We start from the raw sequence: 57,671 nt of genomic DNA on the forward strand, positions 1-57,671 counted from the left end.
TGAAAAAGCTCCCCTTACGATAACAGGTTTTATTATTTCACCTGTCTACCGTAAGGGGAGCATATCAGGACTTTATTTTTCTGTCCCATCTGCCGCTGTTTCTATATTCGAGTAAGTTTAATACTTTTTTTCAAAGAACAGCATTGTTAAAATTTGATCCGCTCAGAGATATATGCCTGCAACTCGCTAATGGGAATCCGAACCTGACTCATCGTGTCACGGTCCCTGACCGTCACCGCCTGATCGGTCACTGAATCGAAATCATACGTGATGCAGAATGGGGTGCCGATCTCGTCATGTCTACGATACCGTTTACCAATCGAGCCGGCATCATCGTAATCCATCGTGAATACCACTGAGAGGTCGGCAAATATTCGCTGCGCGCCTTCAGCCAGCTTCTTGGATAGCGGGAATACGGCAGCCTTTACAGGTGCGAGCGCCGGATGCAGCTTTAGGACAACGCGACTGTCGTCGCCTTCGAGTGCTTCTTCCTCATACGAGTCGATAAGGAAGGCGAGCGTAACGCGGTCCGCGCCTAGCGACGGCTCGATGCAGTACGGGACGTACCGTTCGTTCGTCTCCTGATCAAAGTAGTGAAAGTCTTCCCCTGAGTGATCCATATGCTGCTTCAAATCAAAATCGGTGCGGTCCGCTATGCCCCACAGCTCACCCCAGCCAAACGGGAACCGGTACTCAATGTCCGTCGTCGCATTGCTATAGTGGGATAGTTCATCCTCCGCATGGTCGCGGAGCCGGATATGCGATTCCTTCATGCCGAGCGATAGGAGCCAATCCCGGCAGAAGCTGCGCCAGTACTCGAACCATTGCAGGTCCTCGCCGGGCTTGCAGAAGAACTCAAGCTCCATTTGCTCGAATTCACGAGTTCGGAACGTAAAGTTGCCGGGAGTAATTTCGTTTCGGAAGTTTTTGCCGATCTGGCCGATACCGAAAGGCAGCTTCTTGCGCATCGTACGCTGTACGTTCCTGAAGTTAACGAAAATGCCTTGAGCCGTCTCCGGACGAAGATATATCTGGTTCACGGTGGACTCGGTGACGCCTTGGAACGTTTTGAACATTAGGTTGAACTGGCGGATATCGGTGAAATCGGTGCTGCCGCAATCCGGGCAAACAATGTTGTGCTCCACGATCAACGCCTTCATTTGCTCGAATGACATACCGTCAACGATGAGCTCGATCTGCTTCGCATTTAATACTTCTTCAATGAGCTTGTCAGCGCGGTGTCGTGCTTTGCACTGCTTGCAGTCGATCATTGGATCGTTAAAATTACCGACATGACCAGAAGCGATCCAAGCCTGCGGATTCATCAGGATGGCAGCATCCAGACCGACGTTATATGGCGACTGCTGGATGAATTTTCCCCACCATGCCTTCTTGATATTGTTCTTAAACTCGACTCCGAGGGGGCCATAGTCCCATGTATTGGCCAGACCACCGTAAATCTCAGAACCAGGAAAAATAAAACCGCGATGCTTAGCCAGCGCTACAATTTTCTCCATCGTATCGTTGCTGTTCATTCTCATATCGACTCCCTCTATATAGAAATAAAAAAGCTCCCGCCTCCAGGCATCGATTGACTCGATACCTAGGGACGAGAGCGTAAGCACCCGTGGTTCCACCCTAGTTGACGACAGTTACCCGTCGCCCACTTTGCGAATAGGACTGCTCCGGATTGCCGTTTCCCTGACGCTCCTTACCGGGCTCTCACCATCCCCGGTTCGCTTGAAGTGAGTGTGATCAGGTACTATTGATCCATCGTCGCAGCAATATAAACTAATTTTTATAGTAGTGCAAGTCTGATGGAAAGTCAATCCAGTTCATTTAGCTGAATTCAACCGTTTGGATACTATAGTCTGAGGCTAATGCGTATTGAAAGCGGCCTCGTTACGCAACGGGCAGATTGTTTAATTATAAACGTACTTTCCAAAAAAGTGTGTGGTAAACTATTCGAAGCACGACACTTGAAGGGGATGAAAGAAACTATGGTTTACCCGTCGAGATTAAAAACATCCTACTATTTATTGTTCTTTTCTTGGAAAGTTAATTGGGCTACAAATTTAATTAAACAGAGTGTCTGTGCTTGTATTATTAAAAATGCTAAAGAGAATGGTTGGGATTTTACAAAAGAAAGAATATAGTGAAAGCAAGGTGATTTTTTAAGTTTGGAGGCATACAGATACGCTAACGGGTATTTAGTGCTGTTGATGAAACGAGTGGCATCCGTACCAGCCGGCAGCAGATGAAGTAGGAAAACACTGATTCGTTTGGTTATGCCAGGGGATCATCCAAATGGAGGAGAGCTGATGAGAAAGCTGCGTTGGGGTATTATGGGGTGCGCCCAAATTGCCACAAAGGCGTTTATTCCGTCTGTCCGGGCCTCGGACATTCAGAAGATCGCCGCCGTTGCAAGCCGTGATGAAACAAGAGCTCGGGCGTTTGCGGACGCTCACGGCATACCGGACGCCTACGGCAGCTATATGGAGCTGCTTGCCGATCCGAACATCGATGCGGTCTATATACCTCTACCTAATCATATGCACAAGGAATGGACGATCCACGCCGCTCGGGCAGGCAAACACGTGCTGGTCGAGAAGCCGATGTCGGTGTCGGGGCGTGATGCGGTAGAGATGGTCGAGGCTTGCGAGCAGTTCGGCGTTCACTTTCAGGAGAACATTATGTACCGCTGCCATCCGCGCTACGACCGGGTCAAGGAAATTATCTGTTCTGGCGAGATTGGTACGGTTAGGGCCGTTCACGGTGTCTTTACGTCGGACCGTTCCGCCATGGGTCGCGATATCCGATTCCGTCAGGAGATGGGTGGTGGCAGTCTGTACGACATCGGCTGCTACTTGCTCAGCGCCGCCCGCTATGTGCTGGAGACGGAGCCGGTGGCCACAACGGTGCAGGCGTTTTTTTCACCGGAGCATGATAGCGTTGATATGATGGCCGCCGGCCTCGTCGAATTTCCGGCTGGCGTGGCAATGACGTTCCAGTGCGGCTTATGGGCGGACTTCGCCAATACGCTGGAAATCCGGGGCACGCACGGCACGATACGGCTGCCGTCGGCATTCACGCTGCGCGGCGATCTGAGCCCCGACATTCAGGTCACTGTGAGCGGCGAGATGCGGACGGAGCCGTTCGAGCGCGGCAACCAGCAGTTGTTGCTGCTGAACCGATTCGCGCGGGCGGTGCTTCATGGAGAGTCGGAGACGGTCAGCCCTTGGGACGGCGTACGAACTATAAAAGTAATCGAGGCATGCCTTGCATCCGCGCGCGAACAGAGACGGGTGGCAATCGAACCTCTTAAAGGAGGCGCCTGAGCGGCGTCTCCTTTGTATTTTCCTGGCCAAGCTCAGGTGTTCCAAGAGATGCGCGATTGGGAAAAATGGGGAGGGGTATAGCTTGACTCTCAATCAACAAAAGTTACTCGAAACCGGCGTGCGGATGTTCGGACTTGATCCGAACAACTTACTAAGTCATCATGATTCCGAACACAGCATCATTGCTTCGTACAAAACGGGAGATAGTAGCGTATTCCTGCGGATCACGAGAGACACACATAGTTCGATTGACATCATCCGGGGAGAGATCGACTGGATCGAGTTTCTATCAGGCAAAGGCTTGAGCGTATCCCGGCCTGTTCGCTCCGTCGGGGGACAGTTGGTGGAACAAATAACCGCGGATGATGATACATATACAACTGTTTGCTTTGATGGTGCACCTGGTCGGCGCATATCGGAAGCCGATTACAATATTAAGTTGTTTCGCCTGATGGGGGCCTTCATGGGAAAAATCCATAACGTCACGAAATATTATAAACAAACATCCAGCCGCTTTAAAAGAGCGGATTGGTCCGCAGAAGCGAATCTAATCGCGAACATTGAACTACCAGAGTCCGAAAGGTCAATCATAGAGCGTTACGCTGAATTGCGGGGACATATCGCGAGGCTTTCGAAGTCACGAAACAGCTACGGATTAATTCATGCTGATTTCCATCATGGTAACTTTTGCATGGAGGGGGATACGATCCACTTATATGATTTTGATGCCTGCCGGTATTCTTGGTTCGCAGATGATATTGCCATCGCGGTATTTTTCGCAACGGCGCTTGATCATGTGGATGACGCGAGGGAGAAGTTTCTAGGCAGCTTCCTTGAAGGATATAGCTTGGAAAATGATTTAGAAAAGGGCTGGTTAGAGGAAATCCCAAATTTTATAGCGCTCAGAGAGATTGGACGATATATCAAGCTCTATCGTGCTAGCGGTGGAAGGTTCGAACGGCTTCACCAATGGGGAAGATCCTATATGCAAAATCGCAAAGAACGGATATTGAGACTCTAAAAATGCCATTAATACAACACAATAAACTTCACTTCAATGGTGATACAGAAAAAAAGCAATGACTCAACTAACGGACACTATAATTTCGGGAAAGAATTTCGAGAGCGCATCCCCATGTGCTGCATCCGATAAGAATGTTTAAGGTGAAGGACATCGACGGACACATTAGAAATCGGGTAGCGGCGTCTTCTCTAGGAAATTTCGTATCCACCGAACTCCCCCGGCATACCGCAAGACTGCGAGGAACAATCTTGATGTTAACCTTAACGAAAAATGCAAAAGGGATAACGGATGTGTTGAAAATGTCACGTGTGCCAACCCGTATTTTGCAAAATATAGGGAAGAAAAACGTTTATCGGGTTGTGCCGTGTTGATAGAACGGATATCGACAAAAGAGCTGCTAGAGCGGAAGGTCTCCGACAAGGAGATCTTTTTTTGTGTGTGCGGAATGGTAAGTGAAATCGGCTGTTTGGATCACACTGTACATCATTGAGAGGAGCTGTGGCGAGGCCATCTTCTTCGAAAAAATACTGGACTAATTGTTCCGGAAAATATAAACTGTTCATACAGAGAAGGAGGAGGAACAATGGGACGTACAAAAGAGTTTGACAGGGAACACGTACTGCATAAGGCAATGTTAGTTTTTTGGGAAAAAGGTTATGAATCGACAAGCATACCGGATTTGTTAGAATCAATGGAACTAAGCAGATCAAGTTTGTACGAAACGTTTGTGGACAAACAAACGCTATATGTTGAGGCAATAAACCATTACAAAAAAACGACGCAAAAAAAACGAAATCTCTTGATAAATGCACCGTCTGCGAAAGTTGGAATCCGGCAGTATTTTGATCAGCATGTTACGAATGCATTTGCCGCACGTGATGATGGTTTACCAAACGGATGCTTGATTACAAACGCAACCATTGGTTTGGATTCGCCTGATGAACAACTACAAAAATTGATAAGGGCTAGTTTCGAGGAATTGGAACAGTTATTTTATGAACTTTTAAGTAAAGGGCAGCAGACAGGAGAAATTGACCCTAAGAAAGATATCTATACTTTATCGTACCTATTGCTAAACCTTAATCATAGTATAAACGTGATATCCAAGGTAAAACAGGATAAGAAAATTATATATGACATGATGAACACAGTAATTGAGATGCTGTAAACATATTTTTTTAATATTACTGGACCGAATATTCCAGTATCGACGACATTTATAATAAGTGAGGGAGAGCTTACTATGAGTTCAATCGCAAATCAAAAAATAGAGAAACCTATCTCGGCGTGGATTATACTCATTCTAGCCACCGCTTGCGGTATTATTGTTGCTAATCTCTATTATTCGCAGCCTTTAGTGGGACCAATCAGTTCAGCAATCGGATTATCTTCTGGGGCAGCTGGCCTTATCGTGACACTGACTCAAATTGGTTACGGAATCGGATTATTATTTATCGTACCTTTGGGAGACATACTTGAAAATCGAAAGCTGGTGGTTGTGTTATTGCTCCTCACAGCAGTCGTTTTGATGATTGCTGCGGTTGTCAAAGGTGCTGCGTTATTTCTCACAGCTTCACTCTTTATCGGGGTGGGATCAGTCGCGGCTCAGGTACTCGTACCGTATGCGGCTCATCTTTCGCCAGATGCTACACGCGGCCGCAATGTGGGTAATGTCATGAGTGGATTGTTACTTGGTATCATGCTCGCACGCCCAGTTTCAAGTATTGTGGCGGAGTTTATGGGCTGGCGCGCCATATTCGTCTTATCCGGCGCAGCAATCATTGTGCTCGCTCTTGTATTAGCAAAGGTGCTTCCTGTAAGGAAGCCGTTGACAACTACACCATACCCAACACTTCTGGGTTCCATGCTGCATTTACTCGGAACGACGCCAATCCTGCGACGCAGGGCGATCTATCACGCTTGTGTTTTCGGGACATTTAGTTTGTTCTGGACAACTGTTCCTTTGTTATTGACCGGTCCTACTTTTCATTTTTCCCACAGTGAAGTTGCACTGTTCGCATTGGTTGGTGTATCTGGGGCGGTAGCCGCTCCTGTGGCGGGCCGTCTTGCCGATAGGGGGTGGGTTCGTCCGGCTACAGGATTAGCCTTAGCTTTAGTTATCATTTCTATATTTCTGCCCTTAATGTTCCAAACCGGTTCGACAGCCGCATTAGCAGCTCTGGTAGCTGCGGCCATTCTTTTAGACATGGGAGTTTCGGCAAATCTGGTCCTTGGGCAACGTGTTATTTTCTCATTGGGAGAAGAGTTTCGAAGCCGGCTTAATGGATTATACATGTCCATTTTTTTTGCTGGTGGTGCAATAGGCTCAGCGACAGGAGGATGGGCATACGCCATGGGTGGCTGGAAAGCAGCATTGTTGATTGGGATAGCTTTACCGGTCATTGCGATGATTTATTATGCGACAGAGAAAAAGGAAGTATAAATTATTGAATTAATGAAGGAAAAGATAACCCCATATTCAATAGGGATTATTTGTAAAATGTGTGTATTCCATAATTAGCTTCAAATATTACATGCTACTCGCGTATGTGCTTTAATTAATTATTGAAAATGGTAATATCATGTGGGGGACGTAGCCCAAGCGAAGGCGGGGAGCGTTCTTTTTTATTGAACTCCCATGAAAATTAAATTAGCTCAAAACTAGTAAGAGCCGCCTGTCGACGCTAAAGCAGGCAAGGTATTCCACTAAATCAAAGTAACTGAAAAGTAACAGTTGGATAAGAATCTAACTGTTTTATTGAATGTAAAGGCTGCTTGTTTAGTATAACTGTTGCTATAGCAACATAATGGAGGTGACGATTTGATATTTTCCTTAGACCAAAGTATTATCATTGTTATTCATCAAACAGACTTAACCCTTACCAGTTATATTAAAAACCAATTAGCACCATTTAATCTTGCACCTGAACAAACATTAATTATGATGGTTCTTTGGGAAAAAGATGGCTTTACTCAGATCGAAATTGCAGAAAAACTACTTAAGGATAAAACGAATATTGCGCGTATGGCTCTAAATCTTGAACAAAAAGGTTTCATCCGAAGAATTTCTCCTGAAAACGATCGTCGTTCGTTACTGGTTTATCTAACAGAGGAAGGAAAGCAGCTCCGTCATGAAATCATTTCAATGGCTGAGAAAATTAATGATTTAATCATTAAAGGCATTTCAGATGATGAACTGAATGAAATGAAAAGAATCCTTTCAAAGATATGCAGCAACAGTAAGTAGTTGACATTTTTTCAATATTATTTGTTATAACTTATTATAATGATTTGTGAAGGAAACCTGCTTTTATTCGACGAGCAACCGCCGGATATTGAAAACACCTGTAAGCACGCAGAGTTTAGTTTTTAAAGATTGCTAATATTATTTGACAGCTTAATCATATTAACATACAATGTCGCTATGTATAATTGTTGCTATAGCAACATACTGGAGGCGACGACTTATATTTTCCTTAGACCATTATATTAGTCTTGTTATTCATCAGACAGACTTAACCCTTACCAGTTATATTAAAAACCAATTAGCCCCATTTAATCTTGCACCTGAACAGACTTTAATTATGATGGTTCTCTGGGAAAAAGATGGCCTTACTCAGATCGAAATTGCAGAAAAACTATTTAAGGATAAAACGAACATTGCGCGTATGGCTCTAAATCTTGAACAAAAAGGTTTCATCCGAAGAATTTCTCCTGAAAACGATCGTCGTTCGTTACTGGTTTATCTAACAAAAGAAGGACAGCAGCTCCGCAGCGAAATCATTCCAATGGCTGAGAAAATTAATGATTTATTCATTCAAGGTATCTCAGATGATGAACTGAATGAAATGAAAAGAATCCTTTCAAAGATATGCAGTAACCTTACGGAATCCTTTCGAAGATAAGGAGTAACGGTAAGTAGTTGACGTTTTTTCAATAATATTTATTATAACTTTTTGTAATGATATTTTGTGAAGGAAACTTGTTGTCAAATTGTTGCTATAGCAACATATTGCAAGTACGAGGGACTTCTTTTCCCAAGGATCGTTATACAGAATCAATGAGTGGCTCCAGCTATACGTAAACCGACAAAGAAGCAGTAACCACAAATAGGATAAATAGAAAGGTTGATAAAAATGGAAAAATACCGTATCGATCAAAGTAAGGGATTGGAATTTGGTATTTACACACTAGGTGACCACCTTCCCAATCCACACACTGGACAGCGTATATCTGCTGAGCAACGCATTCATGAAATCATTGAATTAGCTAAATTAGCCGAGCAAGCAGGTATAGATTTTTTTAGCGTAGGCGAAAGCCATCAAGAGTATTTTACAACTCAGGCGCATTCTGTTGTTTTATCTGCCATTGCCCAGGCAACAAACAAAATTAAAATAGGAAGCTCCTCGACCATTATCAGCACGTCAGACCCGGTTCGCGTGTATGAGGATTTCGCGACCATCGATCTGATTTCCAAAGGACGCGCAGAAATTATTGCCGGTCGTGCATCCCGAGTAGGTCTCTTTGATTTATTAGGCTATAATGTTCGTGATTATGAAGAGCTGTTCGAAGAAAAATTTGAACTGTTAGTTAAGCTAAATGAAGAAGAGGTTATCACATGGAAGGGACAGTTTCGTGAGCCCTTAAAAAATGCCAAAGTATATCCTCGCCCCAAAAACGGTTCGATGCCGATCTGGCGCGCGGTAGGCGGACATACCGCAAGCGCCATTAAGGCCGGCCATGCAGGCGTTCCCATGATGCTCGCAACCTTAGGAGGACCAGCTTCCACCTTTAAGTCATCGATCGATGCCTATCGGGAGGCTGCCAAGAGAAGCGGATTCGATCCCGCCGAACTTCCGGTTACTACCGCGGGATGGTTCTATGCCGCCGAATCAACGCAACAGGCGCTTAGCGAGTACTATCCACATATTAACATTGCAAGTGAACTGATTAATGGAAGCAGCTATCCAAAACGGTATTTTGCCCAAGGCGCCGATACGCGAGACGTCATGTTGATTGGAAGTCCAGAGCTAATCATTGAAAAAATGCTCTATCAACATGAGTTGTTTGGTCATCAGCGTTATATCGCACAACTGGATGTTGGCGGTGTTCCATTTGAGAATTTAGCAAAAAATATTGAGCTGATTGGAACGAAAATTTTACCGGAAATACGAAAGCATACAGCAAAATAAGGGAGGCAATTAACCATGAAAATCGTTGGGTTATCGGGTTCAAAAGTGGGGTCAAAAACGCGCACGGCAATGGACTATACAATAAAATCATTTGTTGAAAAATATCCGGAGGCTGAAATAACACTTATAGACTTGGCTGAATATGACGTGCAATTTAGCGATGGGCGCAGTTACTTGGAGTATGAGGGTGATACTTTATTCGTTACAAAAGAAATCATGGAAGCAGATGCCCTAATTATTGGGACGCCTATATTTCAAGCGTCTATTCCAGCGACATTAAAGAACATATTTGACTTGCTGCCGGTCAGCGCTTTTCGCGATAAAATCGTGAGCATGCTTGTAACAGCTGGTACACCAAAGCATTACCTCATGGTTGAACAACAGTTAAAACCGATATTAGCCTATATGAAAGCACAGATTGTTCAAACCTACGTATTTATCGAGGAAAAGGATTTCCATCGCAAAGAAATCGTAAACGATGACGTGCTCTTCCGTATTGAACGTCTAGTTGAGGATACCTATGTGTTAACCGAAACGTATACAAAAATACGAGAAGAAAAAGAAGCTAAATATGATTTTTAAAGCTTGATCGCTCGACTATCAATTTGAGAACTGGGGAGCTGCTACAGAATATTTCACCGCATTTTCACAAAAGTAAGTGCAGGTCAGTATAATAATGACATAAGGTAAGTTACTATAGAAAGATAATAATGGAGAATAGAGAAATGGAGGAAGTACCAATGATTAATCTTGGTTTACTTATGATTCGTTTGGTAATTGGGGTTAGCTTTATGGGGCATGGCTTACAGAAACTCTTCGGTTGGTTTAAGGGATATGGTCCAAAGGAAACCGGAGCAAGGATGGAGTCGTTTGGCTTTAAGCCCGGTGTCATGATAGCGGTCCTTGTAGGATTGGCAGAATTTATTGGCGGGTTATTATTTGCAACCGGATATTTAACCAAGATTGCTACAGCTCTTATAGTAATAACCATGCTTGGGGCGATTAAAGTGCATATGCCAAATGGTTATTGGATTGATAAAGGTGGATTTGAATATCCCTTTGTGCTGGCGGTTGTCACTCTGGCCATTGCTTTTATCGGTCCCGGCGCTTTTTCCATCGGCTAATATGATTGACACCTTAATCATATTAAAATATAAAGTCTCCATGAATAACTGTTGCTATAGCAACAGTTATTCATGGAGGTGACGATTGATTTTCAACTTTATTAGGCGTACCGTTATCTCGTATTAAAATATCTTAAATTTAATATATTTATAATCATATAAAGGAGTGGGTCATTATGATAACCATTTTAAATAAAATTAATGAGCTTTCAAGAAAAGAAAAAGAAATTGGATTAACTGACATTGAAAAAACAGAGCAAGCAAATTTGCGTAAGGAATATCTTCAAATTTTCCGTGGTTCAATAGATAGTTTGCTCCTGAATTCTACAATTATTGATCCGAACGGAGTTGATGTTACTCCTGAAAAATTAAAAAAAGAACAGGCTAAAATAGCTGCAAAATAAATGTGCTGTGAAAACTCCCTTCAGGCATGATTGTAGCAATACAACATCGAAAGCTGCCTTTTATCAGATTTAGAGTTCCAGTTCGATATTGAGTTCAAAAACCGTCAAGCGGCGCAGTAGCGCGGCTTGACGGTTTTTTGTCATTTTCGGTTGGAAGAAAAAGGATTGGGGGAGCAGGCACAGATCGTTGTTTTAGATAAAAAATCGATTTTGTGATCAAAGACTTCAAATCGGAAAAGCATTAGATTAATCATGTAAGCGACAACAAAGGAGTGGACCCGATTGAAAAACCGCAAGATTATATTCGTCAGCCCGCAAAACGTTGAAACCGTAGAAGAAGATTTCAGTCCAGCAGCCCTGCGGCGTCGTCGCGCAAGAAGTGTTGGGCCCGTCTACTTCCGCAAGCATGGAAGAGCTGTTGGCGAGATCCAAGTCGGGATTCGATAAGGCATTCGCAAATTTATAACCTTCGGAGGGGTTCATATGTTTAGTAGAATTAGAAAAATGCAGAAGCTTCTGATCGTTTTGCTTATCGTTTCTATCGGGTTAATCGGATGCGGCAAAAATTCTTCTACCGGCAATGGGGACGGCGAAACTTCCGCGGATAAAATCACGCTGACGATCGGACATTTCGACGTTGACGAGAACGGCGCTATATTCCGGGATGCCTTGGAGGAGTTCCGAAAGGCGCACCCCGAGGTCAATCTCGTCGAAGAAGCGATTCCGCACGATCCTTACCGGGTGAAAATGACGACGTTAGGCGCCTCAGGAGATCTGCCTGACTTGTTCGTGGCGAACGGCTCCATGCTGATCGACTACATTCCGAAGGGATACGTCGGAACGTTCAACGAAGCGTTGGATCAGGACCCGGAATGGAAAAACGGCTTTCTGCCGAACAGCTTCGACGAGTTTACGACCGACGGCAAAATCTTACCGACGGCGATGTTCTCTGTTCATGTCATTTACTATAACAAGGAACTGTTCGACAAAGCGGGCATCGCTTCGTTCCCGCAATCGTGGGAGGAATTTACCGCCGCGATCCACAAACTCAAGGACAGCGGGTTAACCCCGATTGCGATGGGCAACAAGTCGAACGTGCCGGTCGGTTCCGTCTTGTTCGGCACGTTGGCCGACCGCTACACCGGTACGGATTGGTTCAAGGCGATGAAGGAAGGGAAAGCGAAATTTACGGACCCTGAATTCGTAAATGCTTTGAAAGCGCTTCAGGATTTGGCGAAAATGGGCGCGTTCAACCCGGACATTAACAGCATCGACGGCGTTCAGGCGAGCACCTTGTATTATAACAAGCAAGCGGCCATGATTGTGGACGGCGCTTGGGCGGTCAGCAGTATTACCCGCGATGCTCCCGAGGATGTTCAGAAGGCGACTGGACTTGCGATTCTTCCATCCGTTCCGGGAGGAAAGGGCGACCCTCTGTCCGTTGCGGGCGGTTCCGGGTGGTCGTTGGCCTACAATTCGAAGCTGACCGGAGCGAAGAAAGACGCGGCGATCGCGCTGATCAAAAGTGTGTCCGGCCAGGAGTACGGCAGGAAGAAAATCGAAAATAACGGGCAGCCTCCCGTCAAGGTGACGGATTATGACCAATCGAAGCTTTCTCCGATGGCGGTCGATTATTTCAAACTGATGAGCGACAAGAAGTTCTCGCCGATCTACGATATCCAACTTAGTCCGGCTTTGGTCGAAGTGATCTACAAGGGACTTCAGGATCTGCTGATCGGAGGCATTACCCCCGAGGAGCTGTCCAAGAAAATCCAGACCGTAAGGGATACGCAGAAGTAACAACGGCTGCCGGGAGACTAATCGCAATAGAGGCCAGGGGAGCGCCGCTCCCCAAAGCCTCGCTTATCTTTCAGGAAAAGAGTGGATTGTATGAGCAGTAGCCGAATTTTCAAGCTGCAAGCCGGGCCGGCGTTTCGTTATTTGGTTCCTATTTTTTGCGTTTACGCGTTCACCGTTTTGCTGCCGTTGTTGATCTCGATTTATTACAGCGTACACAATGAAGGGGGCACCGAATTCGTCGGGCTGCAAAATTATGTCGCGCTCGCGAAGGACAACGACTTCTGGTTCTCACTTAAAAACAACGTCATCATCACTTTCTTCTGTGTTGTAGGACAGGTCGGGATTGCTTTTCTGATCGCCTCCTTTTTTATGACTAAGCTTCTGAAGCTGGAGGGCCTTCATCGGATCGCGATTTTTTTGCCAGTCGTTCTGGCTCCTATCGTAACCGGCTATTTGTGGTCGCTAATGTACAACTATCGCTTGGGAATGCTCAACTGGCTGCTGGATCTCGTTAACATTCAGCCCGTGTTATGGCTTGACAATCCCAAATATGTGCTGTATTCGGTATCGGTTCCGCTTATCTGGCAATATATCGGTTTGTATTTCATTATTTTTCTGGCGGGGATGCAGAATATATCGAAGGAAGTGCTGGAAGCGAGCGAAATCGACGGAGCCACGTGGTTCAAGAAGACGGCATACGTCATCTTACCTTTGTTGAAAAACGTAATGAGCGTTGCCCTTATCCTCTGTATCACCGGAACGTTGAAAGTGTTCGATCACATTTACGTCATGACGGGCGGAGGACCCGGCCGCAGCTCGATGGTGCTGGCCCAATACGCATACAATAACGCCTTCACGATGAGCCGATTGAGCTATGGAAGCACGATTTCCATCGGCATGCTTATCTTGTGCGCCATTATCGTTCTCGTGATGTCCAGATGGACTGGCGGTGGGGGAGAACGATGAGAAAAAACGCGTCTTTTGCGGTAAAACTGGGTTATGCGGGAACAAACCTGATTGTTTTGCTCTTTTCCTTGTCGGCGCTGTTTCCAATTGTCTGGATGCTGTATACGTCTTTGAAAACGAATAAGGAATTTAGCTTAAGCACGATGTCGCTTCCTTCAAGCCCTACGCTGGTAAATTATACGAACGCATTCAATATCGGAAATATCGGTTCCGCGATTTTCAGCAGCTTGTTCAACACGGTCATTGCGGTGCCGTTGATCATTATTTGCTCATTTATCATCGGCTATTTTTTTTCCAGAATCGAATTCAAAGGCAAAAAGGTCATGATGCTGCTGTTCCTGTCTGGCATGATGATTCCAATTCACGCGCTTCTTGTGCCGCTGTTTGTGCAGTTCAAGTGGATGGGGATGCTGGATAATCGCTTCACGTTGATTCTACCGTACATCGCGTTTCATTTGCCTGTGGCGATTTTCCTGTTTGACAGCTTTATTAAAGGTATATCCAAGGAAATCGAAGAGGCGGCGTATATGGACGGAAGTTCGTTCGATTACACGATGTTCAGAGTCATTTTTCCGGTCTGCCTGCCGATCATGTCGACGGTTGCGATTCTAAGCATTCTCGGCACGTGGAACGAATTTTCGTTCGCTCTTGTGCTGAATAAATCGTCCGAGCTGTTCACCCTTCCGATTTGGCTGACCTTCTTCAGCGGCCAATATACGACGGATTATACCGGCAAAATCGCCGGTCTCGTCATGACCTCTCTGCCGATTATCGTCATGTATTTATTTTTCAGCAACAAGATTATGACCGGCATGACCGCCGGTGCGGTAAAAGGCTGACAAGGATCGTTATTTTGGACAAAAAACAAGTGTTGGCGATAAAGACCAGCCGATGCAGCTGATTTTATACTGAGTTAGGAAAACGAACTTTAATATGCTTAGCGGAGGCTTAATCATGTCCAATTTCAAAGGAAGCATTGCGGTACATGCGATTACGTGGGGAGAAGATCATTTCAAGGCGCTGGAGGAGGCTTCGATGCTCGGCTACCGGGCGATTGAGCCGTGGGCGTCCTTCGTTCTATCCTACGAGGATCGAATGGAGGAATTCAAGGAGATTTTGGCGCGGCACGGTCTTGCGATGACGGCCCTTTACGGCGGAGCTTCCGGAGGGATGAATCGGAGATTCGCGAATCCTGAGGCTCGTCAAGAAATCGTCGATTACAATGTTCGTCTGGCGCGTGTCATCTCCAAGTGCGGAGCCGAGCATTTGGTGTTTGGTCCCGGCGGCCCCCGTCAGAAGCCGACGAGTCTGGAGGAGCTGAAGCAAGCCGCGGTAACGATAAATGAGGCAGCTAAAAGAACGTACGAGCTTGGAGTTAAAGCTTGCCTGCATCCGCATCTGTGGACAGAAGTGCAGGACGAGAACGAACTCGACGAGCTTATGAGCCTATGCGACCCGGAAGTGGTGTTTTTCGCGCCGGATTCGGCTCACTTGACCGGTGCGGGCATGGACCCAGCGGCGATCATTCGGAAATACCGCAATCGGGTCGCCTACGTGCATTTGAAGGATTTGACGTCCAAAGAGGCGACGAAAGAGGATTTCCCGATGCTGCTGGGCAATGAGGCGCTCCCCGTATTTTGCGAGCTTGGACTGGGTTCTATCGATTTCCCGCCGATTATAGAAGCTTTGAACGAAATCGACTATAAGGGCTGGATGACAGTCGAAATCGATCAGTCGACGAGTACCCCGATGCAGAGCTTGCAAACCTGCCGCGATTTTGTCGAGCAGCAGCTGAACATTCCGGTCAAAGGAGCGTGACTCCGTCATGACGGCTAAAAAAAAGGTACGCATCGGCATGGTCGGCTATAAGTTCATGGGTAAAGCGCATAGCCATGCTTATAGGGATTTGCCCTTTTTCTTCGATACGGACGTGGAGCCCGTGCTGCAAACGCTAGTCGGACGGGATCAGAACGCCGTTCGGCTCGCTGCGGAGAAGCTAGGATGGCTGTCCTACGAGACGGATTGGCGCCGCTTGATGGAGAGGGACGATATCGACGTCATCGACATCGGCACCCCGAACGTCTCGCATGCGGAGATCGGCATTGCGGCGGCGAAAGCAGGCAAGCACGTTCTCTGCGAGAAACCGCTCGCGATGAATGCCCTGCAAGCCAAGGAAATGTGGAAAGCGGCGGAGCAAGCGGGCGTCATCCATATGATCTGCCACAATTATCGATTCGTGCCGGCCGTGCAATGGGCGAAGAAGCTCATTCAGGAGGGCGTATTGGGGGATATTTATCATTTTCGCGCCCAATACTTGCAGGATTGGATTATGAATCCCGAGTTCCCGCTCGTGTGGCGCATGAGGAAGGAAGTGACCGGATCGGGGACGTTGGGCGATCTGATGGCACATTCCATCGATCTGGCCAGGTTTTTGGTCGGGGAAATCCGCGAAGTGTCAGGCCTGCTGGAAACATTCATTAAGACGAGGCCCGTCGGCGAAATGTCGGGAGGATTGGAGGCAGCGGCCATCGGCGGCAGCGCAGCCGAGGTGGATGTGGACGATGCGGCTGCCGCGCTGGCAAGATTCGAGAACGGAGCAGTGGGCGTTTTCGAAGCTACTCGCTTCGCAAAAGGGAATCGTAACGGAAACTGCATCGAAATCAACGGCTCGAAGGGCTCGATCCGTTGGGCGATGGGTCAGATGAACACACTTGAACTATACTTGGAGAATGATCCTCTTGGTATTCAGGGCTTTAGATCGATTACCTGTACAGAGGGCGTACACCCATATGCGGGAGCTTATTGGCCGGCGGGGCATCCGATCGGATACGAGCATACGTTTATTAATTTGATGCACGAGTTTATGCGGGGGATTTCCGGAAACGGCGGCAATCCTTCCCCCAGCTTCGAGGACGGGTATCGGAACCAGGTCGTTTTGGAAGCGATCGAGCAATCGGCGACTGCCGGGGCAAAGGTTGCCATTACATATTAGGAAATCTTCGATTGACACGAAGTCAGTCAGGAGGTCAATGCGATGGATGAGTCGTGGATGAACAGCATATCCCCTTTCGTCAGGGCCGTGAGAATTATGAAGTCCAGCTCGTTATCCGGGGAATGGATGGATCACGATCACGTCTTTACGTATATCGAGCAAGGGGAAGCGGTATTTTTCCTGAGCGGCGTAAAGTATGAGGCTCGGGAGGGCGATATTTTGCTTATGCACCCCTTTATGTCCCATATCATCAAATCGACCTCGACCGTCCCATTGATTCAATATATTTTTCACTTTGATCTTTATTACGACGAAGAGCGGAGCTTGCTGAAGCATACGAGCGCGACGGAGCGGATGAGGGAAAAGGTCGTCGATAGGGAAATGAAACTGGCTTCGATCGTCCCTATCTCCCATTTGCAGTTGGCGGACCGGATTGATTTGAAGAAGCGGTTTTTGCTGATGCACAAGGAGTTTTTGGATAAACGGCCCGGAAGCTCTCTGATTATGAAATCGATTTGCCTGGAATTGCTGAACATCTTCTTGAAAAACCAAGCGGATCGCAAGGAAGACGAAGACAAAATGACAAAAGGGTGGGCATTTATCGAAAGAGCGATTAACTATATTCACGAATGCTTTTCCGACCCTCAACTTAACAACGTGTCGATCAGCGAGCATGTCGGGGTGTCCACAAACCATTTGTCTCATTTGTTCAAGAAGCAGCTCGGCATATCGATTCATAAGTACGTGACGCATATTCGGATTGAGCAAGCGAAAAAAAGAATCGTCGACGGCAAGCATACCTTGACCGAAATTGCGGATGAGGTCGGATTTTCCAGCATCCATTTGTTCAGCCGGTTATTCAAATCGGCGGTCGGGATTATGCCCAGCAAGTTCGCTGCGATGCAATCAGCATTAATAAACGAAAATCGATAACGGAGGCAGATAAAGATGGCGAATTTCAAATTTTCGGTCGGCCCATGGAACGTGCATGAAGGAGCGGACGCATTCGGTCCAGAAGTAAGAACTTCAATTTCTTTCGAGCAGAAGCTGGCTAAATTCAAGGAAATCGGGTTTACGGGCATTCAGTTTCACGATGACGACGCGGTGCCGGATATGAACGATTTGTCGGAAAGCCAAATCAAGTCGCGGGCGAGGGAACTGAAGCAGCTCTTAGACTCGCAAGGCTTGGAAGCTGAATTTGTCGCTCCGCGCTTGTGGATGGACGAGAGAACGATCGATGGCGGCTACACTTCCAATTCGGCGGAGGACAGAGAGTTTGCGTTATGGAGGTCGTTGCGGTCCATCGATATCGCAAGAGAGCTCGGTTCCGATCGTCTGGTGCTGTGGCTGGCGAGAGAAGGGACATTGTGCGCGGAGAGCAAGGACCCGGTCGTCAGCCTGCAGCGCTTGCGCGAAGCGGTAAATGCGATGCTGGCCCACGATCCCGGCATTCGCATTCTGATCGAGCCGAAGTCGAACGAACCGATCGACCGCAGCTTCGTTCCGACGGTCGGACACGTACTCGGATTTGCGGCTGGAACCGACGATCCGAGCCGCGTCGGTGCTTTGCTGGAATCCGCGCATGCTGTGCTGGCTGGTCTTGACCCCGCTTTGGAAATGGCTTTCTGCCTGGCACACCGCAAATTATGGGGTGTCCATCTGAACGATCAAAACGGCCTTCGCTACGATCAGGATAAATCGTTCGGCGTCGAAAATTTGCGTTCCGCTTTTAACCAGATCAAAGTGCTTATGGACAGCGGATACGGCAGCAACGGCGAATATATCGGTCTTGACGTGAAGGCGATGAGAACGCAATCCGGTGAACTGTCGTATGCTCATTTGGAAAACAGCTTGAAAATGGTCAAATTGCTAGAGTCCAAGGTTCGACGTTTGGACAAGGGGCTAGTGTCTAGCTATCAGGATTCCCGAAACTATGAAGCACTTGAGATGTATGTCATGGAACTTTTATTGGGCGAAAAGCATGCCTGAGTTTCCAACGGAAGCGGGCAAAGCGTATCGGATCGAATTCCTACGTTTTGATAGCGTGGGAGGACAATTATAATAATTAAATGTAAGTGTTTTCATTTTTGGTTAGACAGCGTGTAGGAGGGGTCTTGTGGAAGCATTTTTGGGGCAAGGCAAGCTCGCGGATGCTCAATTGATTCGCAAAAAAAAAGGCACTGCGGCATGGAATAAGATGAAGCAACAGAAATGGTTGTACCTGATGATCCTTCCGGGTTTTCTCTGTACGTTGGTGCTTTCCTACGGCCCTATGTTCGGACTGTATATGGCCTTCATCAACTATTCGCCGGGTGGGGGACCTTTTTTCCAGCAGTTTTTTAATAGCCCTTTTATCGGGCTGAGATGGTTTGATTATTTTTTTAACAGCGGGGATTTTTATCCCATACTCCGGAACACGCTGGCCCAAAGTACGCTCTCTTTGTTGATCGGTTTTCCGGCCCCGATTATTCTGGCGCTTGCGATCAACGAAGTCAGGCAAGGCTTATTCAAGAAAATGGTTCAAACCGTATCGTATTTGCCCCACTTTATTTCATGGGTCATCGCTGCGAACATCATCGTTACCATGCTTTCCTCTCAGGGGCCACTTAATCAGCTTCTGATGGCACTTCATTTAATAGATAAACCGATTCTCTTTTTAATGAATGGTCATATGTTTTGGTGGATTATTGCCTTCTCCAACACGTGGAAGGACATGGGTTTTAACGCCATCATTTATTTGGCCGCTATTACAAGCATTAACTCGGATCTGTATGAAGCGGCTAGAGTTGATGGCGCCAATCGGTGGAAGCAGATGTTGAATGTAACGCTGCCTGCACTCGTTCCGACCATCACGATTCTATTGATCCTGTCTCTTGGAAACGTAATAAATGCTGGATTCGATCAACAATATCTCCTTCAAAATACAACGGTTCTTGAATATTCCGACGTCATCGATACTTACACCTATCGTTACGGCTTGCAAAACGGCATGTTCTCATATGGGGCAGCCGTGGGGTTGTTTAAGTCAGTTGTAGCCTTTGTGTTGGTCGTATCCGTAAATACGTGGTCCAAAAAGGTAAATCAGCAATCCTTATATTAGTCTAAATCGATTTGTAGGAGGCAACAAATTTGTTGAAAATCAGCGGTACAGGTGAGCGAATCTATACGGCCGGTATTTACCTGATTTTGGTGTTTGTGTTTATCATCACTTTCTATCCGTTCTGGAACATTTTTGTATTATCCCTGAATTCCGCAAGCGATACCATACGCGGGGGGATTGCGTTTTGGCCGCGAGTTTTTAGTTTGGAAAGTTATGTGCAAATCTTGAGTGAAGAGGAAATCATTAATGGACTCAAAGTGACCGTCCTTCGGACGATCGTCGGAGCGCCGCTTACGGTGCTTGTGGTCAGTCTTCTCGCTTATGCGCTAAGCAAGAGGGATTTGGTAGGACGCCGTCCGCTCAGTTTGTTCTTTATTTTTACAATGTATTTCGGAGGCGGACTGATTCCGTATTACATGATTCTGAAAAGCGTCCATCTGATTGATACCTTCAGCGTCTACATTATCCCGAATCTGATGAATGTTTTTTTCGTTATTATCGTTCGGACATTCATGCAGGAACTGCCGGGGGAAGTGGAAGAATCGGCCAGGATGGATGGAGCGAACGATCTGCAAATTTATTGGAGAATCATCATGCCGATCTGTTTGCCCGTACTCGTGACCATCGGTTTGTTTTCTGCGATTAATCAGTGGAATTCATGGTTCGATTCTCACGTATTCACTTATAAACCGGAGTTAAAGACGCTGCAAGCGGTGTTGGTCAAAATATTGAATCAATACCAGACACAAGACTTTACCAGCAGCAGAGATCAAATGGCCGATTCCGTCAAGAGAATGGCCGTATCTCCCGACTCCATACGTATGGCGGCAACAATGGTAGCCACTCTTCCGATCATTTTGATCTATCCGTTTCTTCAGCGGTATTTCGTGAAAGGTTTGACATTGGGCGCTGTCAAAAGTTGAGATTTCATGATTTGCCGGGAGGTGATGTCCATCGGAATGAAAAGGCTTCGGGCACATCGATTTATGGTAAAAATTATGCTAAGGGGGAAATTGTCCAATGTTTTCAATGAAAAAACTGGGATTGGTTATCGCATGTACGATGTTAAGCACTTCGCTGCTTGCAGCATGCAGCGGCGGCAATAAAGAAAAATCAGCGGCAAATACCACGCAAGCTTCTGGCAGCCCGTCAGCCGAAACCGCCGACACCAAAGCCGAGCCGCTGACGATCACGTTCTTCGACAAGAATAAAGGCGATAAATTCGATGATGCGATCGCCAAGGAAATTACAAAGCGGACCGGTGTGAATGTCGAAATTCAACAGCCGACGGGCGATTCGACCGAGAAGCTGAATTTGATGTTGGCTGCTGAAGAATTTCCAGACATCATTATGTTCGATCGAAGCAGCGATATTCTCAATAAGTACATCGCGTCAGGGGCGCTTATTCCTTTGGATGATTTGATAAATCAATACGGACCGGATGTCAAACAAATGTACGGAGACATCCTCAACAAGACGCGGTATACGGACGGCAAAAACTATTTTCTGTCCAACTGGTACGGATTCGCCGAGAATGAGCCGGTATTAGGGTTCAATATGAAGATGGATCTGCTCAAAGAATTGGCTCCCGATAAGGCAGAAGGAGGTGTGCCGTTTACTGCGGATGAATTCGAGCAGCTTCTTAAAGACTTCAAAGCCAAACATCCCGACGTGAATGGGAAGCCGTCAATTGGGTTGACGGCCCAAGGCATCGACGGAATGACGGCAACTTTTAAAGGGATGTATGGCATAAAGACGTATTATGAAGTCGACGGGAAACTTCAGTATGTCGCGCAAGATCCCAAGTACCGTGAAATGTTGCTTTATATCAACAGTCTGTACCGCCAAGGATTGCTCGATCCCGAGTGGGCGCTTGACAAGAGGGAATTGTGGCTGCAAAAAGTGACCAACGGTAACGTTTTTGCTACTACCGGCGCGTACTGGGATCTCGGAGACCCCAACATTGCTTTGAAGAAGGGTGGCGGCGAGGACAAGGAATATTATGCGTATAAGGTCCTGGCTCCCGGCGTGAATGCCGACCAAACCACATACGGCCCCACGAGCTCGTTAGGATGGGATGCCATCGGCATTTCGAAGGCGAACAAACATCCGGAAGAAACGATGAAATTTATTAACTATCTTGCCAGCGATGAAGGCCAAACCCTGTTGATGTGGGGACTTGAAGGCGTACAGTGGGATATGAAAGACGGTAAAAAAGTGCCTAAACCGGAAGTGCTTGCAGCATTCAAAGCGGATTATCCAAACACGGTCAAGGAGACTGGCGTTCGCAAATGGACCTGGTTTATCAAAGGAGGCGTGGCGGATAACGGAGATACTCGTGACATGGTAGCTCGTTATGATCGCAGCGAAGTGGACAAAATGGCGGTTAAAAATTTGGGAGACTCCGGATGGAACACGGACGTCTACGATAATCTTGGTCCTCTGGGAGGCTCGCCTGAAATCCTGATTGACCAGAAAATTAAGGATATTATGAAACAGTTGCAGACGAAGGTGATCAACGCCAAAACGGAAGCAGAAGCAGTGAAGACTTACGATAAGATGCTGGCTGATATGAAGGCGGCAGGAAGCGAAAAAGTCGAAAAAATCATTAACGATAACTATCAAGCAAGGCTGGCTCTTTGGAAATAAGAAATCAGCGCAGGGAACAGCTTGGCAAGCTGTTCCCCGCGTTTGCCGAAACCGGAAGTACGCCAGCCTGCCGACCGTCATCGTATGATTCATTTGATCACAAAGGGATGTTGGACATGAACGAATTGAAACTTTGGTACGCCCAAGCAGCGAAAAATTGGTCCGAAGGGCTTCCGATTGGGAACGGAAGACTGGCCGCCATGGTCTATGGTGGAGCCGAGAAAGAGATTTGGAATATCACGGAGTTGACGTATTGGTCGGGCAAGCGGGAACCCGTCGAAAGCCGGTCCTCTGGAAAAGGGGATATCGTCAAACTTCGTCAGCATTTTTTCGACGGGGATTATGAAGCCGGGGAACGGATGGCGCGTGAGATTCTGCAGCCGGTCAAAGGGAACTTCGGCACGAACTTGCCCATGTGCGATGTCCAACTACACTTCGGGCATGAAGGTAAGGATGTCGTTCGGGAATTAAACATCGACAATGCCATCATAACGACTTCCTATAATGTCAATGGAGCCAAGCTGTATCGGGAAATGTTCGCCTCTCATGAAGACGGACTCATCGCCTGCCGAATTTGGAGCACACTGCCGGACGGCGTATCGTTCTCCCTCCATCTGACTGGCAGAACGGACCGGTTCGAGAGCTGGAACGAATCGTTTGACGTTTGGGCTTTCCAAGGACAGGCCTTGGAAAACGTCCATAGCGACGGCGAATGCGGCGTACAGTGCCGGGGCCAAGTCAGAGTGCGGACCCAGGGCGGGCAAGTATCGGGTGAAACCGGCCGCCTTGTCGTCACCGGAGCCAGAGAGGCCGTCATCTATTTCGCGGTCCAAACGGATTACGGGGTAGTGGGAGACAGTTGGCTTAAAGAAAGCATGAGGCGACTAGATGAAGCGGAAGCCAAAGGATATATGCGGCTCAAAGCGAATCACAATTCCGATTATCGAAGGCTGTACGACCGTGTGAACGTGGATTTCGGCTATACCGGCCCTGTCGCGCTGCCAACGGACGAACGAATCAAGCGGCTGGCGGAAGGAAACGACGACGATCCGCAGCTGTATGCACTATTTTTTCAGTACGGTCGCTATTTAACGCTCTGCGGCGCAAGAGAGGATTCTCCTCTGCCCCTGAATTTGCAGGGGATTTGGAACGACGATATCGCTTGCCGGATGGGCTGGACATGCGACTATCACCTGGATATCAATACGGAAATGAACTACTACCCAATCGAAATCGGCAATATGCCGGAGTGCCACCTGCCATTGATGCGTTACATCGAGCGGTTGGCGCATGGGGGGAGATCGACGGCAAAAGACTTTTACGGCTGCGAAGGCTGGGTGGCGCACACCGTCTCCAACGCGTGGGAGTTCTCGGCGCCGGCGTGGCAGACATCCTGGGGCCTTAACGTAACCGGAGGACTGTGGATTGCCGGACAGCTTAGAGAACATTACGAGTTTACGCTGGATGACACGTTTCTGAAGGAGACGGCTTATCCGGTATTAAAGGAAGCGGCCCTCTTCTTCCTGGATTACATGGCGATCCATCCGAAATATGGCTGGCTTGTCACCGGTCCGTCGATCTCTCCCGAAAACAGCTTTTACGCGAACGACGGGACGAAGCAACCCCGCAGCTTGTCCTTGGGAACGACTTTGGATCAGGTGCTTGTAAGTGATTTGTTCGAATTCTGCCTGGAGGCGGCACAGAAGCTCCAAACGGACGAGGAGCTGCAAATCAGGCTCAAACAAGCCATAGAGCTGTTGCCGCCGCTTCAGATCGGCAGCAGGGGAGAACTGCAGGAATGGCTGGAGAATTATGAAGAAGCACAGCCGGAACACCGTCACTTGTCCCATTTGCACAGCCTGTATCCGGCTTATCGGATTACGCCCCAATATACGCCAGCCTTAAGCGATGCCGCAAAGAAAACGCTGGAAATGCGCAAGTCCAGCGACTATCACGAGGATATCGAATTCACGGTAGCCGCATTCGCGGGATGCTACGCCAGGCTGCACGATGGCGAGCGTTCTTATGAGCAAATCTCGCACTTGATCGGCGAGCTTTGCTTTGCGAATCTTCTCACCTATTCGAAGCCCGGAATCGCCGGGGCCGAACAGCCAATCTATGTCGCGGACGGCAATTTTGGAGGAACCGCAGCCATTGCGGACATGCTGCTGCAAAGCCATGCGGGAGATCTTCATCTGCTGCCTGCACTTCCAGTCAAGTGGGCTACCGGCAAGTATGCGGGTTTAAGAGCGAGAGGCGCACTGGAGGTCGACGTCGTTTGGTCGGAAGGCCGCATGGTCGAGGCGACCGTTCAGGCATTCGCATCCGGACGGAAGCTTTTGCGGTACCGCGATCGCACGATGCCTTTCGAATATGAAGCGGGCCGCGTTTACAGAATCGATGGCGAGCTTCGGATCCGGGAAGGGACGAACCAATGAAAATCGTTCATGTAGAATCGTTTCTCTATCGTGTGCCGCCAAGCATGACATGGATCGACTCGACGCATGTCGTGTCGGGCATCGAGTTCATCGAGCTCAGAATCCGGACGGACACCGGACTGGAAGGCGTCGGGATCAGTTATACGGTTGGCGTCGGCGGTACCGCGGTCAAAGCACTAATCGACGATTACGTCATCGGTTCTCTGATCGGAAAGGATCCGATCCGGTACGAGGAAATCTGGCGGGATCTGAGCGGCCAGCTGCATCGATGCGGCGACGGCATCCCCTCGTTGGCTCTCGCGGCAGTGGACGTCGGGATATGGGATCTCATCGGGAAATATTACCGGCAGCCACTCTATAAGTTGTTGGGAGGAGCTCGCGAACAGATCGTCGCGTATGCGAGCGGGATCGATTTCGAGATGGATCTACCAACATTGCTGGCGTTTATGCTGGAACACAAAGCACAGGGTTATTCCTTCGTGAAGATGAAAATCGGTAAGGACGACGTCGCGGAGGACATCGAACGGATTTCAAAAGTTAAAGAAGTCCTCGGACCTGGTATTACGGTGTTCGCCGACGCGAACCAGAAATGGTCCGCTCATCAGGCCATCTCGCGTATGGCACAATTGGACCGGCTTGGCCTCGGATGGATCGAAGAGCCCATCGACAACTCCGATATCGAAGGACATGCGAGGCTGAAGGCCGGCATGAAAACGCCGATCGCCGTTGGCGAAAGCTTGTATTCCAAATATCAATTTCTGGCGTACCTGAAGCAAGGGGCGGCGGATTTCGTACAAGCCGACGTGGCCCGGGTTGGCGGCATCACGGAATGGTTGAAGATCGCGCATTTGGCGGACGCATGGCAGAAGCCGGTGGCCCCCCACTTTCTGATGGAATTGTCCGTTCATTTACTTTGCGGCGTTCCTAACGGATACATTTTGGAAAATGTGAAAGGCGGTTCTTTAACCGAGTTAGGATTGCTCGAAGTTCCAGTACAGGTGAAGGATGGCTATTGCCGTCCGAGTGAAGAGCCCGGGCACGGTATTCGGCTGAATCGCGCGGAAATCGGCAAATACCTGGTGACGCCGGAAGCGATTCGGCAGATGGACGTAAGGAGCATGAAATAAGAGATACAATTCGCTTCGTTCATGGAGGGATTAGATGATCATCGACGCGCATCAACATTTCTGGGTCGCCTCGCGGGGAGATTATCCTTGGCTGACGCCGGATTTGAAAATTCTCTATCGGGATTATTTGCCCGTAGATTTGGCACCGATCCTGGCTGAGCAACGCATCGCGAAAACCATTCTCGTCCAGGCGGCACCGACAGTGGAAGAAACCGAATTTCTGCTGCGGCTGGCCGAGGCAACCGATTACGTGGCAGGCGTCGTCGGATGGCTGGACATGGCGGCTGACGACTTTCCGGAACAGCTCCGCCGCTTGCGTGCTCATCGTAAACTCGTCGGTATTCGCCCTATGCTCCAGGATATGGACGACGATGCGTGGATTTTGCGGCCCGAGGTGCTTCGCAACGTCGAATGCTTGCAGGAGTTCGACTTCCCACTCGATCTGCTGGTGCATCCGCGCCATCTCCCCCATATAGCAGACCTTCTGGAACGATATCCTGCTTTGCGGGCCGTGATCGACCATGCGGCGAAGCCGCCGATCAAGGAGCGGATTTTGCAGCCATGGCAGGACTGGATGGAGCAGATTTCGAGCTACGACAACGTCATGTGCAAGCTCTCTTCCTTGATCACTCAAGCGGATTTGGAGCACTGGACCTCTGAGGACATCGCGCCCTATGTCCGGCATGCGGTGTACGTGTTCGGAACCAATGCCGTCATGTTCGGCAGCGATTGGCCTTACTGCCTGCTGGGGAGCGGCTACAAAGACGTGTTGGCAGCGCTGCGTGCCGCGCTGCCGGCGGATCTGACCAACGGAGAGCTGTCCGCCATTTTCGGCGGCAATGCGGAGAAATTTTACAAACTTAATCGATAGTACGAACAGAGGAGGGAGGCGGGCTATGCAGTTCAAGGGAGAGGTCGTCGTGATCACGGGAGCCGGCAGCGGAATCGGGGAAACGAGCGCCAAGCGATTCGCCACGGAAGGCGCCCATGTCGTCATTGCCGATATCCATGAGGAAGCAGCGGCAAGGGTGGCATGCCAAATTCGCCAAGCCGGAGGCGAAGCCTGCGAGCTCCGAACAGACGTCTCCAATGTGGCGGATATCCGGAAGCTGATCGCGTTTGCTGTCGACACGTACGGGAAAATCGACGTTCTATTCAACAACGCCGCCATCCTGATGCCGAAAAGCCTGGAAGAAGGAACGGAGGAAGAATGGGATCGGTTGTGCGGCGTCAACTTGAAGGGGACAATCTTTTGCACGAAATACGCAATGCCTGAGCTAAGGAAAACGAAAGGCAGAATTGTTAACATGGCTTCTTTATCGGCTGAAATCGGTCAGAAAAACAATCCGTTCTATCCGGCTACGAAAGGAGGCGTTATCGCGTTCACCAGATCGCTAGCGATCGATTGCGCGATGGAAGGAATTCGGATTAACGCGATTTGTCCTGCCGGCGTCTCTACCCCGCTCTTGGAAGAGTGGTTCAATCAACATCAGAACCCCGACGAGCTCAGACGATCGATGGATTTGGTTCATATGCTCGGCAGGACGGCAACGGCGGACGAAATCGCGAATGTTGTCTTGTTCTTGGCTAGCACAGCCTCGTCGTTCATTACGGGGCAGGTTATCGATGTGGATGGGGGGGCTTCTTTGGGGTATGGCTTCGGTCCGAAACCGGAATGGCAGCAGAGCCGTCCATGAACCTTACGACAGTATTGTAAGTGCAATTATTCCATGTGTGAAGGAGAATCGTTATGTATTCAAGAACCGGAACCGTAATAAAACGCTATTTGAACATTTGCCTGGCTCTCCTGCTGTTAGCTGCTACAATCGCGACATTCGGATTCCAGCCGTCAACGGCAAATGCCGCCGATAATGGCCTGGGTGCTAAACCTTACATGGGTTGGAGCAGCTATAGCCAGCAAGTGATTCATTCGCCGAACCCTTGGTTAACCGCAGAGAACATCAAGGCGCAATCTGATGCAATGCATGAGAAGCTACAAGCCCACGGTTATGAATACATTAACGTAGATGCTGGCTGGAACGGCGGGATGGACAGTTATGGCCGGCCGATTCCCAGCACTACCGTATTTCCCGACGGGATCGAGGATGTAATCAACCATGTGCACGATAACGGGCAAAAGTTCGGCCTGTATGTCATCCCGGGCTTGGGACAGGAAGCTTATGACCAGGATTTGCCGATCTACGGAACGGAGTGCACGATGCGGGATATCACAGCACAACCGTTGCAGCGGGCCAACTACTGGGGCTTCGGATATAAGATCGACTTTTCCAATCCGTGCGCCCAAAAATACATTGATACCGTGGCCGACCAATTCGCGGAATGGGGCGTCGACTTCTTAAAGCTTGACAGCGTGACACCCGGATCTGGGATCTACGACTTGTCTCTGGATACCAGGGATAACGTCAAGGCGTGGTCCCAGGCGCTTGCTTCCCACGGAATCTGGCTCGAGCTTTCCTGGGCGCTGGACATCAAGTATGCCGACACCTGGAAAGAGTATGCGAACGGATGGCGAGTGCACTGGGATATCGAATGTTACTGCCAGACGTTGACGAAATGGGATAATATCTCCCGCCTGTTTCCCACGGCAGCGCAGTGGTGGCGGCATGCCGGCCCTGGAGGCTGGAACGATTTCGATTCCCTAAATATCGGCAATGGAGCCGTGGACGGTCTGACGCCAGTCGAGCGTCAAACGACTATGTCGTTTTTCGCCATGTCCGCGGTGCCCCTCTATTCCGGGAACGATTTGACGGACCTGGACGACTATGGCCTTCAATTGCTAACGAACGACGAGGTAATCGCCGTCGATCAGGCAGGACGCCCTGCCCGCCCCGTGTCCACCGACACGGATCAGCAGGTATGGTATGCCAATAATGGCGATGGAACTTACTCAGTCGGATTGTTCAATTTAGGCAATACCGAAGCGGACGTGAACGTCGATTGGCGCGATATCGGTATCACAGGTGCGGCGTCCGTGAGGGATTTGTGGAGCCATGCCGAGCTAGGCTCTTTCGAAAACGGGTATCACGCTACCCGGGTGCCTTCTCACGGCTCACGGCTGCTCAAGGTCACCGTTCAACACGGCACCTCGTTTGCCAATGACGACGACATCGGCATTCGGTATGCGGGATCGTGGGTGCGCAATGAGGGCCGGGAATGGACGGGATCGTCGCAATCTCTCCTTGTTAATGTGATCGATTCAAAAATGAAAAACAGTTCATTAAGCCCGATTTCGGCTGCATTCGACAAAAATATCTCCCTCCAATCCGGCGTAACTACCACGACGCCGCTGAATAGTTCAATTGTTCCGACTGTATTGAGCTTTGACAAAACGGCGGCCGCGTCATCCGACGTCACGACGACGATGACGCTGAACAACAACGAATTAGTCGGCATCACGAACGGTGTAACACCGCTCGTTTCCGGTGATGATTACACGGTTTCAGGCGACGTGGTTGCGTTCAGCAAGGAATATTTGGGCACCTTGTCTCCGGGTACGGTCAACTTGTCGCTCCAATTCAGCGCTGGGGCGGCCCAGACGTTGACCGTTGTCGTAAGCGAATCGTTAAGAGGCCGATACGTTAACGTCAACGATGATGATGCATCCATTGTTTATAAGGGAGCTTGGAATCCGAATACGAACAGGGGTCTCGGCGATTACAAGGACGATATCCATTGGTCGGAGACGAACGAAAATTCCTTCGAATATACATTCAAAGGAACGGGCATCGAACTGATTACGGAGCTCGATTCCTCGCAAGGTAAAATGGATATCTATATCGACGGCGAGTTTAAACAAACGGTCGACACCTATAATGCAAGCCGAGTCACCCGCCGGGCTGTGTATAACGTCGCTGGACTGCCCGACAGCGAGCATACGATCAAAGCGGTGAAGAAATCCGGTCAGTTCATGCTGCTAGATCAGTTGAGGATTCGAATTGCGGACATAATTGGACCGGATACGGCCACCTTCGACAAGTCGGGAAAAGGTCAGAACGGCATTACGACCGAGCTCCGATTCGATAGAAGAAATCTGATCGGCATCCGGAACGGCGAAGTCGCGCTCCAACAGGGGAAGGACTACACCGTATCGGGAAATTCCGTTACGGTCAAGAAGAAGTACCTGGAAGAACAGCCGGCGGGTACCGTATTCCTGACATTCGACCGTCGCGGGGACTATCAGGATGACGTTCATTCTACAGCAGATAACGGTGACTATTTCGAATATTCTTTCAAGGGGACGGGCGTTGAAATCATCGCTCCGACCGATCCTTCCCAAGGGGAGATAGACGTCTACGTAGACAATACATTCAAAGGAACGGTCAGCTTACAGAGCGACAGCCGGTTGTCCCGTCAGACGGTGTTCAGCATCTCCGATTTGACGAGCGGCACTCATACCATCAAAGGCGTGAAAAAAACAGGTGCTGCTTTCATACTGGATGGGTTGAGATTCCGCGTTCCACAGTAGTCACGATATAGGAATATCGAACACATTATTCAGTTTGTTTGGCGGAAAGGGTGCCGAATTCATATTCGGCATCCATCCCAAATGTTATTGGAGATATGGAATCATACCGTATTAAAAAGGGGGTGATCAGGTTTGAAGACAGATCCTAGAATGTATTTGGCTGTAGATAATTGCTTTGCATCCAAGAGATGGACGAAACCGGCGGAATGGATGAATTTGCTGAAGTCCATGGGCGTTAACTACGTCGAAGCAAGCGCGGACAATGAATGCGATCCTTTGTACATGAGCAGAGAATATTTGGAGCGTTGGGTCGGGGAGGTAAAATCGGAAAGCGAAAAAACGGGCGTGAAGGTTGCGAATCTTTATTCCGGGCACGGAACCTATACTACTTTAGGGCTGACCCACCATGACAAGTCAGTCCGTGATCGGATACAACGGGAATGGATAGAGCCGATGGCCGAGATTGCCGCGAGTATAGGGGCAGGAATCGGATTTTATTGCCATGCCTTTTCTGATTCCACATTGCAGAATCCCACAGTTTACAGGGAGATGGAAGCGGAGCTGTTCGCTCGTCTCGCCAAAATTGCCCTTCATTGCCGCGACTTGGGGATTCTGGCTCCCGGTGTTGAACAAATGTATACGCCGCATCAAATTCCGTGGACGATAGAAGGATCGAAACGACTGCTCAAGGAGGTATATAGCCTTTTCGCCAGTCCATTTTATTTGACGCTTGATACGGGGCATCAGAGCGGCCAACGCAAATTCCGGAAACCTGATGCACTTGCGATCGATGAAATGGCGGAGAACTGCCTCAGAGGCGAGCCGGATTCTTGCTGGCTGGGTTCTCAATCCGCTTATGATCTTTTCGTCGAGATGATCCGCACGACAGACGAGAAGCGGGCGGGCATCCGAGAAAGAATTCTGGAAGAGATGAAGCGGTATCCATATTTGTTTGCGGACAACACCGACAGCGATACGTACCGTTGGCTGGAAGAACTAGGCTGTTATTCTCCGATTATTCACTTGCAGCAAACGACGGGGGAGTCATCGTCGCATCAGCCCTTCACCGAGGAATACAATCGCAAGGGGACGATTTTCGGAGAACCTGTTCTAAGGGCGCTTGAGAAAGCCTATCGTGCTCCTGGCAGCAGCGAAGAGGGGATGCCGCCTAAATGCGGGGAGATCTATTTGACGCTAGAAATATTCTCGGGCACGAGCGAGATGAACACTGCCATTTTGAGGAAGATTCAGGAATCGGTTCAGTACTGGCGGAAATTCATTCCCGAAGACGGGATGAAGTTAAGCCAAGTGCTGAAAAATCTGGAAAAATGACTTTATAATCTATAGTAATGCTGCGAAAGAAAGAGGAGTGGGGAATGAAACTATCGACCGTGCTTGCTTTCGATTTGGGCGCGAGCAGCGGTCGCGCCCTAATCGGTGAAATGATTGCCGTAGAAGGTGAAGGATTAAAGCTAGAGGTAAAGGAAATTCACCGTTTCCCAAATCAAGCCATACACGTTGGAAACCATATTCATTGGGATATTTTACGATTGTTTCAAGAAGTGAAAACTGGAATTCTTAAAACGTACCAAGAGGGTTATCGAGCCAACACGCTTGGGATCGATTCATGGGGAGTCGATTTCGGATTACTTGACGAGAGCGGGGAATTATTGGGAAATCCCTATCACTACAGAGATCAGCAAACGAACGGGTTGGTTGAAGAGTTGGCGGAATTCATAGGCGTTGAAGAGCTGTATCTACAATCCGGATTGCAGAACATGCCCTTTAATACTATCTATCAGTTATTCGCGATGGTGAAAACCGGTTCCCCGAAGTTGGATGCCGGTCGGGATCTGCTTATGATCCCCGATCTGATAGCTTATATGTTGACTGGCAGGAAAACATGCGAGTACACGACGGCTACTACGACCCAACTGTTTCATCCCGTTCTAAAAACCTGGAACAAGTCTCTAATGGAAACGGTAGGCATTCCTTCCCGAATATTTATCGAACCATTCATGCCCGGAGATCGAATCGGTCCTCTCGCTCCGGAAGTTTGCGAGGAATTGAGTGTAGATCCAATCAACGTGATCGCTGTTGCAACACACGATACGGCTTCGGCCATCGCTGCAGTCCCAGCGGGAGAGGATCCTTTCGCTTATTTGGTTTGCGGAACGTGGTCATTGTTGGGAACGGAGCTGTCCGAACCGCTCCTATCCCCGCAGACGATTAAATGGGCGTATTCCAATGAAGGCGGAGCCGGAAACACTTTCCAATTGTTAAAAAACATCATGGGATTATGGATCGTCCAGGAATGCAAACGTGAATGGGAGGAGAGGGGGGGAACGAGTGATTATCCCGGCCTGATGCGGCAAGCTCGTGCTGCACCGGCTTTTCAAGCCCTGATCGATCCTGATGACTCGCAGTTTTATACCCCTCATGGCATGGTAGATAAAATTCGATCCTACTGCAGGAAGACGTGGCAAAAAGAGCCGGTTACTGAAGGAGAGATTATACGATGTGTCCTGGAAAGCTTGTCGCTTCGCTATCGCCATACATTGGAACAACTGGAGAAATTGACTGGCCGCAGCTTCAGCGGACTTCATCTGGTTGGCGGTGGCGTTCAAAATGGGCTGCTCTGCCAACTAACTGCCAATGCCATTGGGCGACAGGTATGGGCTGGTCCGGTGGAAGCAAGCGCAATCGGAAATATGTTGGTACAGCTTATTGCCTCTGGTCTATGCAGAGATCTTAACGAGGCGCGCTTCTTAGTTAAGAACTCGTTTCCGTTGATGGTCTATGAGGCGCAGGGCGACTTGCTTCAAGAGGAAGCTTACGAAAGGTTCAAGAAATTGATCCAGAAAATCGATTGATGTATAACCAAAAACGGCCCGTGTTCGATCGAATGCGACAGGGCCGTTTTTCTGTTTTCGTGGAATTGCTTCGATTTTCGCCCTGATCCGAGTTCTGGAGGGGCCGGACTATTGCACAAAATAAGAGGTTATATGATGTCCTGATGGACGTTGAGCTAACTGGGCAGGTAAACGCAACAATATAAGTGCCAATTCCGTCCGTTATATAAACAAAGCAGATTTTTGAAGTGATTAATGAACGGGGGTTAAAAATGAGAACGATGATGACGCTCTTAGCATTAGATGCGTACATGCCAATTGATGAAGGTCTAAATGGCGATATGAAATATATTGCAATAGACATGAGTAACTTTAAAGGCCTTGATGATACAGATAAGGAACAAATTCTAAAGCATTTCGATAAATACAATGTTAAAGTAATGGAAGCTACGTATGAGCTACTAAAAGCCGAAGGGTTATATGACCACCAGAAGGCTCCAAGTATAGAGCGGGTGACGGAGCAATTGGAACAAAAGTCATTGTTGAATACAAAAACGATAAATGGCAAGTAACAAAAGCAGACGGTACTTGGGGTAGTTAATTATTCGACTAAACGGAACACGATAGCTGAACAGGGAAGAATTAGGGCAATTAATACTACATACACTTATGGTGAGAGATTATTAATGATATTCAGACAAGCCACGATAAAGGAATGTTTATCTTTATGGAAAGGTCCAGAGTTTGCGGGAAAACAATTTCTTTCCTATATAGAAAATGATATTGAATAGCTCATTTAGGTGGTGTTAATTTGCTCATAGTCAGGCACTTAATTCTTTGGATTTTTTTTATCATTTTATTCAGAGTTGGAGCATTGTGTTTGGAACTAACTGAAGGATACAAAGTCACCACAACCGAATATTATGGTCTGCGCAATATAGGCTTTATTTTTATCGCAATGATGTTCCTTATAGCGTCTGTTCTTTATCCTATTATTCTGTTGCCACTATTAATAGTTTGTTGCAGAATTGTGACTGCTTCATTGGGTAGGGTGCTGCTGTATTTCGTCCTGGGTGGAACAGGGGGGATACTGATATTCCATAAGTTTTACAATGACCGTTTTATTCAGGAATACAATCTGAACATTAGTAGCTCTATTCTAATCTTTGGAGCTGTTGGTTTCATCTATGCTCTGATGGATAATTACCTCCAACGTCGTCTATATTGTGCTAACGGAGCATGATAGCTGAGGAGCTTGCTACGAGGCAGCTTCTTTTTCGTTTGTTAAGCTAACGAAGCCACCCGGCGCATGACGAGGAGATAACATCAATGAAACCAATAATACAACTACTGCATTTTGGCTATCATCAGGCGATGAGCTGCATATTTCCTGTTGCGATCTTTGGGACTTTAGCTCTTTCTAACGTAATAGAGGTACCCTTCATTTACCGTTATGATGCTATTCTTCTTATACTGCTTGTAGTGCAGTACCTTATGTACCGCAGTGGATTAGAGACACGCGATGAAATTAAAGTTATCTGTATCTTTCATTTTATTGGTTTGTTGCTGGAAATATATAAGGTAAGGATGGGATCATGGTCATACCCTGAGCCTGGGTTTACGAAGTTGCTCGGTGTACCGCTCTATAGTGGATTTATGTATGCAAGTGTAGCAAGCTTTATGTGTCAGGTATGGCGTAGACTGAAGATGGACATGACCGGCTGGCCGGGGCTTACTTCTGCGGGATTACTAGGAGGAGCCATCTATCTGAACTTTTTCACACATCATTTTGTTCCTGATTTTCGTTGGTGGCTGACGGCGCTTGTGCTTATTGTCTTTTGGAGAACATGGATCATATATCGGGTTCAGACCATTACTTATCGAATGCCCTTGACACTTGCCTTTTTCTTTGTAGGTTTTTTTATCTGGTTAGCCGAAAATATATCTACATTTTTTAATGCTTGGAAATATCCTGACCAGCACCAAGCCTGGCGGCTGGTTAGCTTCAGTAAGATCAGTTCGTGGTTCCTTCTGGTAATCATTAGCGTCATTATTGTTGCACAGCTTAAACATGTTAAAGCTGGCCGGAAAACGAAAGATCCACGGTCCAGCTAAGATTAAGCTAAAGGAGAACGATAGCAATAAACTACATCACGAGGCTGCCGCGGGATCGATCGGCAGCCTCGTCACGAACGGGCAGATTACGATAGCTCAATCACAACAGCCTGCCGGTACTATCCGGCAGGCTGTTGTGTTAACGGGCAGTTGTGCAACCTCCTTAAGCAATAACAGAAAATCATAAAATGGAGAAGCTCTGGAATATCGCTGCCCAGCAAAAGTAAGACCCGAATCATTTTCGCATGATAGGGTCTTTCAACTAATCTGTAATATTCCGGGTGATTAGCGTAGCGACTTGAATCCCGCGCGGAGTTCTGCAGCGAAAAGCTCTGGCTGTTCCCAGGCCGCAAAGTGTCCACCCTTGTCGAGCTTGTTATAGTAGATAAGATTGGGGTAGGCCTGCTCAGCCCAACTCTTCGGGGCTTGATAGAGCTCGTAAGGAAATACGCTCACGGCAACCGGGATGGAGACGCCCTTGACGGCGAAGAAGGAGAGCTTGTTTTCCCAATAGAGACGAGCCGAAGAAATCGCCGTTTTTGTCAACCAGTAGAGCGTGATGTTGTCGAGGACATCGTCTCGCGTAAGACCTCCGTGGTGTCCGGCAAAGGCCTGTGAGATCAGCTCCAGACTACACGCGTCATGGTCAAGCATAAAAGCTGCCATACCGACGGGCGAATCTACCAGTCCGGTCAGCGTCTGCGGGCGCGTCCCCATCATTTGGGCGTAGGCACTGTGTTGACTGTAAAAGAAGTACAGCTGCTTGCACGCGCGCCATTCGTCGTCTGAGAGACCAGAGGGCAGCGGGTTGCCGGACTGGAGCGCCTTATCAATGTAGGGTGGAACCACGCCAGGCATGTTGGAGTGAATGCCGACCAGTCCCGAAGGCGCCTGTACAGCCATCAAATCCGTGACAACCGCACCCCAGTCGCCGCCCTGCGCCACATACTTCGTGTATCCAAGGCGCTTCATCAGCTCTACCCAGGCACGTGCGATGCGGACGGGGCCCCATCCTGTCGCGGTCGGCTTGCCTGAAAAACCGTAGCCGGGCAGCGACGGAATCACCAGATGGAAAGCGTCCGATGCCTTCGCGCCATGTGCCGTGGGATTGGTAAGTGGTTCGACAATCTTCATCAGCTCGATGATCGAGCCGGGCCATCCGTGCGTGATGATGAGCGGCAAAGCATCTTCATGCTTCGAACGAATGTGCATGAAGTGAATGTCCAGACCAACGATCTCGGTCATGAACTGCGGCAGGGCGTTCAGCTTAGCCTCGCACTTGCGCCAATCGTAATCTGTCGCCCAGTAGCGCGCGAGTTTCTGAATCGTTGCAAGCTGCACGCCTTGCGATGCATCCGCGACCGTTTCCTTCTCAGGCCATCTTGTCGCGTTTATTCGACTTAGCAATTTGGAAAGTTCCGCTTCCGGAACATTCACATGAAACGGACCCCGAATGGTGTTCTTATCTGTAGGTTGCTCATTACTTGGTTGTTTGGTACTTCCTTGTGCCATTTTTTATCTCCTTTTGATTAGTTTTGCTCACGGCAACCGGAATGGAGTTGAATGGACAGCTATGGTCACAAGCTGTTAAAGAAAGAATATCTTGAACAGCCTATTGAGTTTGAGTTGTTTATCCCAACAATAATTAATGAGGATGGGTACCGAGTTTTTGACTGCTTCTTTTTCTGGGAAGATTAAGAACTTTATGGAAGTAGTTCAGGATGTCGAGAACAGTGTATAACACCATATTCACGCTTTGGGCCATTCGTACCTCGGCAGAGTGATTACGATGTTAATCAGACCAAGGGTATGTGCAGCTATAATTAAAGAAAACCGAGTTTTAATGGTGTTACAAGAAAATGAGAATCGGAGTTTTTGGACACTTCCAGGAGGTGGCGTTGAAGAGGGGGAGACTCTTGAAGCAGCGGTACTACGCGAAGTAAAAGAGGAAGTGAATGTGGACGGCAAGGTTGAGCGGCTATTGTTTGAAGATACATATACATATGGACCCGATTATTGCTTTTTAGTTACCGTAGATCATGATCAAAAAGCTGAACTGGGTTATGATCCTGAGTTACCGCTAAACGACCAAGTCTTAAAGGGGATATCCTGGTTTGCACTTACTGACAAGAAGGATGATATACAAGTAAAACTTCTAATTGAAAGCTTATTAGTTGATTAAGCTAAAGGGCCACGACACTTTAATAAGAGAGAACCAGTCAAACACTGTATTTTCGTTTTTGACTGGTTCTTTTTTGGGACCCACCGCAGCCATTTTTTAAGCTTTGATTTTGGATTTCGGTGCAGTCTGTGACTACATCTTAATCGAGCCGCTGGCGATTCCTTCCACGAAATTGCGCATCAACAGCGAGAACAAGATCAGGAGCGGCAGGGAAGCGAGAATATAAGCCGCCATCATTCCGCCGTAGTCGCTGAGACCGTGATTGCCGGCGGAAGCCTCGAAGGAGACGAGCGCCACTGTTAGCGTCTGGTGGATACGGTCGAGCAGCAGGGATGGCAACAAATAATCGTTCCATAGGCTGTTGATGTTGATAATGCCGACCGTCGTGCAAATCGGAATCGACAGAGGAATCACGATGGAGGCGAAGATGACGCGGCTTCCCGCGCCGTCGATGCGGGCCGCTTCGAACAATTCATTGGACAATTGCTCGAAAAACGTTTTCAGCACGAAGATGGTGAAGGCTTGGCCGCCGGCGATATAAGGCAGGACCAACGCCCAGTAGCTGTCGGACAGCCCCAGTTTCTTGATCTGCAAATAAAGCGGAATCAACGTTAGAAAGCCCGGGATCAGCAGCAAACAGAAGACGAGCAGAAACAGCGCATTCTTGAACGGGAACTTGAGCTTGGCGAAGGCAAAGGCGCTCATCGCCGAAAAAAGAAGAATAAACAGGACGCTGATGACGACAATGACCACGGTATTCAGGATCGGCGTATCGATTTTGTCCCAGGCCGTCCAATAATTGCTCCATGCGAACTTCAGCGGAATATCGATGGTGCTGGCGGCAAAGTCGATCGGCGTCTTGACTGAGTTTTCAAGAATAAAGTAAATCGGCAGCATGGTGAAAACAATCAGTAAAATAAGAATCAATTGTCCCAGGGACGGCATGCGAATGTGTTTCAAAATGGTGCCCTCCTTTGGTTAGGAATCGGATTTAACCAGCCGCATGTTGAGAATCGTAAACACCAGAATAACAAGGAACATAATCAGCGCGATGGACATGCCGTACCCGAACTCGCCGTTCACGGTCGAGACGTTGTACATATGCAGAATCGGGACGTAGGTGGAATAGCCCGGACCGCCGTTGGTCATGACGAGCGGCGGAATAATATTTTGCAGGCTTCCGATCAGGGTCAGAATGATGATCAGCCTGAACTGAGGCGTGGATAGCGGAATATCCAGCCGGGTTACCCGTTTCCATCCGGTGGCGCCGTCCAGTTTCGCCGCTTCGATTACTTCCTTGGATATCCCCTGCAGTCCCGAATAGAAAATCAGCATATTAAAGGCGCTGATCCACGGGAAGCCCATGAGGATAATGGAATACAGGGCAATGTGGGGGTTGCCCAGCCACAGCTGCTGCCAAGAGTCGAGCCCGACCATACCGAGCAGCTGATTGATGGCTCCGTCGCCTTGATACAGGAAACGCCAGAGCAGAATCGTGACAATCCCGGGAATGACGATGGGGATGACGAATAACGTCCGGTATACGTACTGCATGCGGGCTTTTTTGATATGGAAGATCAGCTCGGCCACGATGAAAGGGGGGATAACCGCCAATACGATGGAAAACGCTACCCAGATGAGCGCATTAATCGTGGACTGGCCAAGCACTTCGTCAGTCATCATCCGTCTGAAATTGTCCAGTCCGATAAATTGCGGGGGATTGAACCCGTCCCAGTTGGTGAACGCTCCGCTTAGCGCTTGGTACACCGGATAATACGTAAACCAGATCAGGAAAATGAAGGTGGGGAGAATAAAGCCATATCCCGTTAAGGTCATTTTGGTTTTATCTTTTAATTTCATCCAAGCCAGCCGTCCTTCCTCGTACGAATAGGAAAGAGGGAGCGGCTTGCCGCAAGCTCCCTCTTCCATGGTTAAGCTTAATACTGACTGAAATCCGTGTTGTTTTTCGTTTTGTATTCCTTAAGTGCGGCATCGAGCGCTTTTTGCACGCTTGTCGTCGCTTTGTTCAGATCGATGTTGCCGCTCAGGTAGAGTCCAAAAGTACGCTGGAGATCTTTGCCCAGATTCGGCGAGGAATTACCGACCGAGATCGCTTTCAGCTCCTTGGAAGCTTGGCTGGCAAGCTCTTTCATGCTCTCGTTTGGTTTGGTGCCGGGCCAGGTTGGAACGAAGGTGCCGTTCTCGTTGACGATTTGCTCCACGTGTTCAGGCGTGCCGATGAATTGCAGCCAATCGATAACCGCTTCCTTCTTGCCTTTTTCCTTCATGCTTTTGTCGGCTTCTGGGGTTGCCACGGCGAACTGGAAGGCGGCATTCGGTCCGCCGACGGCGCCCGAAGCGTCTTCTCCCGTCGTCAGCGGCGTATCGGCAGCCGATAACACCGGGAAGTTGAAGGAGCCCAGGTTGAACTTGATTTTGGCGTCCATCGCATTATTCGGCAGCCAGCTTCCGTCATAGAAGATCGCCGTCTTGCCGGCCAGAAAGTCGTTTCTGGCATTGGTGCCCACTACGGCGGGGTCGGCAGTCAGATAGTCTTTTTTCCACGTATCGGTCAATTGTTTGAATATCGGCCACCAGCCCATGAAGCGCGGATCTTTCGTATTCAGCAAACCTTTGGAAATCGCGACCGCTTCATCCAAGCTGGAGACGCCGGGTGCTTTGTCGAAGCCGGCAACCTTGTCGAAATCCTTGGCGTAGAAATCCGTCAGGAAATGCCGTTGGAACCAGCTGTAATCCGGCGCTTGGGACATGGCCACGATGTCTGCAGCCTGCAGCTTCTTGTTGTCATCGATCAGTTCGGCCCAAGTTTTGGGCGCTTCCTTAATGCCGACCTGCTGGAACAAGTCTTTGTTGTAGAAGAAAGCGGTCGCTACATAGTCGCCGTTGATGTTGTAGTGTTTACCGTCCGGAGAGGCCGTTTCATTCATGACGGTGTTATTCATGGCTTCCTGCCAAGTGGCTTTGTCCGGGATATAAGGGTTGGGCTTGTTGAAATACTCGGTCAGATCCTCGGCTATCCCTTTGGGCAGGGTACCGTTCAAATCGGCCCATTGCGCCCAGTATACATCGAACAGCTCACCTGCAGCGGCTTTAACGCGCACCGTTTGGGTGTAATCTTTGAATTCTTCGTCCACGAAGCTGATCTTGATGCCGGGGTGGGCTTTCTCATACTCATCCGCCAGAGCGCGCAGCTTATGCTGATCGGCTTTCAAGCCTGTGATATTTTTGGCATCCGGCGTGTAGGACTGGGCAAACATGTTGATGGTGCCTTTCCAGGCGGAGCCACTGCCGTTCACAGTTGTTTCGTTGGTTCCCGATGAATTCCCGTTCGAGGCGGAAGTCTCGTTATTGGAGGCGTTGCTGCCGCAACCAGTTGCAACAAGCACAAGCGCGGCCAACAGAATGGGTAGTGATTTCGACGCAAACCGATGTTTCATTCGAATAATCCTCCTATTTGTAGTATAGAAAGCGCATTCATCTTCCTGAACCTAATCTTAGATGACTCGGGGGCGATGTTATAGAGGTGTAAATTTTACATCAGGTTAGGTTTTTTTTACCTGCGCATTCTATCGTCCTACATAAAATGCTTCTTGTACTCGGACGGCGTGTAACCGGTAAGCTCCTTGAATACGCGGTAGAAATGCTTGACGTCAGCATACCCGATCCGCGTGCTGATTTCCTGAAGGCCGTACGCTCCCTGCTTGAGCAGCTCCTTGGCCTTCTCGATCCGGCATTCCTTGAGAAAATCAACGAAATTCCGGTTGGTCGAGTATTTGAACCAGCGACTGAAATAACTGGCGTTCATCCCCATATGATCGGCAACTGTCTGCAGACTGACGCCATCGGACAAATAATCCCGCACATACTGCTTGGCTTTTCCCACCGTCCGCAGATCCAGCATACTGCGCTCTTGAAGGATGGATTGGCACAGTTCATGAATCATGATCCTGATTTTGCTAATCAAGGAAGCGTGGGTGGCCGTGCCCTCCAGCTCGGATAACCACATTTGTAGTGATTTGCCGCTCGTTTCGTTGATGTCCAGATCCATCTGTTTCATCTGCACCGCCAACCGGAGCATATAGTGCACGATGATTCGCTTCAACTGGGCGGGGCCAATATGCCCCGAGGACGTGACCTGGTCAAGGGCGTCGTAAGCGGCCTCTTCGCTGCCATGCATCAGAAACGCCAGCGAGACCTCCATTTGCTCCAGCAGCCGGACAGGCAGATGCTGCTCGACCTGAAGCTTGGCGGGCGACAGAACCTGATCGCCGCCACGCACGAAACGGTAAGTAACGGAAAGCGAAGCCTCCTGATAAGCCTTGGGCGTATCCGCAAAAGGATAGATCCGGCTCATGCCTACGGTGACCGTCCGTTTAAAACAGGCGACAATGTCCGCCCTCAGTTTGTCTGCCTGCTCGGCTGTCTGCTCGGTAGCGCCTTCGGAACGGTCGGCGGGATAGCTGAGAATCACGATAATTTGCCCGGCATGATCCTGAAGGATGAAGCACTGAGGCTGATCGGCGTACCATTCCTGAACGAATTTGGTCAGCGCATACATGAACAGCTCAATGTCGAAGGCGGTAAAGGAATCCCTCTCGATCCAATCCGGACTTACGGCCAGCACGACGACCTGATCGCTGTCCGGATCGATAGGCAGGCGGTAGCCGGTATCGACAATGAATTGTTCCAGGTCGTTCATATCGTGACCGAATAAACAATGTTGATAATATAATTGCTGCGCCAAAGGAGCGGCTTGGCGGATGGTTTGCCGAAGTGAACTCAGCTGGGCCAGCTCTTCGCGTTCGCGGTCCACAAGCGCTGCGGCTTTGCCCAGCGTATCCAGCAATTCCCCGCGATCCAGGGGCTTGTTGAGGAATCCCAGAACCCCGTGCTGAATCGCCTGCTTCGCAAGCTGGAAATCCTGATAGGCGGTCAGGATGAGGCGATGGATGCGAGGTGATTGGGCCGCGATCCTCTCGCAGCATTCCAGTCCGTTTAGGCTCGGCATCCGAAAGTCAAGGATGACCAGATCCGGTTGCAGCCGGAATATTTGCTGCAGACCGGAGACGCCGTCCTCCGCTTCGCCGACAACCTCCCAAGCGGGAGCGAAGCGTTGAATAATTTTTTTGATCCCCTGCCGGATAACGGCTTCATCATCCACGATTATGACGCGATACATAGACGTTAACCTCACTTTCGCTGCGGATAATGGGAAGCACGAGCCGGATTTCCGTTCCCGCGCCGGGCTCGCTATTAATTGTCATCGTATAGCTGCCGCCGAAGTACAACTGAATGCGGGCATAGACGTTGGCAAGGCCAATACTGCTTGATCTCGCCACGCCGGACATGCTGCTCCTAAACTGCTGATTCAGCTGCATCAAGCGTTCCTGGGTAATGCCAAGGCCATCATCGCTCACCTGTACGATCACGGTGTCGTGCTCGCTTCGAATGGTTACGGCCAGTTTCCCTTTTCCCTGCTTCAATTCCAGCCCGTGATAGAACGCATTCTCGATGAGCGGCTGAATCAAGAGTTTGGGCAAATAGAAATCCAGAAGTTCCTCTTCCACGTCGACGGCCATGTCGAAGCGGGTCGCGTAACGATTCTCCTGAATATGGAAGTAGCTTTTCAGGTAATCTTGTTCTTCGCGAAAGGTTATAAAATCGTTGCCGCGGGAAATCGACGACTTCACCAGCTTGCCAAGCGACGTGATCATCTCGACGGTGGAATCGGCCTCGTCGATTTCGGCATTCATCTTGATGGTCTCCAGCGTGTTGAAGAGAAAATGCGGATTGATTTGCGATTTGAGGGCTTGAAGCTCGCTTTCTTTTCTGAAGATTTCCGCCTGGTACAGATTACGAACCGTCTCGTCGAGCCTGCGGCTCATACGGATAATGCTTCGGATCAAATGGCCGATCTCATTGCGCGGCGGATTGGCGTATTCGATCTGAAAATCTTCCATCTCCACGCGCTTGATCAGCGCGATCAGCCGGTAGATCGGCTTCGTGATCTGAATCGAGCTCAAAGTGGAAAGCAGGATGGCGATGCTGATGCAAACCAGACCCAGAATAATCATGGAATTGCGCACGCCGCTGTTGCCCGATACGATCTGCACCACAGGTACGTCGCCAACAACGGTCCACCCGTAATTCCCGACCTTGCTGTACACCACGATGTTCTTCCGATTGCCGATGGTAAGGCGCTGCATGCCTTGCTTGTCCTTCGACAGCGTGGGCAGATTGGCCAGCAGCTGGTCATCGATGGCATCGTTGGCATAGACAATCTGGTGGTTGCCATCCATGATGAAGAAAGAACCGTTCTTCCCGAGATTCACCGAATCCATTATTTTTTTGATGTCGTCTAGCTTGAAATCCACCTCGAAATAACCGGCATATTCCATCAGAGTCGTGGACTTGTAAATTTTGCGCACCAATGAAAATACGGGCTGCACGACATTGCTATCGTTCAGATAGGCGGAGAGCGGCTTATGCAGGCTGAGAAAGTTCACATTTTCGTCGGAAGCGCTGAAATCCTTATACCAGGGCATCATCTCCACGGTTAAGCTGGGGGGCAGGTAACCCTGATTATAAATTTGCGGATGCGCCGTACCCGGCAAATCAAAATAATAAATGCCCTGCACGCTGTCGCGCTGGGACTGCCAAAAGCTGAAATTTTTCTCGATGGTTTCTTTCTTCTCCAGCTCGGAGGAGGGGTTCGAGGGCTGCTCGAGCGTCAGCAAATCCTGCAGGCCGCGGTTGTAATAAGGCTGCAGGGTGAACTTCTCCAGCTCTTGGATATAGCTTTCAATATTGGAAGAGGTACTGACCGCAACCTGTTCGGCGAAATCGCTCAGCTTGTTCTCCATCGCCTGGCTGTACAGATAATAAGCGCCGAAGCCTAGAACGGATAAGGGAAGCACGATAAAGACGACATACGTAATAATCAGTTTTTGTTTGAAGCTAATGAATGTTTTCAAAGTCCTCACCTGCCTATCAGATATCTAATCTAATGCAAGTATCTTACCATAACGTCACGTTCATATTATGACTGGACGCGGTTTCCAGCAAAGCAATGCCGTGTCATTGGCAGTCTTTTCTGAACTAACGGGCGGTTAGATGCTTATTGTCCCATCTGATTCGATATGTGAGAAGATAATTAATCAAGTAACTAAGGAAAGAGTAGATTCAATTATGAATTTTTATGATAATCAATCGGTATATTCAACAAAAATGCAGACAATAGAAGGGGTCAAAAAAATGCCGAAGGAACCTTCTTAGCATGGGAGGCACCAATAAAGAATCATCCCGCTTCTGAATATATGGAGAGTGCTTTTTTGGTCTATAATTCACAGTTCTCTGAGAAAGGGAAACTGGGACATTGCCGAGAGCTTTTGGTTCAAATGAGAGCGGAATGTTCCCAATCGGCTATGATGGCTGGAGATCGGGGTATCCCAAGAAGGGTCATCCTGATGAAAACAGAAATTTAAGGCTGCTGACTACATGGCAGCTTTATTGCGCTAACGGGCTGGGTAGCGCGAAATTTGATCTTCAATATTGAATATTATCGGTATTTGATCTAATGTATAATTTAGGGAGGGGTTAAAATGATACCGTCTGAGGTCAAAGTAATTTCCACAGCAATTACTATTTTTATTGTGCTTTGGACTGCTTTGTTCGCTACTATAAAACCAAAAACTTTTTGGAGGATAACCCAAGGTTATGCTTATGAAAACAAATAACCATCGCCAAACTCAAGATTGGCGATGGTTATTTGTTTGGAGTTGTGTCTTCATTGAAAAAATTGAGATAGACCAAAAAATCAAAAGTAATTGCGTCTAGCAAAAGTTTGTTGAGCCTCTTACCTTTGAAGGAGACTAGAGATGTAGTCAAAAAGACATCCCATCTAACAACGGAACGTCTTCTTTTTATTTGCAAAGAAAATCTCTGATTATGTAATAAAATTCGCACTTCTTTGATAAGATCCATACTGGACAAGGCAGGAATCCTGTTATAATATTTGATTATTTTCACACACCAATATAGATTTTTCTTCTTGGGATAAATGAGGAAGAAGGGTATACCATGTGGAGCCAGATAAAGCCGAAGAAGATGTATTTAAGCATATTTTTGTATTCCTGCATTGCTGTGAGCTTGCTCACCCTAGTGTTCACCATGTTCCTGAGTCAGCAGTTCTCTCGAAGCGCAATGGATGAAATGGACAAGTCTAATCGAGACAAAATGAAACAAGTCGTTCAATCTTCGGAATTTACCTTGCAGAAATTACGTCAGTTTGCGCTGAGAGTCTATTCGGATGAAAGTATTGCACTTTGGATGAATATGGATATTAACGATTATTCCCCATTGGCATTGAATAAAGCCGCGACAAGTGTAAGGGAATTTATGAGCAGCGAACCTTTCATTCACGGCATTTATTTAATCAACTTCAATATTGACCAAATCTACACCTCAGAATCAAGCCTTTACACGACGAAGGATTTTTATGACCCAATCATGTTGAACTACATTAAGAGTCAAAAAACGCCGTATCTGCAGTATGTTAACCATGAGGTGGAAGGTGAATCGTTTCTGACACTTGTCGTACCGGCAGCCGGTCCTAATCAGAACTATCAGGGATTTGTAGCGATTCTGTTCAGCAAACCTTTGTTGAATGTGAACATGCTGCAGATTTCGGAGGAAGATCAGAACAAAATTTATATTGAAGGCAAGAATAAGGAGTTTATTCTGGGGAATACGGATCCTGCGTTAACGAAAGAACTAATGGAAATGGATAAACCGACAGCGGAACAGAACTGGAGATGGAATTCTGGCAATGAGACATGGTCCATTCAGAGAGAACGGTTGCCTATAGAAGGATGGAATGTTTATCACTTATCGCCGATCTCACTATGGCAAGCAAAGGTAACCAAGATCCGGATCGAAATTATCGGTTCATCGATCTTTTTGCTGTTAACTCTACTGTTATACTTGTTTTGGCAATCATACCACAGCTTGAAGCCTATTAGCGACTTGGCCTATCAAATACAAAGCAAGCTGGGCAAGAAGCACCCTATCGTACAGACAGCGAATGCCAATAATGAGATGGCGTGGATTCATTCTAGTTTCCACTCACTTGTTGAGAAGATCGAACAATTGGACTTATCGATCAAGAGCAGCAAAGCTTTGGTGAAAGATGATTTCTTACGCCAATGGATTCTAAATTCGAAGTCTTCCAGACCGATTGAAGAGTTTATTAGAAACCAAACGCAAATTCTCATAACGGGATGGTTCCGCATGGCGGTCATACGTCTAGAATCGTATGGACGCTTCGAAGAGCAATTCGACTTTGCTTCTCGAAAATCATTGCGCTTTGCATTAGGAAACATTATGACCGAAGTCCTTGCGAATCACGGGTATACTGCAGAAACAGTCGATTTCGGCTCTGATCACATCGTGGCGTTCATTTCATCGTCTGCTTCAGAGGAAGATGTGGCACAAGCTATCGGAGCGATGGAGGACGTAAAGATTCAGATCAGTCGATGGCTTAAGCTGGAGGTGCATGCAGCTGTAAGTTCTGTGCTTGATGTTGAGGAGAATTTGCAGATTATTTATACCCAACTATACGAACTGACGTTGATGGGATTCATTAATCATGAGGATAGGGTGTTTACCTTCGAAGATCTGGAGCGATATGAACGAGGCAAAGACAATGATCTAGATGAAGCATTGCTGAAGCAGGTTATACACTCTGTTCAGCTCAAGAACGATAAGGCTCTTGAAGGTTATTTGGATCAGCTCACATTGCATATGCAGGAGCTAAGCTATGAGGAATGCAAACTGCAGCTAACTCACATCATTTATTCGATCATTAAAAGCTTCAAGAACTATAAAACGTTTCAAGGGATGAAGAGTATCCATACCTTCCTGAAGCAATTTGCAACCTTAGGGGAAGTGAAATCATGGCTATACCAGGAGATGCTGCAGATCATAGACCAGCACCGCAACAAGAATGCCTCCAACCGAAAGGATGAGGTCGCCGCCGAGATGATCGAATATGTACGCAATCATCTTCACAATCCAATGCTTTCCGTGGACGATATTGCGGCTCATATATCCATGTCCGTGAACTATGCCAGACAAATATTCAAGGACCATTTCCATTGCTCATTATCTGATTATATTACAAACCAAAGGATCGAGTATGCTATCAAGCTGCTTGCAACGACTGATTGGACCATAGCGGATATAACGGAACAGTCCGGATTTCAAACCAAAAGCACCTTCTTTTCAGTGTTCAAACGAGCAACTGGGATGACACCGAACCAATACCGTTTGGAAAAAAGCATAAGCTAGAGCGTAGAAAATCGTACTTTTGTTTGTTAGAAAATAAGTACTCACCCATTTGTAACATTTCGTACCGATTGATAGATACTGGACTGTACGGAAGCTGAGCAATCCGATTATGATCAAACACGAACCGGGCAAGCGGGATGCACGAGCCAAAACGCAAATAATCGGTATGTCGCTGTTCGGTTGATCATAAAACTGGAGGGGTTAAAACAATGAATTTAAGAATGAAAGGTATCTTGTTAATGGTGGCATCGCTATTACTGGCAGGAACATTGGCAGGCTGCGGTTCCAATGAGGCGCCACCTTCCGAAACCGGCAAACCGGCAGCTTCCACGGACGCCAAATTAGATCCGGTTACACTGAAAATCATGTTCCCGGGAGATCCGCCGGCCAATTGGAGTGAAGTGAAGGGAGAGATGGAGAACCGTCTTGCCGGTTCGCTCAATGTGAAGCTGAACATCGTGTTTATTCCATGGGCGGATGTTCTTCAGAAGCGTCAAGTCGCATTATCATCCGCGGAAGACTACGATCTGATCTGGGATAATAATCCGGTACAAAATATTGCCGCCGGTCTCTACGAACCGTTGGATGAACTCATCGAGAAGTATGGGCCTGAAATTCAGAGCAACCGCTCTCCGCAGCTGCTGGAAGCCAACAAAGTGAACGGCAAATTGTATGCGGTTCCACTTGAAGTGAATTTCATACGTCCATGGACGTTTGTTATACGCAAGGACATTCGAGAGAAGCTGGGTATTGCGCCTATCAAGAGCTATGACGATCTGATCAAATTTATGTACACCGTGAAAGAGAAGGTACCGGAGGTTACCCCGTTCATCCCTAACGGTACTGAACATGTTGGTGTGAGGTTGGCAAGTATGCTTGATCCGAAAGCCAACCTTGCCCCTGTATTAAATTATCCCGGACTGTACACCAAAGGCAATGATGGCAAGGTCTATAATATATTTGATGACATGGACCCTATGCTTATGGAAAATTTCGAACAAAATCACAAGTTCTATAAGGATGGGATTCTTGCCAAAGATGCCCTTTTGCTTAAAAATGGGGAATTCACCAAAGGAAAAGCAGCTGTTTCAACCTTTTTTGATTTCGGTGTAAATCTTGGTACCCGTACAGGATTAGAAAAGTCGGTTCCGGGAGCCACAGCGGAAGCTTTCAGCCTGTATGACCCCGGCATGAAGCTTAGCTCGACGTACAAAGCAGGCAACTATATTGCCGTTCCTGTTGTCAGTAAAAACAAAGAACGCGCCATTCAATTCGTCAATTGGCTAAACCAGAAGGAGAATTACGACTTGCTCGCGTACGGAATAAAGGGCAAAAACTGGGAAGAAGCGGGAGAAGACCTTTATAATCCCATCCAAGAAAACCCTTATGCCGGTATTCCCTTCGCTTGGGGCTGGAACCCCAAGCTGGATCGCATCGATGCCAGCTTACCTGAAGATGTCATCAAGCTGAATAAGTGGCAGCGGGATCCTAGTCATTTCACAACAGATATTCTCTCAGGATTCACCTTCGATCCAAGCCTGGTATCCAATGAGGTTGCACAATTGAGCAACGCTGGTAAAGAGTTCTATGATCCGATTGTATTGGGTCTGGTAGAACCGAAAGAGGGTTTGGCCAAGCTTAAGGAGATTACTTATGAGAATGTAAAGAAAATCCAAACCGAGTATCAAAAGCAGCTGGACGCATTTCTGGCAAGCAAGAAGTAATTGACCCTATAAGCCGGCGACCTTGAATCTAGGTCTGCCGGCTTTTATATTGGTAAACTCCGTACTTCCGTGAGTGATAGAATTCAAACCTCATAGGGTGTTACAGTTCAAACTCATTAATAAAAGCAAGACTATGCACGCAGCTTCACGAATGCGTAGTATTCAAGTATATACGAAAGGAAAGGTGAGCAAGAACATGAGTATGATACTGGAACTCAGGAAAAACAAATGGCTGTATACTATGGCGCTTCCCGTGATTGTTTACGTATTTATTTTTTCTTATTTACCAATGTCCGCACATATATTGGCCTTCAAGCAGTTTATACCTGCCAAGGGGCTCTGGGGGAGCCAATGGGTGGGACTCGATAATCTTACGTTTTTTTTCACAGGTCCGGATTGGCTGGGGGTTACGTTAAATACGGTATTCTTGAACCTTCTGTTCATTACGGCAGGCACCGTTAGTTCATTATTAATTGCCCTTCTTCTGAATGAAATCAGACAAGTATTTTTCAAGAAAGTGACTCAATCTCTCGTGATTTTGCCGCATTTTATTTCCATTATCGTCGTTAACCTAATGGTCATGAATTTTTTTAACGGACAGGACGGTATGATTAATCGAGTGTTGAAGGATTTCGGTTATCAAACGGTCGATTGGTTTCAAACACCTTCAGTCTGGCCAATGCTGTTGACTTTCATATTCGTATGGAAGGGAGCCGGGTGGGGTTCAATTATTTATCTTGCAACAATAACCGGATTCTCAGAAGAATATTATGAAAGCGCAAGAATCGATGGTGCCAAGCGATGGCAACAGATCTGGTATATTACCCTGCCGCTGCTCCGGCCGACCATTATCGTACTGACACTGTTAGCGCTAGGACGAATCTTCTACGGTGATTTTGGTTTGATTTATGGAATCATAGGAGACAATTCTCTGCTCTTCAAGGCTACGGATGTTATCGATACTTACACGTACCGATCCTTGAGGGATGTCGGAAACATGAACAGCTACAGCAATGCGGCGGCAGTAGCATTATTCCAGTCGACAATGGGTTTTATCACCATTCTTTTCTTCAATTGGGTTGTCCGGCGGGTTGACAATGACTCGAAGTTATTCTAGAGAGGAGCTTTAGTATGAAAGTGAAACAACAAGAAGCATCTCAATGGGCCGTATCCGTCGTGGCATATGTATTCATCGGTTTTTTTGCCCTGCTGTGCTTTATTCCCTTCTGGCTTGTGTATATTGGATCGTTTACAGCGGAGCATCAGGTTGTCAAAGGCTTTCAAATGCTGCCTACGGAATTTTCGCTTGATTCCTATCGCTTCTTATTTGACGGCAGCCAGGTGTACCGAAGCGGCTTTGTTTCCATTTTTATTACAGTGGTCGGTACCGCCGGAGCCGTACTCATGACTTCCATGTTCTCCTATGTTGCAGCTCATCTGAAGGTGAAATACCGGAATTTCCTTTCTTTTTACATTTATTTCACTCTGCTGTTTGCACCTGGTCTGGTAGGCTATTATTTGCTCATCTCCAATTGGCTGAGCTTGCGTGACTCATTATTAGCGTTAATCTTGCCGCAAATGTTCTCCGCATTCAACGCATTCTTGATGACATCTTATTTTCGTACGCTTCCTTTTGAATTAAATGAGGCAGCGACCGTGGATGGAGCGCATGAGCTGTATATCTTCTTCCGGATCATCTGGCCGATCTCTATGCCTGTGATCGCAACAATCACGCTGTTCTATGCACTTTCCTATTGGAATGACTGGTTTAATGCGCTGATGTTTATTGATGATCCGCAGAATCATCCGCTGCAGATGATGTTAAGAAGAATCGTGTCCAATGCGAATCTAGATTATTTAAATACGAATGTAAACATTCCTGTTTCAGCATCAGGCGTTCAGCTTTCGACCGTATGTATCACGATTGGGCCGATCATTTTCTTGTACCCATACCTGCAGCGCTATTTCATTAAGGGTATGACGATTGGCGCGGTCAAGGGGTAGTTATTAGCGTTCACTTCCTATATTGCGGAGGAACTTCGATTAATCGCCGATTAATATTATGTAAGCGCTTATTTATTTAAGAGCAAATATTGTAAATATGAAAGGAGGTGGTCTATGCAGCACTAAAATCAAACCTTTCAATACTTGTAGAAAACTTATGCTTTTGAAGTAAGTTTTCTCGCCTGCTAACGCGGCCATCAAAAACTTTTTTTGGAGGAAAGAGGAGGTTAAATGATGGGAAAATGGTGTAAATGGTATCCAACTCGTGTTTTGACCCTATTTCTGGCATTGATAATGGTAGTAACGTTTATCCCTGCCGGAGGTGTTTTCGGGGCAGGCACGCTGCTTAAAACCGGAAATTATTACTATAGCCTTGCCCCGAATGGAGGTAGTCTTCCTGACAAAGGAATGACCGGGCTCGTATCCTCAACCAATGGTGTGCTGCTTGACGGATTAACCACAACATATGCCGGATGGACGGGGAGCGCGACATCCCCCGGGACTGTACAGGTGGTATTTGACCTGCTGAAGGACTACCCGCTGGAAAGTATTAATGTCGTATTGAATTCACCCAATAGTTTTTGGGGGTTTAAAGAGTTTACGGTAAAATACCGCCCTGAGGCTGTAACGGATTATTACTATATTGCTGCCAAACACATCAGAACACCTGGAATAACCTCAACGAGCCCAAGCTCAACCTGGAACTATTCGGTCAATATACCGATGTCGAACAAGACGGCCAGATTTATTGTAATCGATATTAAGCGTCCTCATGCCTTTCAGCATATCCCCCTCACCGAAGTTCAAATTTATAAAGGGACCGGACAGGAAGGCGTGAATCCCGGACCTGCGCTTACTGCGGAGCAAATGGCTCTCGAACTGAAAAAAGACGGCTTAATGGCAGACAAGTATGGGCAGTGGGTTTATGAAACCTGGCCTGGAAAGGTAACATCCGACGAGCAGCTGCAGCAGGAATATATGAATGAGGCGGATGCACTTTCAAATGTTTCACTGGATCTTACAAAATACGATCCGTACGGCGGGATTAAAAACGGCGGACAATACGCAAACACCGGTTATTTCAGACTTCAACAAATCGATAATAAATGGTGGTTTATTACCCCGGATGGGTATAAATTTATTCTAAAGGGCGTGGATGCCACAAGTATTTGGGAGTGGGGATACGGGACGCCGCTTAACAAAGCTGACGGCATCACCCCGAGACAGGTGTTTGAGGAACTTCCTGATCCGGTCGCATATGCTCCTGCCTATGTAAATGATGCCAATGGTGAAAGAGTAAGCTTCGTCGTCGCCAATGTTATGAAAAAGTACGGCAGCAACTATGAGTCGAAATGGGAGGATATAACCAAGAAGCGTTTGATAGATTGGGGCTTCAACGCCTTTAGCAAGTGGACCAGGCCCCAAAATGTAACATTTCCATACATTCAGGTCTTGCAAGACCCAAGTAGTTTAAGAAGGATTCAGTGGACATACGATGTTTTTGACCCGCAGAGTGAATCCATCATAGAAAACGCATTGATCAACCAGCTCCAAAATGCGAAGAATGATCCGTGGCTAATCGGTTATACATACGATAATGAGGCTGGGTGGACAACCGATATCGTAAAAGAGGTACTGACATATACTTCGACATCTCCGGCTAAAAGTGCATTTGTGGATTTTCTTGCACCAAGGTACAACAATGACATTGCTGCCGTCAACCAGCTTTTAGGAACGAGCTCTGTATCGTTTGCCGAGTTAAAGAATACTTCGATCAATATTTCCAAGGTTCCTTCTGTTGACGTGTCGGATTATATCAAGCTGGCATCCAGAACCTATTTCTCAACAATCAAAAATATAATCAAAAGAAATGATACAAATCATCTGTTCCTGGGTTCGTCTGTAGTTCCCACCTGGCGGACCAGTTTAGATTGGGATTCGGCGGCAATGGAGTTTGTAGATGCTTTTTCAGTAGATAATTATACGAATAATGCAGATTGGATAAACAGATATGAAGCTTTCGGAAAACCCCTATTGAATTTGGAATATACCTTTAGTACGACCGAGCGCGGTTTGTCACCCGTAAATGCGGCTACAAGTGTAGCAAGTATAGCGGATAGAGGTTTGGCCTTCAAATCTTTTGTGGAAAGTCAGACATCACATCCGTTATTTATTGGCTCAGGTTATTTTTCGTACTATGATCAAGCGGTAACATGGCGTAAAGACGGAGAGAATTTCAATATAGGTTTACTAAACCAACAGGATCAGCCTTATACAGATATGGTCAATATCATGAAGACCGTCAATGCAGGTTTGGAAAATGTACATTCTAATGAGATTAACCTCGAGCTCGATCCTTCTGCGCCGAACGGCCTGAACGGATGGTACACGGTGCCTGTAACCGTAACGTTGTCGGCCGCCTACGGGAACGTGCAGTACAGTCTGGACGGCGGAAGCAGCTGGAGCGCCTACGACGCGCCTGTTACCCTGGGACGGGAAGGTTCGAACCAAATGCTGTATCGACCGGTAACCGTAACCGGTTCGGTTTATCCAAAATCGGTAGAGGCGAAGATCGATCTGACTGCGCCGCTAGTTCATATCATCGGAGAACCGTCCTATACCATTGATCAGACGGTTAACATCATCTGTAATGCGGTTGACACCGTATCCAGCGTCACTTACTCTTCGTGCGGCGCTCCGCTCACGGATGTCAAGGCGTATACGCTTGAGCCGGGTGTTCACAGCGTAACAGCGGAAGCGGAAGATGCCGCCGGACACCGTGGATCGGCCGAACATTCGTACAGTGTCTATGCGACATTTGACAGCCTGTCTGCGCTAACCGGTACATTCGCGGCCGAAACCGGCGCTGCGGGCGCGGTGAAAATTGCAGCATCGCTTCAGCAGCAGCTGGAAACGGCCGAAGCGAGAGCCGCCGAAAGGAAAGGAGCGGAAGCCCGTAAACTGCTGCAAGCGTACATCAATGATGTGAACAAGCAAAGCGGCAAAGTGTTCACGGCCGAACAGGCGGCGGTGCTGGTCCGCTGGGCGCATTGGCTGCACGATGTGACGCCGCTTGCGGGAGGAGCTCCGGGAAAACCGTTGCTGTCCGATAACAACGGGTATGACACGGGATTGAAAGACGGCAGCTATACCATAACCAAGAACCTGTGGTGGGGGAACAACGGTACAGAGTTCAAGCTGTACGAGAATGGCGTGCTGATAAACACGCAGACATTAACGGACAACTCGCCGCAGGCGCAAATCGTGAAGACCGATATCGCGGGCAAAGTGAACGGAACGTACACGTATTCCTGCGAACTGACGAACACCTTCGGCTCGACGGCATGCGACCCGCTTGTCGTGACTGTAACCGACGCAGCGCCGGGCAAGCCGGTGCTGTCCCATAACAACTGGGACGGCAGCGGGAATTATTACGTATCGATGAACATGTGGTGGGGAACGAACGGTTCTGAATTCCGCCTGTACGAGAACGGTAAATTGATCGACACCAAGCCGCTGAGTGAAGGGACACCGAACGCCCAGAAGACGGTCACGAATATTTCCGGCAAGGCGCCGGGCGTATACGAGTACCGCGGCGTATTGGTCAATGCCGCGGGTGAGACATCCAGTGAAACGATCACTGTTACCGTCAAGCTGGAAGATTGACCGGCAGTTGATAAAGGTGCGCCCAACTTGGGATCTGGTCAAGCCCAAATTTGTAGACTGCCCGGTGTCTTGGTGACAAGAACATTGTCCTATTAAAAGTCGCATAAATAGCGGCTTTTTTTATTTTTGTGGGATCAAAGTTCTAATTCGCCATTGTGCGACAGAGATGGTTTTTTTGTTATAAAAACACACATTTTTAAATATAAAAAATATTTATGATATAAAGTTAGAAAATATGTCGATTTAAAAATAAAAAATATTTATATATCATAGATGGAAAGCTTTGTAAATCAAAGAGTGGGGGATGATTCAACCTTATTTTGGAGGAATAGGGAGTCTCCGCCCGTTGAGGTGCTCTCTGCAAACGAGAGCCATAAATAAGATGAATTATCAGACAATTCAGGAAATGACCTCCCGGAATAAAGGTGGTAGCCTTATACAAGTGTTCTAAATAAATGACGAAAGGATGGGGGAACTTTTGAAGAAGAGAGGAAAGGCATTCGTCTTGCTTTTACTGCCGATTCTATTGCTTGCGGGATGTGGACAAAAGGTAGATGAACAGGCCGCGGCAAACGGCAATGCAGGCGTATCTGGCGATGAAGCCGCTCAAGGTACATTAGCTGAAGCCAAGAAGCAGGGATTTATTACAGTAGGGTTTGCAAACGAGAATCCATACGCCTACAAAGATGGCAGCGGAAACTTGACAGGGGAGGCGGTCGAGATCGCCCGTGTGATATTGAAAAGGCTCGGGATCAACGAAATGAGAGGCGAGTTAACAGAGTTTACATCACTGATCGCCGGGCTGCAGGCCAAACGGTTCGACCTTATTACAGCGGGGATGTTTATTAATCCGGATCGCTGTCAGGCTGTGCTGTTCGCCAATCCTGAGTACAGTATCGGGGAAGGGATTGCTGTCACGAAAGGAAATCCGCTTAAACTTAATAGCTATAAGACGATCGCGGTTCACGATAAAGCGAAGGTTGCCGTTATGGCTGGAGCAGTTGAAATCGGCTATTTGAAAGCATCGGGCGTTCCGGAAGACCGCATGGTCGTCGTTCCGGATCAGGACGCGGCGATAAGCGCGCTGCAATCGGGCCGTGCAGATGCCATGACGATGACAGGACCCGCCTTGCAATCCCGGCTCGATACCGCTAAAGACAGCAATCTGGAACGTGTGATGGAATTTGAGCAGCCGGTGGTGGACGGCAAGGATGTGCGCGGTTTCGGCGCTACCGCTTTCCGGCCGGAAGATACAGCTTTCCAGGAAGCCTTTAACGCAGAGCTGCAGAAGATGAAGGACTCAGGCGAGCTGCTGACGATATTAAAAAAGTTCGGTTTCACAGAGCAGGAACTGCCCGGAGACACAACGGCCGAGCAGCTCTGCAAAGGGTAACATGAAGTCGGTCTGGTCGGATATGTTCCCTTTGCTGCTCGAGGGCGCGAAGATTACGATTCAAGTTACGGCATTATCCGCTATCGTCGCCCTGCTGCTGGCAGCGTCTTCCGGGCTGTGCCGGATGTCGCGCTTTGCGGTTGCCCGAGGCATCGCCCGCGTATATGTCGACTTGTTCCGGGCGTCTTCACTTCTTGTTCTTATGTTCTGGATATACTTTGCTCTCCCGTTTGTCGGTATCGAGCTGAATAAGCTGACGGCTGCGGTTCTTGCGATTGGATTGAACTATGGGGCGTACGGTTCGGAAATCGTGCGAAGCGCTATCTTGGCAGTGCCGACAGGTCAGCAAGAAGCTGCCGTGGCGCTTAACTTAACCCCGGCGCAGCGGATGTGGCGCGTTATGATTCCGCAAGCGATTGTTCGGATGCTGCCGCCATTCGGTAACTTGCTTATAGAACTGCTCAAATCGACCTCACTTGTTTATTTCATTACGCTGACCGATCTCTGTTATCAAGCGATGATTCTTCGCAATAATTATTATCCTTGGACACCGCAAATTTTCGGTCTCTTACTCATTATCTATTTTATTTTGTCCGCATGCATTACGGTAACGATCCGGCTGCTGGAACGCAAATACGCGGCTTGGAGGTGAACGGAACATGTGGAAATGGGACTATGTATTTTCTCTATTACCCGATTTGCTCCAAGCTTTCCGGGTAACATTAAC

The 57,671-nt window shown here is 48.0% G+C and carries 46 protein-coding genes (1 of these 46 running past the window's edge); 39 read left to right on the plus strand and 7 right to left on the minus strand.

Annotated elements, in window-relative coordinates; genetic code table 11:
* Positions 1 to 146 precede the first annotated feature (146 nt).
* The gene (locus ACFPYJ_RS18360; RefSeq protein ID WP_379189629.1) at positions 147 to 1,535 is read right to left on the minus strand and encodes a glycine--tRNA ligase; all 1,389 of its coding nucleotides are present in this window, start codon (positions 1,533 to 1,535) and stop codon (positions 147 to 149) included.
* 786 nt (positions 1,536 to 2,321) lie between these two features.
* Here ACFPYJ_RS18360 and ACFPYJ_RS18365 point away from each other — a divergent pair.
* The 30 genes from ACFPYJ_RS18365 (at position 2,322) to ACFPYJ_RS18510 (ending at position 35,607) form a co-directional block, all read left to right on the plus strand.
* Entirely contained in the window at positions 2,322 to 3,338 is a 1,017-nt protein-coding gene (locus ACFPYJ_RS18365) for a Gfo/Idh/MocA family protein (protein WP_379189630.1), read from the plus strand.
* Positions 3,339 to 3,420: 82 nt separating this feature from the next.
* A complete protein-coding gene (locus ACFPYJ_RS18370; protein ID WP_379189631.1) occupies positions 3,421 to 4,359 on the plus strand; it encodes a phosphotransferase enzyme family protein in 939 nt (312 codons plus the stop codon).
* Between the two features lie 586 nt (positions 4,360 to 4,945).
* Positions 4,946 to 5,530, plus strand: coding sequence for a TetR/AcrR family transcriptional regulator (locus ACFPYJ_RS18375; protein WP_379189632.1), 585 nt, complete (start codon positions 4,946 to 4,948; stop codon positions 5,528 to 5,530).
* 75 nt (positions 5,531 to 5,605) lie between these two features.
* Entirely contained in the window at positions 5,606 to 6,805 is a 1,200-nt protein-coding gene (locus tag ACFPYJ_RS18380; protein WP_379189633.1) for an MFS transporter, read from the plus strand.
* A 378-nt stretch (positions 6,806 to 7,183) separates the two neighbouring features.
* Positions 7,184 to 7,609 carry a MarR family winged helix-turn-helix transcriptional regulator gene (locus ACFPYJ_RS18385; RefSeq protein ID WP_379189634.1) on the plus strand — a complete coding sequence of 142 codons (426 nt, stop codon included), beginning with the start codon at positions 7,184 to 7,186 and terminating at the stop codon, positions 7,607 to 7,609.
* Between the two features lie 337 nt (positions 7,610 to 7,946).
* Positions 7,947 to 8,267, plus strand: coding sequence for a MarR family winged helix-turn-helix transcriptional regulator (locus ACFPYJ_RS18390; protein ID WP_379189635.1), 321 nt, complete (start codon positions 7,947 to 7,949; stop codon positions 8,265 to 8,267).
* A gap of 231 nt (positions 8,268 to 8,498) precedes the next feature.
* Complete coding sequence (locus tag ACFPYJ_RS18395; RefSeq protein ID WP_379189636.1) at positions 8,499 to 9,554, plus strand: LLM class flavin-dependent oxidoreductase; 1,056 nt, start codon at positions 8,499 to 8,501, stop codon at positions 9,552 to 9,554.
* 15 nt (positions 9,555 to 9,569) lie between these two features.
* Positions 9,570 to 10,136 carry an NADPH-dependent FMN reductase gene (locus tag ACFPYJ_RS18400; protein ID WP_379189637.1) on the plus strand — a complete coding sequence of 189 codons (567 nt, stop codon included), beginning with the start codon at positions 9,570 to 9,572 and terminating at the stop codon, positions 10,134 to 10,136.
* A 158-nt stretch (positions 10,137 to 10,294) separates the two neighbouring features.
* A complete protein-coding gene (locus ACFPYJ_RS18405) occupies positions 10,295 to 10,678 on the plus strand; it encodes a DoxX family protein (protein ID WP_379189788.1) in 384 nt (127 codons plus the stop codon).
* Between the two features lie 176 nt (positions 10,679 to 10,854).
* Positions 10,855 to 11,082 carry a DUF896 domain-containing protein gene (locus tag ACFPYJ_RS18410; protein ID WP_379189638.1) on the plus strand — a complete coding sequence of 76 codons (228 nt, stop codon included), beginning with the start codon at positions 10,855 to 10,857 and terminating at the stop codon, positions 11,080 to 11,082.
* 282 nt (positions 11,083 to 11,364) lie between these two features.
* Positions 11,365 to 11,529 carry a hypothetical protein gene (locus ACFPYJ_RS18415; RefSeq protein ID WP_379189639.1) on the plus strand — a complete coding sequence of 55 codons (165 nt, stop codon included), beginning with the start codon at positions 11,365 to 11,367 and terminating at the stop codon, positions 11,527 to 11,529.
* A gap of 36 nt (positions 11,530 to 11,565) precedes the next feature.
* Positions 11,566 to 12,882, plus strand: a complete 1,317-nt coding sequence (locus ACFPYJ_RS18420) for an extracellular solute-binding protein (RefSeq protein ID WP_379189640.1) — start codon at positions 11,566 to 11,568, stop codon at positions 12,880 to 12,882.
* A 90-nt stretch (positions 12,883 to 12,972) separates the two neighbouring features.
* On the plus strand, positions 12,973 to 13,848 hold the full coding sequence (locus tag ACFPYJ_RS18425) for a carbohydrate ABC transporter permease (protein ID WP_379189641.1): 876 nt from the start codon (positions 12,973 to 12,975) through the stop codon (positions 13,846 to 13,848).
* A complete protein-coding gene (locus ACFPYJ_RS18430; RefSeq protein ID WP_379189642.1) occupies positions 13,845 to 14,687 on the plus strand; it encodes a carbohydrate ABC transporter permease in 843 nt (280 codons plus the stop codon). Before ACFPYJ_RS18425 ends, ACFPYJ_RS18430 begins: the two co-directional genes overlap by 4 nt.
* Positions 14,688 to 14,802: 115 nt before the next feature.
* Complete coding sequence (locus tag ACFPYJ_RS18435) at positions 14,803 to 15,666, plus strand: sugar phosphate isomerase/epimerase family protein (protein WP_379189644.1); 864 nt, start codon at positions 14,803 to 14,805, stop codon at positions 15,664 to 15,666.
* A gap of 7 nt (positions 15,667 to 15,673) precedes the next feature.
* Positions 15,674 to 16,840, plus strand: a complete 1,167-nt coding sequence (locus ACFPYJ_RS18440) for a Gfo/Idh/MocA family protein (protein ID WP_379189645.1) — start codon at positions 15,674 to 15,676, stop codon at positions 16,838 to 16,840.
* 42 nt (positions 16,841 to 16,882) lie between these two features.
* Positions 16,883 to 17,773, plus strand: coding sequence for an AraC family transcriptional regulator (locus tag ACFPYJ_RS18445; RefSeq protein ID WP_379189646.1), 891 nt, complete (start codon positions 16,883 to 16,885; stop codon positions 17,771 to 17,773).
* Between the two features lie 15 nt (positions 17,774 to 17,788).
* On the plus strand, positions 17,789 to 18,829 hold the full coding sequence (locus ACFPYJ_RS18450; protein ID WP_379189647.1) for a TIM barrel protein: 1,041 nt from the start codon (positions 17,789 to 17,791) through the stop codon (positions 18,827 to 18,829).
* Between the two features lie 208 nt (positions 18,830 to 19,037).
* Complete coding sequence (locus tag ACFPYJ_RS18455) at positions 19,038 to 19,940, plus strand: ABC transporter permease (protein WP_379189789.1); 903 nt, start codon at positions 19,038 to 19,040, stop codon at positions 19,938 to 19,940.
* 29 nt (positions 19,941 to 19,969) lie between these two features.
* A complete protein-coding gene (locus ACFPYJ_RS18460) occupies positions 19,970 to 20,863 on the plus strand; it encodes a carbohydrate ABC transporter permease (RefSeq protein WP_379189648.1) in 894 nt (297 codons plus the stop codon).
* A 97-nt stretch (positions 20,864 to 20,960) separates the two neighbouring features.
* Positions 20,961 to 22,589, plus strand: coding sequence for an extracellular solute-binding protein (locus tag ACFPYJ_RS18465; RefSeq protein WP_379189649.1), 1,629 nt, complete (start codon positions 20,961 to 20,963; stop codon positions 22,587 to 22,589).
* 116 nt (positions 22,590 to 22,705) lie between these two features.
* Positions 22,706 to 25,027, plus strand: a complete 2,322-nt coding sequence (locus tag ACFPYJ_RS18470) for a glycoside hydrolase family 95 protein (protein ID WP_379189650.1) — start codon at positions 22,706 to 22,708, stop codon at positions 25,025 to 25,027.
* Positions 25,024 to 26,154: a mandelate racemase/muconate lactonizing enzyme family protein gene (locus ACFPYJ_RS18475; protein ID WP_379189651.1), complete on the plus strand. Its 1,131-nt coding sequence runs from the start codon at positions 25,024 to 25,026 to the stop codon at positions 26,152 to 26,154. Before ACFPYJ_RS18470 ends, ACFPYJ_RS18475 begins: the two co-directional genes overlap by 4 nt.
* Before the next feature lie 34 nt (positions 26,155 to 26,188).
* The gene (locus ACFPYJ_RS18480) at positions 26,189 to 27,025 is read left to right on the plus strand and encodes an amidohydrolase family protein (RefSeq protein WP_379189652.1); all 837 of its coding nucleotides are present in this window, start codon (positions 26,189 to 26,191) and stop codon (positions 27,023 to 27,025) included.
* A gap of 25 nt (positions 27,026 to 27,050) precedes the next feature.
* Positions 27,051 to 27,851, plus strand: a complete 801-nt coding sequence (locus ACFPYJ_RS18485) for an SDR family NAD(P)-dependent oxidoreductase (protein WP_379189653.1) — start codon at positions 27,051 to 27,053, stop codon at positions 27,849 to 27,851.
* A 53-nt stretch (positions 27,852 to 27,904) separates the two neighbouring features.
* Positions 27,905 to 30,640 carry a X2-like carbohydrate binding domain-containing protein gene (locus ACFPYJ_RS18490; RefSeq protein WP_379189654.1) on the plus strand — a complete coding sequence of 912 codons (2,736 nt, stop codon included), beginning with the start codon at positions 27,905 to 27,907 and terminating at the stop codon, positions 30,638 to 30,640.
* A 132-nt stretch (positions 30,641 to 30,772) separates the two neighbouring features.
* Complete coding sequence (locus ACFPYJ_RS18495) at positions 30,773 to 31,972, plus strand: TIM barrel protein (protein WP_379189655.1); 1,200 nt, start codon at positions 30,773 to 30,775, stop codon at positions 31,970 to 31,972.
* A 44-nt stretch (positions 31,973 to 32,016) separates the two neighbouring features.
* Positions 32,017 to 33,513: a rhamnulokinase gene (locus ACFPYJ_RS18500; RefSeq protein WP_379189656.1), complete on the plus strand. Its 1,497-nt coding sequence runs from the start codon at positions 32,017 to 32,019 to the stop codon at positions 33,511 to 33,513.
* A 251-nt stretch (positions 33,514 to 33,764) separates the two neighbouring features.
* Complete coding sequence (locus ACFPYJ_RS18505) at positions 33,765 to 34,064, plus strand: hypothetical protein (RefSeq protein ID WP_379189657.1); 300 nt, start codon at positions 33,765 to 33,767, stop codon at positions 34,062 to 34,064.
* 757 nt (positions 34,065 to 34,821) lie between these two features.
* Entirely contained in the window at positions 34,822 to 35,607 is a 786-nt protein-coding gene (locus ACFPYJ_RS18510; protein ID WP_379189658.1) for a DUF817 domain-containing protein, read from the plus strand.
* Positions 35,608 to 35,892: 285 nt separating this feature from the next.
* Here ACFPYJ_RS18510 and ACFPYJ_RS18515 read toward each other — a convergent pair whose 3' ends face one another.
* Complete coding sequence (locus ACFPYJ_RS18515; RefSeq protein ID WP_379189659.1) at positions 35,893 to 37,119, minus strand: epoxide hydrolase family protein; 1,227 nt, start codon at positions 37,117 to 37,119, stop codon at positions 35,893 to 35,895.
* Positions 37,120 to 37,396: 277 nt separating this feature from the next.
* Here ACFPYJ_RS18515 and ACFPYJ_RS18520 point away from each other — a divergent pair, with 277 nt between their 5' ends.
* A complete protein-coding gene (locus ACFPYJ_RS18520; RefSeq protein ID WP_379189660.1) occupies positions 37,397 to 37,789 on the plus strand; it encodes an NUDIX domain-containing protein in 393 nt (130 codons plus the stop codon).
* Positions 37,790 to 37,921: 132 nt separating this feature from the next.
* Here ACFPYJ_RS18520 and ACFPYJ_RS18525 read toward each other — a convergent pair whose 3' ends face one another.
* The 5 genes from ACFPYJ_RS18525 to ACFPYJ_RS18545 all read right to left on the minus strand — a co-directional run bounded on the left by ACFPYJ_RS18525 (position 37,922) and on the right by ACFPYJ_RS18545 (position 44,784).
* The gene (locus ACFPYJ_RS18525; RefSeq protein WP_379189661.1) at positions 37,922 to 38,749 is read right to left on the minus strand and encodes a carbohydrate ABC transporter permease; all 828 of its coding nucleotides are present in this window, start codon (positions 38,747 to 38,749) and stop codon (positions 37,922 to 37,924) included.
* A gap of 18 nt (positions 38,750 to 38,767) precedes the next feature.
* Entirely contained in the window at positions 38,768 to 39,649 is an 882-nt protein-coding gene (locus ACFPYJ_RS18530) for a carbohydrate ABC transporter permease (RefSeq protein ID WP_379189662.1), read from the minus strand.
* Between the two features lie 77 nt (positions 39,650 to 39,726).
* A complete protein-coding gene (locus ACFPYJ_RS18535) occupies positions 39,727 to 41,247 on the minus strand; it encodes an ABC transporter substrate-binding protein (protein ID WP_379189663.1) in 1,521 nt (506 codons plus the stop codon).
* A 137-nt stretch (positions 41,248 to 41,384) separates the two neighbouring features.
* A complete protein-coding gene (locus tag ACFPYJ_RS18540; RefSeq protein WP_379189664.1) occupies positions 41,385 to 42,989 on the minus strand; it encodes a response regulator in 1,605 nt (534 codons plus the stop codon).
* Positions 42,964 to 44,784, minus strand: a complete 1,821-nt coding sequence (locus ACFPYJ_RS18545) for a sensor histidine kinase (RefSeq protein WP_379189665.1) — start codon at positions 44,782 to 44,784, stop codon at positions 42,964 to 42,966. The genes ACFPYJ_RS18540 and ACFPYJ_RS18545 overlap by 26 nt, the downstream gene beginning before the upstream one ends.
* Before the next feature lie 1,105 nt (positions 44,785 to 45,889).
* Here ACFPYJ_RS18545 and ACFPYJ_RS18550 point away from each other — a divergent pair.
* The 8 genes from ACFPYJ_RS18550 to ehuD all read left to right on the plus strand — a co-directional run.
* Positions 45,890 to 48,157: an AraC family transcriptional regulator gene (locus ACFPYJ_RS18550; RefSeq protein WP_379189666.1), complete on the plus strand. Its 2,268-nt coding sequence runs from the start codon at positions 45,890 to 45,892 to the stop codon at positions 48,155 to 48,157.
* Between the two features lie 209 nt (positions 48,158 to 48,366).
* Complete coding sequence (locus tag ACFPYJ_RS18555) at positions 48,367 to 49,881, plus strand: ABC transporter substrate-binding protein (RefSeq protein ID WP_379189667.1); 1,515 nt, start codon at positions 48,367 to 48,369, stop codon at positions 49,879 to 49,881.
* A 196-nt stretch (positions 49,882 to 50,077) separates the two neighbouring features.
* Positions 50,078 to 50,998, plus strand: coding sequence for an ABC transporter permease (locus tag ACFPYJ_RS18560; protein WP_379189668.1), 921 nt, complete (start codon positions 50,078 to 50,080; stop codon positions 50,996 to 50,998).
* 14 nt (positions 50,999 to 51,012) lie between these two features.
* Entirely contained in the window at positions 51,013 to 51,885 is an 873-nt protein-coding gene (locus ACFPYJ_RS18565; protein ID WP_379189669.1) for a carbohydrate ABC transporter permease, read from the plus strand.
* 234 nt (positions 51,886 to 52,119) lie between these two features.
* Positions 52,120 to 55,551, plus strand: coding sequence for a hypothetical protein (locus ACFPYJ_RS18570; RefSeq protein ID WP_379189670.1), 3,432 nt, complete (start codon positions 52,120 to 52,122; stop codon positions 55,549 to 55,551).
* Between the two features lie 478 nt (positions 55,552 to 56,029).
* Entirely contained in the window at positions 56,030 to 56,944 is a 915-nt protein-coding gene (ehuB, locus tag ACFPYJ_RS18575; protein ID WP_379189671.1) for an ectoine/hydroxyectoine ABC transporter substrate-binding protein EhuB, read from the plus strand.
* A 1-nt stretch (position 56,945) separates the two neighbouring features.
* Entirely contained in the window at positions 56,946 to 57,596 is a 651-nt protein-coding gene (ehuC, locus tag ACFPYJ_RS18580) for an ectoine/hydroxyectoine ABC transporter permease subunit EhuC (RefSeq protein ID WP_379189672.1), read from the plus strand.
* A gap of 7 nt (positions 57,597 to 57,603) precedes the next feature.
* A protein-coding gene (ehuD, locus tag ACFPYJ_RS18585; protein ID WP_379189673.1) for an ectoine/hydroxyectoine ABC transporter permease subunit EhuD crosses the window boundary here: on the plus strand, positions 57,604 to 57,671 show its start. 598 nt of this gene lie beyond the right edge of the window; 68 of the gene's 666 nt are visible here — the first part of the coding sequence; its start codon is at positions 57,604 to 57,606; its stop codon lies off the right edge, out of view.

Source organism: Paenibacillus solisilvae (assembly GCF_042656405.1).
GTDB classification, from domain to species: domain Bacteria; phylum Bacillota; class Bacilli; order Paenibacillales; family Paenibacillaceae; genus Paenibacillus_Z; species Paenibacillus_Z solisilvae.

Coding starts and splice junctions, on each gene's coding strand:
- ACFPYJ_RS18405 (WP_379189788.1), top strand. CDS start 10,295: ATGATTAATCTTGGTTTACTTATGATTCGTTTGGTAATTGGGGTTAGC.
- ACFPYJ_RS18555 (WP_379189667.1), top strand. CDS start 48,367: ATGAATTTAAGAATGAAAGGTATCTTGTTAATGGTGGCATCGCTATTA.
- ACFPYJ_RS18400 (WP_379189637.1), top strand. CDS start 9,570: ATGAAAATCGTTGGGTTATCGGGTTCAAAAGTGGGGTCAAAAACGCGC.
- ACFPYJ_RS18505 (WP_379189657.1), top strand. CDS start 33,765: ATGAGAACGATGATGACGCTCTTAGCATTAGATGCGTACATGCCAATT.
- ACFPYJ_RS18450 (WP_379189647.1), top strand. CDS start 17,789: ATGGCGAATTTCAAATTTTCGGTCGGCCCATGGAACGTGCATGAAGGA.
- ACFPYJ_RS18375 (WP_379189632.1), top strand. CDS start 4,946: ATGGGACGTACAAAAGAGTTTGACAGGGAACACGTACTGCATAAGGCA.
- ACFPYJ_RS18430 (WP_379189642.1), top strand. CDS start 13,845: ATGAGAAAAAACGCGTCTTTTGCGGTAAAACTGGGTTATGCGGGAACA.
- ACFPYJ_RS18435 (WP_379189644.1), top strand. CDS start 14,803: ATGTCCAATTTCAAAGGAAGCATTGCGGTACATGCGATTACGTGGGGA.
- ACFPYJ_RS18360 (WP_379189629.1), bottom strand. CDS start 1,535: ATGAACAGCAACGATACGATGGAGAAAATTGTAGCGCTGGCTAAGCAT.
- ACFPYJ_RS18565 (WP_379189669.1), top strand. CDS start 51,013: ATGAAAGTGAAACAACAAGAAGCATCTCAATGGGCCGTATCCGTCGTG.
- ACFPYJ_RS18470 (WP_379189650.1), top strand. CDS start 22,706: ATGAACGAATTGAAACTTTGGTACGCCCAAGCAGCGAAAAATTGGTCC.
- ACFPYJ_RS18390 (WP_379189635.1), top strand. CDS start 7,947: ATGATGGTTCTCTGGGAAAAAGATGGCCTTACTCAGATCGAAATTGCA.
- ACFPYJ_RS18380 (WP_379189633.1), top strand. CDS start 5,606: ATGAGTTCAATCGCAAATCAAAAAATAGAGAAACCTATCTCGGCGTGG.
- ACFPYJ_RS18410 (WP_379189638.1), top strand. CDS start 10,855: ATGATAACCATTTTAAATAAAATTAATGAGCTTTCAAGAAAAGAAAAA.
- ACFPYJ_RS18395 (WP_379189636.1), top strand. CDS start 8,499: ATGGAAAAATACCGTATCGATCAAAGTAAGGGATTGGAATTTGGTATT.
- ACFPYJ_RS18485 (WP_379189653.1), top strand. CDS start 27,051: ATGCAGTTCAAGGGAGAGGTCGTCGTGATCACGGGAGCCGGCAGCGGA.
- ACFPYJ_RS18550 (WP_379189666.1), top strand. CDS start 45,890: ATGTGGAGCCAGATAAAGCCGAAGAAGATGTATTTAAGCATATTTTTG.
- ACFPYJ_RS18420 (WP_379189640.1), top strand. CDS start 11,566: ATGTTTAGTAGAATTAGAAAAATGCAGAAGCTTCTGATCGTTTTGCTT.
- ACFPYJ_RS18520 (WP_379189660.1), top strand. CDS start 37,397: ATGTTAATCAGACCAAGGGTATGTGCAGCTATAATTAAAGAAAACCGA.
- ACFPYJ_RS18365 (WP_379189630.1), top strand. CDS start 2,322: ATGAGAAAGCTGCGTTGGGGTATTATGGGGTGCGCCCAAATTGCCACA.
- ACFPYJ_RS18465 (WP_379189649.1), top strand. CDS start 20,961: ATGTTTTCAATGAAAAAACTGGGATTGGTTATCGCATGTACGATGTTA.
- ACFPYJ_RS18425 (WP_379189641.1), top strand. CDS start 12,973: ATGAGCAGTAGCCGAATTTTCAAGCTGCAAGCCGGGCCGGCGTTTCGT.
- ACFPYJ_RS18530 (WP_379189662.1), bottom strand. CDS start 39,649: ATGAAATTAAAAGATAAAACCAAAATGACCTTAACGGGATATGGCTTT.
- ACFPYJ_RS18475 (WP_379189651.1), top strand. CDS start 25,024: ATGAAAATCGTTCATGTAGAATCGTTTCTCTATCGTGTGCCGCCAAGC.
- ACFPYJ_RS18440 (WP_379189645.1), top strand. CDS start 15,674: ATGACGGCTAAAAAAAAGGTACGCATCGGCATGGTCGGCTATAAGTTC.
- ACFPYJ_RS18535 (WP_379189663.1), bottom strand. CDS start 41,247: ATGAAACATCGGTTTGCGTCGAAATCACTACCCATTCTGTTGGCCGCG.
- ACFPYJ_RS18445 (WP_379189646.1), top strand. CDS start 16,883: ATGGATGAGTCGTGGATGAACAGCATATCCCCTTTCGTCAGGGCCGTG.
- ACFPYJ_RS18490 (WP_379189654.1), top strand. CDS start 27,905: ATGTATTCAAGAACCGGAACCGTAATAAAACGCTATTTGAACATTTGC.
- ACFPYJ_RS18540 (WP_379189664.1), bottom strand. CDS start 42,989: ATGTATCGCGTCATAATCGTGGATGATGAAGCCGTTATCCGGCAGGGG.
- ACFPYJ_RS18500 (WP_379189656.1), top strand. CDS start 32,017: ATGAAACTATCGACCGTGCTTGCTTTCGATTTGGGCGCGAGCAGCGGT.
- ehuC (WP_379189672.1), top strand. CDS start 56,946: ATGAAGTCGGTCTGGTCGGATATGTTCCCTTTGCTGCTCGAGGGCGCG.
- ACFPYJ_RS18560 (WP_379189668.1), top strand. CDS start 50,078: ATGAGTATGATACTGGAACTCAGGAAAAACAAATGGCTGTATACTATG.
- ACFPYJ_RS18455 (WP_379189789.1), top strand. CDS start 19,038: ATGAAGCAACAGAAATGGTTGTACCTGATGATCCTTCCGGGTTTTCTC.
- ACFPYJ_RS18510 (WP_379189658.1), top strand. CDS start 34,822: ATGAAACCAATAATACAACTACTGCATTTTGGCTATCATCAGGCGATG.
- ACFPYJ_RS18515 (WP_379189659.1), bottom strand. CDS start 37,119: ATGGCACAAGGAAGTACCAAACAACCAAGTAATGAGCAACCTACAGAT.
- ACFPYJ_RS18570 (WP_379189670.1), top strand. CDS start 52,120: ATGGGAAAATGGTGTAAATGGTATCCAACTCGTGTTTTGACCCTATTT.
- ACFPYJ_RS18480 (WP_379189652.1), top strand. CDS start 26,189: ATGATCATCGACGCGCATCAACATTTCTGGGTCGCCTCGCGGGGAGAT.